General features: G+C 69.5%; 48 protein-coding genes and 1 pseudogene (2 of these 49 running past the window's edge). 32 read left to right on the top strand and 17 right to left on the bottom strand.

Annotation, left to right across the window (positions count from 1 at the left end):
• Positions 1-1250 carry the 5' portion of a D-lactate dehydrogenase gene (gene dld, locus ASV56_RS13915; RefSeq protein ID WP_062562654.1) on the bottom strand. Its footprint begins 460 nt before the window's first position, so only the first 1250 of its 1710 coding nucleotides appear in the window; the start codon lies at positions 1248-1250; its stop codon lies beyond the left edge, outside the window.
• Positions 1251-1387: 137 nt separating this feature from the next.
• Here dld and ASV56_RS13910 point away from each other — a divergent pair, with 137 nt between their 5' ends.
• From ASV56_RS13910 to ASV56_RS13885, 6 genes are all read left to right on the top strand, one after another.
• Positions 1388-2149 carry an FCD domain-containing protein gene (locus ASV56_RS13910; RefSeq protein ID WP_062562653.1) on the top strand — a complete coding sequence of 254 codons (762 nt, stop codon included), beginning with the start codon at positions 1388-1390 and terminating at the stop codon, positions 2147-2149.
• Between the two features lie 61 nt (positions 2150-2210).
• Positions 2211-2492, top strand: coding sequence for a hypothetical protein (locus ASV56_RS13905; protein WP_062562652.1), 282 nt, complete (start codon positions 2211-2213; stop codon positions 2490-2492).
• A gap of 97 nt (positions 2493-2589) precedes the next feature.
• Positions 2590-3963 (top strand): GntP family permease, encoded by a 1374-nt coding sequence (locus tag ASV56_RS13900; protein WP_062562651.1) that lies wholly within the window; start codon positions 2590-2592, stop codon positions 3961-3963.
• Positions 3960-4481 (top strand): gluconokinase, encoded by a 522-nt coding sequence (locus tag ASV56_RS13895; protein ID WP_437435922.1) that lies wholly within the window; start codon positions 3960-3962, stop codon positions 4479-4481. Before ASV56_RS13900 ends, ASV56_RS13895 begins: the two co-directional genes overlap by 4 nt.
• Before the next feature lie 55 nt (positions 4482-4536).
• Positions 4537-5475, top strand: a complete 939-nt coding sequence (locus ASV56_RS13890; protein WP_062562650.1) for a pirin family protein — start codon at positions 4537-4539, stop codon at positions 5473-5475.
• Between the two features lie 243 nt (positions 5476-5718).
• Positions 5719-6474 carry a winged helix-turn-helix domain-containing protein gene (locus ASV56_RS13885; protein WP_216635391.1) on the top strand — a complete coding sequence of 252 codons (756 nt, stop codon included), beginning with the start codon at positions 5719-5721 and terminating at the stop codon, positions 6472-6474.
• Here ASV56_RS13885 and ASV56_RS13880 read toward each other — a convergent pair.
• Complete coding sequence (locus tag ASV56_RS13880) at positions 6450-7565, bottom strand: sensor histidine kinase (protein ID WP_062562649.1); 1116 nt, start codon at positions 7563-7565, stop codon at positions 6450-6452. The genes ASV56_RS13885 and ASV56_RS13880 overlap by 25 nt on opposite strands.
• Positions 7562-10183 (bottom strand): ATP-binding protein, encoded by a 2622-nt coding sequence (locus tag ASV56_RS13875; RefSeq protein ID WP_062562648.1) that lies wholly within the window; start codon positions 10181-10183, stop codon positions 7562-7564. Before ASV56_RS13875 ends, ASV56_RS13880 begins: the two co-directional genes overlap by 4 nt.
• A 229-nt stretch (positions 10184-10412) precedes the next feature.
• Between ASV56_RS13875 and fmdA the strand changes: the two genes are divergently transcribed.
• Genes fmdA through ASV56_RS13860 form a run of 3 tightly spaced genes read left to right on the top strand, consistent with a single transcriptional unit; the run spans position 10413 to position 12518 of the window.
• Entirely contained in the window at positions 10413-11639 is a 1227-nt protein-coding gene (fmdA, locus tag ASV56_RS13870) for a formamidase (protein ID WP_062562647.1), read from the top strand.
• Between the two features lie 59 nt (positions 11640-11698).
• Positions 11699-12211, top strand: a complete 513-nt coding sequence (locus ASV56_RS13865) for an AmiS/UreI family transporter (protein ID WP_062562646.1) — start codon at positions 11699-11701, stop codon at positions 12209-12211.
• A gap of 10 nt (positions 12212-12221) precedes the next feature.
• A complete protein-coding gene (locus ASV56_RS13860; protein ID WP_062562645.1) occupies positions 12222-12518 on the top strand; it encodes a zinc ribbon domain-containing protein in 297 nt (98 codons plus the stop codon).
• Here the strand turns inward: ASV56_RS13860 and ASV56_RS23975 are convergent.
• The gene (locus tag ASV56_RS23975) at positions 12515-12730 is read right to left on the bottom strand and encodes a hypothetical protein (RefSeq protein ID WP_172823775.1); all 216 of its coding nucleotides are present in this window, start codon (positions 12728-12730) and stop codon (positions 12515-12517) included. The genes ASV56_RS13860 and ASV56_RS23975 overlap by 4 nt on opposite strands.
• A gap of 71 nt (positions 12731-12801) precedes the next feature.
• Here ASV56_RS23975 and ASV56_RS13855 point away from each other — a divergent pair, with 71 nt between their 5' ends.
• The 7 genes from ASV56_RS13855 to ASV56_RS24805 all read left to right on the top strand — a co-directional run bounded on the left by ASV56_RS13855 (position 12802) and on the right by ASV56_RS24805 (position 22795).
• Positions 12802-14643, top strand: a complete 1842-nt coding sequence (locus ASV56_RS13855; protein WP_062562644.1) for a sigma-54-dependent Fis family transcriptional regulator — start codon at positions 12802-12804, stop codon at positions 14641-14643.
• A gap of 138 nt (positions 14644-14781) precedes the next feature.
• A complete protein-coding gene (locus ASV56_RS13850) occupies positions 14782-16929 on the top strand; it encodes a hydantoinase/oxoprolinase family protein (RefSeq protein WP_062562643.1) in 2148 nt (715 codons plus the stop codon).
• A 20-nt stretch (positions 16930-16949) separates the two neighbouring features.
• Positions 16950-19265, top strand: coding sequence for a hydantoinase B/oxoprolinase family protein (locus tag ASV56_RS13845; RefSeq protein WP_062562642.1), 2316 nt, complete (start codon positions 16950-16952; stop codon positions 19263-19265).
• 71 nt (positions 19266-19336) lie between these two features.
• Positions 19337-19837, top strand: a complete 501-nt coding sequence (locus ASV56_RS13840) for an acetone carboxylase subunit gamma (protein WP_026155474.1) — start codon at positions 19337-19339, stop codon at positions 19835-19837.
• Positions 19838-19973: 136 nt separating this feature from the next.
• Positions 19974-21011, top strand: coding sequence for a zinc-dependent alcohol dehydrogenase family protein (locus tag ASV56_RS13835; RefSeq protein ID WP_062562641.1), 1038 nt, complete (start codon positions 19974-19976; stop codon positions 21009-21011).
• Between the two features lie 849 nt (positions 21012-21860).
• Positions 21861-22559, top strand: a complete 699-nt coding sequence (locus ASV56_RS13830) for a spermidine synthase (RefSeq protein ID WP_062562640.1) — start codon at positions 21861-21863, stop codon at positions 22557-22559.
• Between the two features lie 101 nt (positions 22560-22660).
• Positions 22661-22795, top strand: a complete 135-nt coding sequence (locus ASV56_RS24805; RefSeq protein WP_301336096.1) for a hypothetical protein — start codon at positions 22661-22663, stop codon at positions 22793-22795.
• 87 nt (positions 22796-22882) lie between these two features.
• Here ASV56_RS24805 and ASV56_RS13825 read toward each other — a convergent pair whose 3' ends face one another.
• Entirely contained in the window at positions 22883-23869 is a 987-nt protein-coding gene (locus ASV56_RS13825) for a zinc-binding metallopeptidase family protein (protein WP_062562639.1), read from the bottom strand.
• A gap of 294 nt (positions 23870-24163) precedes the next feature.
• On the opposite strand from ASV56_RS13825, the gene ASV56_RS13820 reads away from it, so the two are divergent.
• Positions 24164-25306 carry a YncE family protein gene (locus ASV56_RS13820; protein ID WP_062562638.1) on the top strand — a complete coding sequence of 381 codons (1143 nt, stop codon included), beginning with the start codon at positions 24164-24166 and terminating at the stop codon, positions 25304-25306.
• 65 nt (positions 25307-25371) lie between these two features.
• Here ASV56_RS13820 and ilvD read toward each other — a convergent pair whose 3' ends face one another.
• The 10 genes from ilvD to ASV56_RS13770 all read right to left on the bottom strand — a co-directional run bounded on the left by ilvD (position 25372) and on the right by ASV56_RS13770 (position 37018).
• Positions 25372-27210 carry a dihydroxy-acid dehydratase gene (gene ilvD, locus ASV56_RS13815; protein WP_062562637.1) on the bottom strand — a complete coding sequence of 613 codons (1839 nt, stop codon included), beginning with the start codon at positions 27208-27210 and terminating at the stop codon, positions 25372-25374.
• A 125-nt stretch (positions 27211-27335) separates the two neighbouring features.
• Positions 27336-27977 carry a CDP-alcohol phosphatidyltransferase family protein gene (locus ASV56_RS13810; protein WP_062562636.1) on the bottom strand — a complete coding sequence of 214 codons (642 nt, stop codon included), beginning with the start codon at positions 27975-27977 and terminating at the stop codon, positions 27336-27338.
• Entirely contained in the window at positions 27974-28912 is a 939-nt protein-coding gene (locus tag ASV56_RS13805) for a phosphatidate cytidylyltransferase (RefSeq protein ID WP_062562635.1), read from the bottom strand. Before ASV56_RS13805 ends, ASV56_RS13810 begins: the two co-directional genes overlap by 4 nt.
• Before the next feature lie 3 nt (positions 28913-28915).
• Positions 28916-29548, bottom strand: a complete 633-nt coding sequence (locus ASV56_RS13800) for a lysophospholipid acyltransferase family protein (RefSeq protein WP_062562634.1) — start codon at positions 29546-29548, stop codon at positions 28916-28918.
• Between the two features lie 111 nt (positions 29549-29659).
• Complete coding sequence (locus tag ASV56_RS13795) at positions 29660-30631, bottom strand: Bug family tripartite tricarboxylate transporter substrate binding protein (protein WP_062562633.1); 972 nt, start codon at positions 30629-30631, stop codon at positions 29660-29662.
• A 10-nt stretch (positions 30632-30641) separates the two neighbouring features.
• Positions 30642-32150: a tripartite tricarboxylate transporter permease gene (locus ASV56_RS13790; RefSeq protein WP_062562632.1), complete on the bottom strand. Its 1509-nt coding sequence runs from the start codon at positions 32148-32150 to the stop codon at positions 30642-30644.
• 9 nt (positions 32151-32159) lie between these two features.
• Entirely contained in the window at positions 32160-32621 is a 462-nt protein-coding gene (locus ASV56_RS13785; protein WP_062562631.1) for a tripartite tricarboxylate transporter TctB family protein, read from the bottom strand.
• A 51-nt stretch (positions 32622-32672) separates the two neighbouring features.
• Entirely contained in the window at positions 32673-33647 is a 975-nt protein-coding gene (locus ASV56_RS13780; RefSeq protein ID WP_062562630.1) for a tripartite tricarboxylate transporter substrate-binding protein, read from the bottom strand.
• Between the two features lie 177 nt (positions 33648-33824).
• Entirely contained in the window at positions 33825-35171 is a 1347-nt protein-coding gene (locus tag ASV56_RS13775; protein WP_062562629.1) for a sigma-54-dependent transcriptional regulator, read from the bottom strand.
• The gene (locus ASV56_RS13770; protein ID WP_253880037.1) at positions 35168-37018 is read right to left on the bottom strand and encodes a sensor histidine kinase; all 1851 of its coding nucleotides are present in this window, start codon (positions 37016-37018) and stop codon (positions 35168-35170) included. Before ASV56_RS13770 ends, ASV56_RS13775 begins: the two co-directional genes overlap by 4 nt.
• A gap of 120 nt (positions 37019-37138) precedes the next feature.
• On the opposite strand from ASV56_RS13770, the gene ASV56_RS13765 reads away from it, so the two are divergent.
• From ASV56_RS13765 to ASV56_RS13745, 5 genes are read left to right on the top strand one after another with little or no spacing between them, the layout of a single operon-like run.
• Positions 37139-37888, top strand: coding sequence for an energy-coupling factor ABC transporter ATP-binding protein (locus ASV56_RS13765; RefSeq protein WP_062562628.1), 750 nt, complete (start codon positions 37139-37141; stop codon positions 37886-37888).
• On the top strand, positions 37863-38483 hold the full coding sequence (locus ASV56_RS13760; RefSeq protein WP_062562627.1) for an energy-coupling factor transporter transmembrane component T family protein: 621 nt from the start codon (positions 37863-37865) through the stop codon (positions 38481-38483). The genes ASV56_RS13765 and ASV56_RS13760 overlap by 26 nt, the downstream gene beginning before the upstream one ends.
• A 3-nt stretch (positions 38484-38486) precedes the next feature.
• Positions 38487-39059, top strand: a complete 573-nt coding sequence (locus tag ASV56_RS13755) for a biotin transporter BioY (protein WP_062562626.1) — start codon at positions 38487-38489, stop codon at positions 39057-39059.
• Complete coding sequence (locus ASV56_RS13750; protein ID WP_062562625.1) at positions 39056-40195, top strand: AMP-binding protein; 1140 nt, start codon at positions 39056-39058, stop codon at positions 40193-40195. Before ASV56_RS13755 ends, ASV56_RS13750 begins: the two co-directional genes overlap by 4 nt.
• On the top strand, positions 40192-41295 hold the full coding sequence (locus tag ASV56_RS13745; RefSeq protein WP_062562624.1) for a thiolase family protein: 1104 nt from the start codon (positions 40192-40194) through the stop codon (positions 41293-41295). The genes ASV56_RS13750 and ASV56_RS13745 overlap by 4 nt, the downstream gene beginning before the upstream one ends.
• Here the strand turns inward: ASV56_RS13745 and ASV56_RS13740 are convergent.
• Positions 41292-41966, bottom strand: coding sequence for a nitroreductase (locus ASV56_RS13740; protein WP_062562623.1), 675 nt, complete (start codon positions 41964-41966; stop codon positions 41292-41294). The two genes, ASV56_RS13745 and ASV56_RS13740, sit on opposite strands and share 4 nt — an antisense overlap.
• Before the next feature lie 105 nt (positions 41967-42071).
• On the opposite strand from ASV56_RS13740, the gene ASV56_RS13735 reads away from it, so the two are divergent.
• Together ASV56_RS13735 and ASV56_RS13730 are read left to right on the top strand one after the other, a co-directional pair.
• Positions 42072-43712, top strand: a complete 1641-nt coding sequence (locus tag ASV56_RS13735) for an FMN-binding glutamate synthase family protein (RefSeq protein WP_062562622.1) — start codon at positions 42072-42074, stop codon at positions 43710-43712.
• Between the two features lie 79 nt (positions 43713-43791).
• Complete coding sequence (locus ASV56_RS13730) at positions 43792-45078, top strand: NAD(P)/FAD-dependent oxidoreductase (protein WP_062562621.1); 1287 nt, start codon at positions 43792-43794, stop codon at positions 45076-45078.
• On the opposite strand, the gene ASV56_RS13725 is transcribed toward ASV56_RS13730, so the two are convergent.
• A complete protein-coding gene (locus tag ASV56_RS13725; RefSeq protein ID WP_062562620.1) occupies positions 45075-49388 on the bottom strand; it encodes a peptidoglycan-binding protein in 4314 nt (1437 codons plus the stop codon). The two genes, ASV56_RS13730 and ASV56_RS13725, sit on opposite strands and share 4 nt — an antisense overlap.
• 263 nt (positions 49389-49651) lie before the next feature.
• Between ASV56_RS13725 and ASV56_RS13720 the strand changes: the two genes are divergently transcribed.
• The 8 genes and pseudogenes from ASV56_RS13720 to ASV56_RS13690 all read left to right on the top strand — a co-directional run.
• Entirely contained in the window at positions 49652-50164 is a 513-nt protein-coding gene (locus ASV56_RS13720; RefSeq protein WP_062562619.1) for a sigma-70 family RNA polymerase sigma factor, read from the top strand.
• Positions 50164-51117 carry a FecR domain-containing protein gene (locus tag ASV56_RS13715; RefSeq protein WP_172823774.1) on the top strand — a complete coding sequence of 318 codons (954 nt, stop codon included), beginning with the start codon at positions 50164-50166 and terminating at the stop codon, positions 51115-51117. Before ASV56_RS13720 ends, ASV56_RS13715 begins: the two co-directional genes overlap by 1 nt.
• A gap of 111 nt (positions 51118-51228) precedes the next feature.
• Positions 51229-53739, top strand: coding sequence for a TonB-dependent siderophore receptor (locus ASV56_RS13710; RefSeq protein WP_062562618.1), 2511 nt, complete (start codon positions 51229-51231; stop codon positions 53737-53739).
• A gap of 141 nt (positions 53740-53880) precedes the next feature.
• Positions 53881-53997 (top strand): annotated as a pseudogene (locus tag ASV56_RS24915) (hypothetical protein); the annotation flags it as partial.
• Between the two features lie 97 nt (positions 53998-54094).
• Positions 54095-54628 carry an ABC transporter permease gene (locus ASV56_RS13705; protein WP_253880035.1) on the top strand — a complete coding sequence of 178 codons (534 nt, stop codon included), beginning with the start codon at positions 54095-54097 and terminating at the stop codon, positions 54626-54628.
• A gap of 173 nt (positions 54629-54801) precedes the next feature.
• On the top strand, positions 54802-55728 hold the full coding sequence (locus tag ASV56_RS13700) for a bifunctional 5,10-methylenetetrahydrofolate dehydrogenase/5,10-methenyltetrahydrofolate cyclohydrolase (protein ID WP_062562617.1): 927 nt from the start codon (positions 54802-54804) through the stop codon (positions 55726-55728).
• 39 nt (positions 55729-55767) lie between these two features.
• Entirely contained in the window at positions 55768-57330 is a 1563-nt protein-coding gene (locus ASV56_RS13695; RefSeq protein ID WP_062562616.1) for a BCCT family transporter, read from the top strand.
• A gap of 58 nt (positions 57331-57388) precedes the next feature.
• A protein-coding gene (locus ASV56_RS13690; protein WP_062562615.1) for a GlxA family transcriptional regulator crosses the window boundary here: on the top strand, positions 57389-57671 show its start. 686 nt of this gene lie beyond the right edge of the window; only the first 283 of its 969 coding nucleotides appear in the window; it begins with the start codon at positions 57389-57391; its stop codon lies off the right edge, out of view.

Below are 57671 nucleotides of genomic sequence, written 5' to 3'. Positions count from 1 at the left end.
AACATGGCGCCGCTGGCCGAGGGGAAGACCGCGCCAAGATGGTCGCGCGCCTCGGCGATGCCGGCGCCGCCCATGCGCAAGAGCAGGTGATGCTCGTAGCGGTCGCGAAAGTGGTTCATCCGCGCCGGCAGGTGCTGCGGCATCAGCGCCGCGATGCCCTGCGCCAGCCGGTCCGACAGCGTGCTGCCCAGGCCCAGCCGCTCGGTCAGCGCGTCGATCCGCGCCTTGGCGGCGAAAAGCGCGGGCATGCGGTCGGTGCCGGCATGGCGGATGAACAGGAAGGTGTCCTTGCCGTATTTCGCCGCGATATCATAGGCATCGCGGTGGATGTATTCGCCGGCGATCGGCAGGTTGGCGAAATGCGCCAGCATGTGGCGGCGCAGCGCGGTCAGCTCGCCCGGGTCGTTGCTGCCGATATAGAAGACGGCGCTGTCCGTCTCGGCCGCGAATGTATCCAGCCGCACGGCAAAGACCGCGAGCTTGCCGGCGCAGCCGGCGCTTTCGCGCAACCGGCGCGGATCGGCGTTGAAGCGGGCCGGGGTCGGGGCCGCGATGTCGCGGACATGCTCGGCATAGTCGCGGTCCGAGGCCCAGGCCTCGGTCGGCGCGGGCCGGGGCAGGTCGCCCGATTCGACGCGGGACAGGATCTGTTCCGGCGTGTCGCCCAGGTCGAGGCCCAGGTGGTTGACCAGCGCGACCGAGCCGTCGGCGCGCACCTCGGCATAAAGCGTCAGTTCGGTATAGGCCGGGCCGCGCTGGATCAGGGCGCCGCCGGAATTGTTGCAGATGCCGCCCAGCACCGAGGCGCCGATGCAGCTGGAGCCGATGACCGAATGCGGCTCGCGTCCCAGCGGGCGCAGGCGCTTTTCCAGCGCGTCGAGCGTGGCGCCGGGCAGGCACAGCACCTGCGCGCCACCGTCGATCAGGTGGATGCCCTTCAGCCGCATGACCGAGATCAGCACGATCTCGCGGTCGTAATCGTCGCCCCAGGGGGTCGAGCCGCCGGTCAGCCCGGTATTCGCGGCCTGCAGGATCACCGCCCGGCCGGCGGCGACGGCGGCGTTGAGCACGCGCCACATCTCGACCAGCGAGCCCGGGCGCACCACGCAGGCGACCGGCCCGCCGCCATAGCGGAAGCCGCGGGTGAAGCGGCGTGTGGCGCGGGCCGCGGTCAGCACATGCGCCGGCCCGACGATCTGGCGCAGCCGCTCCAGCAGGGCGGCGCGCGCGGTGTGGACGGGTGCGGTCATGGGTCTGGCTCCGGGTCGTCGCCGGTTCGTGGTAAAATCAATTGACCAGCGCCGTCAATCGGGAAAACCGATTGCACCGCGGCCGATGCCGCGGCTAGTTTGTCCTGCCGGCGCGGGGCCGGGGCAGGGGGCGCGGCATGGGCGACGAGAACCGGACGGCGGCCGAGGCTACGGCGCGCCATATCGAGGACCTGATCCTCGAAGGCTCGCTGCGGCCGGGCGATCCGCTGCTGGCCGAGCGCGAACTGGCGCTGCGGCTCAAGGTCTCGCGCCCGACGCTGCGCCAGGGGCTGAAGCTGCTGGAGCAGCGCGGCCTCTTGGTCGCGGAGGCCGGCGGCGGGCGGCGGGTGGCGCCGCTTGCGACCAGCTTCACCGATCCGCTGGTGGCGCTGATGGCCTCGCGCGCCGAGGTGGTCGAGGATTACCTGGAACTGCGCGCCACGCTGGAGGGCATGGCGGCGGGCCTGGCCGCGCGCCGCGCCAGCGACCTGGACCGCGAGACCCTGGCCGGCTGCATGCGGCGCATCGAGGCCGCCCACGATGCCGCCGACCCGCACGCCGAGGCCGAGGCGGACGTCGATCTGCATGTCGCGCTTTACGAGGCCAGCCACAATGTCGTGCTGCTGCAGATCATGCGGGCGCTGTCGGGCATGCTGCGTCGCGGCGTGTTCCACAACCGCGACACGCTCTATGCCCGGCCCGAGGTGCGCGAGGTGCTGCGGCGCCAGCACCGCGCCATCCATGACGGCGTGATGGCGCGCGACCCGCTGGCGGCCTCGGCCGCGGCCGAGGCGCATATGCGCTATACCCGCCAGGCGCTGGCCGAGATCGCCGCCGCCGAGGCGCGGCTGGATGTGTCGCTGCGCCGGATCGAGGGCGGCAGCCTGACCCCGCGCTGAGCCGCTTTGCCGGGCGCCGCTTCCATGCCATGATGGCCCTGCAATCAGGGAGGGAACGCGGATGGACAGGCTCGACGCCCGGCTCGATGCGCTCGAAGGCCGGCTGATCGCGCATCGCCGGCTGCTGGCGCAGCTTCTGGCGCTGTCGCCGCCGGGCTTGCGCGCGGCGCTGCTGGAATGGCTGGAGGATCGCGAGATCATGCCGGACGGGCAGGAAGACCCCGGCGCGCTGGACCCCGAGGGCGCGGCGCTGGAGCTGGCGCTGTCGGACGAGATGCGGCTGATCCATGGCGCCCTGACCACCGCGCAGGAGACGAGCGGGCAGGAGACAAAAACATATTAACTTTTCGCCTCGCATCGCGTATTGCGGCGAACGTTACCGCTAACATGCCGGCTGGCCGGCGCGGTGACGCAAGGGATTTTGCTTGGGAGGAGATTTGATGAACGCGGTTGAACCCGTCTATGGCACCCCGGTGCTGCTCATGATCGCGGCGGGCGCGGTCCTGCTGCTGCTGGTTCTGATCATGCGCTTCCGGCTGCATGCCTTCGTGGCGCTGGTGCTGGTCAGCCTGATTACCGCCATGATCGCCGGCATCCCGATGGGCAAGGTCATTCCGACGCTGCTCGAGGGCTTCGGCTCGACGCTGGCGACGGTGGCGCTGCTCGTGGGCTTCGGCGCCATGATCGGCCGGCTGCTGGAGGTCACCGGCGGCGCGCAGGTGCTGGCCGACCGGCTGATCAACCAGTTCGGCGCCGAGCGCGCGCCGCTGGCCCTGGGCGTGGCCTCGCTGCTGTTCGGCTTTCCGATCTTCTTCGACGCCGGGCTGGTGGTGATGCTGCCGATCATCTTCAGCGTGGCGCTGCGCTTCGGCGGCTCGGTGCTGCTTTACGCGCTGCCGGCGGCCGGGGCCTTCGCGGTCATGCATGCCTTGGTGCCGCCGCATCCCGGCCCGGTCGCGGCCGGCGACCTGCTGGGCGCCGATATCGGGCTTTTGCTGGTCGTCGGGCTGGTGGTGGCGATCCCGACCTGGTTCCTGGGCAGCTATCTGTTCAGCAAATGGGCCGGGCACCGCTTCGTGCTGCCGGTGCCCCAGATCCTGGGCGCGACCGAGGAAAAGCACGACCGCCGGCCGCCCAGTTTCGGCACGGTGCTGTTCGTGCTGCTGCTGCCGCTGGCGCTGATCTTCCTGAACACCGGGCTGAACACGCTGGCGACCATGGGTGCGATCGACGCCGATGCGGGCTGGGTCACGGTGCTGCGGCTGGTCGGCCAGACCCCGGTCGCGCTGCTGATTACCGTCATCGCCGCCATGGCGCTGCTGGGCAAGGGCCGCAGCGCGGCCGAGGTCGAGAAGCTGATGGACGGCGCCCTGGGTCCGATCTGCGCCATCATCCTGGTGACCGGCGCCGGCGGCATGTTCGGCGGCGTCTTGCGTGCCAGCGGCATCGGCCAGGCCCTGGCCGGCAGCCTCGACAGCGTCGGCATGCCGCTGATCGTCGCGGCCTTCGTGATCGCGACCGCGCTGCGGGTGGCGCAGGGCTCGGCCACGGTGGCGCTGACCACCACCGCCGGGCTGATCGCGCCCACCGTCGCCGCGACCACCGGCCTGTCCGAGCTGGACCGCTGCTTCCTGGTCATCGCCATTGCCGGCGGCGCGACCGTGCTGAGCCATTTCAACGATTCGGGCTTCTGGCTGGTCGGGCGCTTTCTGAACATGGACGAAAAGACCACGCTGAAGACCTGGACGGTGATGGAGACGCTGCTCGGCGGCATCGCCTTCGGCTTTGCCCTGCTGGGCTGGTGGCTGCTGTGAGCGCGCCGATGCATATCGTCGTCATGGGCGTGTCCGGCAGCGGGAAAAGCACCACCGGCGGCGCGCTGGCCGAAGTGCTGGGCTGGCGCTTCATCGAGGGCGACAGCTTTCACCCGCGCGCCAATGTCGAGAAGATGGCGGCCGGAACCCCCCTGACCGACGCGGACCGCGCGCCCTGGCTGCAGGCGCTGGCGGCGGAGTTCGCCCGCAACGAGGCGGCGGGAGAAAGCTCGGTCATGGGCTGTTCGGCGCTGAAGCGCAGCTATCGCGACATCCTGCGCAGCGGCGCGCCCCGGGTGCGGTTCCTGCACGTGCATGGCACGCGGGCCATCCTGGAAGAGCGGCTGGCGCATCGCGAGGGGCATTTCTTTCCGGCCAAGCTGCTCGATTCGCAGCTTGCGACGCTGGAGATGCTGGGCCCGGACGAGGACGGCGTCGTCGTGGACATGGCGCTGCCGGTCGAGGAGCAGGTGGCGCTGGCCTTGCGTCTGCTGGGGCTGACGTCGCAGGCGGCGTGATGGACCCGGCATGGCCCGCGCCGCGTTGGGCCATGTCACCACGAGGAGAGCCGAGATGAGCTGGAACCCCGCGCTTGAGCCAGGTTGCCCCGATGCGATCGGCATCGACGAGATCGAGACCCTGATCGTGCCGCGTTCGCGCGACCTGGGCGGTTTCGAGGTGCGCCGCGCGCTGCCCGCGCCGCGCCGCCAGATGGTCGGGCCGTTCATCTTTTTCGACCAGGCCGGTCCGGCCGAGTTCCTGACCGGGCAGGGCATCGACATCCGCCCGCATCCGCATATCGGGCTGGGCACCGTCACCTATCTGTATCGCGGCGATTTCCACCACCGCGACAGCATCGGCAGCGACCAGGTGATCCTGCCCGGCGCGGTGAACTGGATGGTGGCGGGCAAGGGCGTCAGCCATTCCGAGCGCACCTCGGCCGAAGGGCGGTCCGGTCCGCACAGCCTTTACGGCATCCAGACCTGGATCGCGCTGCCCGAGGACCGCGAGGACATGGACCCGTCCTTCGAGCATCACGGCAAGGACACGCTGCCCCGAATCGAGGCCGAGGGCGTCGAGGCCAGGCTGATCCTGGGCCATGCCTATGGCGAGCGGGCGCCGGTGACGCTGTATTCGGACACCTTCTATCTGGACGTGGTGCTGCAACCCGGCGCGCGCTTCCCGCTGCCGGACGATCACGAGGACCGCGGGCTTTACATCACCGAAGGCTCGGTCCGCATCGCCGGGCAGGAGTTCGAGGCCGGGCGGATGATGGTGTTCCGTCCCGGCGACCGCATCACCGTCGCCGCCGGACCCGCGGGCGCACGGCTGCTGGCGCTGGGCGGCGCGACGATGAACGGGCCGCGCTATATCTGGTGGAATTTCGTGGCCTCGTCGCGCGAGCGCATCGAGCATGCCAAGGCGGAATGGCGCGCGGCCGACTGGGGGCAGGGGCTGTTCGACCTGCCGCCGACCGACCGCGACGAATTCATCCCGCTGCCGGATCGTTAGGCCAGAAGGCGGCACAGGCGTCGAGTGCGCGGTCGCGGCTGGGCCTGCCGGTGGATGAGCAGCTGCCTGCCAGACGGTGCGAAGGCAGGACGACCCGGCGAAGTCGGGCCGGCTGAACGGGCGGAGGCTCAAACGGCTCTGCGAGGGGCTATGAAGGCCGATTTTGCTCGGCTATGTTCAGGAAATCTCCAGAACTCCCGACGCTTGAACCAGCCGCATCCATGTCCGACGGAATGCCCCGCCATGATGCCCAGCCCGACCGGCGCGCCGGTCCAGACGCCCGAGACGGAACCGCCGCAGCGCATTCTCTTCGTCGAGGATGACCGCAAGCTCAGTGCTTTCCTGTGCCGCTATTTCGCCGAACAGGGCTACCTGGTCGAGGCGGCGCATGACGGGGCGGCGATGCGGCGGGCGTTGTCGGACAGGGGATTCGACTTGGTGGTGCTGGATGTCGGCCTGCCGGGGCGCGAGGACGGCTATGCCCTGGCCCGCGAGCTGAAGAAGCAGCGCGACATCGGCATCCTGTTTCTCTCGGCCCGGCAGGAGGCGCTGGACCGCATCGTCGGGCTGGAGATCGGCGCCGACGACTTCCTGGTCAAGCCCTTCGAGCCGCGCGAGCTTCTGGCCCGCATCCGCGCCATCCTGCGCCGCCTGCCCGCAGCCGCGAGCCAGTCGCGGGACGGCACGGTGCGCCGGATCGGCTTCGATGGCTGGCTGCTGGATCTTGACGCCCGCGTGCTGCGGGACGTGCAGGGCAGGGTGCAGAACCTGACCACGCAGGAGTTCAACCTGCTCAGCGTGCTGGCGCAGCGGCCCGGCCGGGTGCTGAGCCGGGACCAGCTGCTGGACCTGACCGTCAGCCGCAACTGGGCGCCCTATGACCGCTCGGTCGACGTGATGATCGGCAAGATCCGCCGCAAGATCGGCGATGTCGGACCCGAGCCGCGCCGGATCCGCACCATCCGCGGCGCCGGCTACATGTTCTCGCCCGAGCCCTGATCCGGCGCGGGGCCGGGGCGCAGGCAGGGCAGGTCCAGCACCGCCCGCGCGCCGCCGGTCTCGGCATTGCCGATGCGGAAATCGCCGCCGCTGACCAGCGCCAGCTGCTGGATCATCGACAGGCCCAGCCCGGTCCCCTCGGGCTTGGTGGTGAAAAGCGGCTCTAGCGCATGGTCGAGCCCGCCGGCGTCGAAGCCCGGCCCGTCGTCCTCGACCGTCAGCCGCGCGTAATCGCCGCCGCGCCAGACATGGCGCAGCGCGATCCGCGCCCGGCCCCGGCCCTCGGTCGCATCGCGCGCGTTGATCAGCAGGTTGACCAGCGCGGTGCCGATCTGGCCCGCATCGACCGGCGCCAGCAGCGGGTGGTCGGGCAGGTCGCATTCGATCCGCATCCCGGCGCAAAGCGTGCGCGCCAGCATGGAGGCGGTGGTCCGGACCGGCAGGCGCAGGTCCCTGGGCTCGGGCGACAGGGCCGGCTGGCGGGCGAAGCCCATCAGCCGGGTGACCAGATCGCCCGCCGTCACGGCGGCGTCCAGCGCATCGCCGGCATAGGGTTTCAGCCCGTCCTGCGCCGGCAGCCGTTCGGCGATCACCGCCAGATTGGCCCGGATGACGGCCAGCATGTTCTTGAAATCATGCGACAGGCCGGCGGCCAGCTGCGAGGTCGCCTCGATCTGGCGCATCAGCGCCAGTTCGCGCTCGGCCCGCGCCTTGGCCGCGCGCAGCTCGACCAGCTGGAAACAGCGCTCCAGCGCCCCCATCAGCTCGTCCAGGAAGAAGGGCTTGCGCAGATAGTCGTAGGCGCCCGCCTTCAGCGCGGCGACGGCGCTGTCCACCGAGGCATAGGCGGTCATGATCACCATGACCAGGCCGGGATGGCGGGCGTGCAGCCGCGCGGCAAGCTCGGTCCCGTCCTCGTGCCGCAGCCGGATGTCGATCAGCACCACCTCGACCGGCTCGGTCTCGAGGAGCGCAAAGGCCGAGGCCCCGTCCGGCGCGATGCGGCATTCCACGCCCTCGAGCGCCAGCGCGCGCGAGGTCGAGACGGCGAAGTCGCTGTCGTCGTCCAGGATCAGCAGCCGCCGGGTCATGGCGGCTCGGCAATGCTCAGGCGCATGACCGTGCCCTCGGGGCCGGTGCGCGCGATCCAGGCGTCGCCGCCATGCAGTTCGGCGACGCGGCGCACCAGCGACAGGCCCAGCCCCACGCCGGAATCCTTGGTGGTGACCAGCGGGTCGAAGGCGCGGGCGCGGATCTCGGGCGCGAGGCCGGGGCCGTTGTCCTCGATCTCGACGATGCTGCGGCCCCCGTCGCGAAAGGCGCGCAGGATCACCCGGGGCACCCGGCCGGGCACCGATTCCGCCGCCTGCCAGCCGTTCTCGATCAGGTTGCGGATGGCGAATTGTAGCCGCGCCGGGTCGCAGCGCAGGCGCATCCCCTCGGGCACCTCCAGCGTGACATGGGGCGCGGCCGGATGTTCGGCCACCAGGGCCGAAAGCCAGTCGCGCAGATCGACCGGCACCGTCTCATGCGCGCCCTGGCGGGCGAAATCCAGCAGGATGTCGATGATCCGGCTGCAACGGGCGATGTTGCGGCGGATGCGCTGCACGTCCTCTTCGGCATCGGGGCCCAGGCCGGGGCTGCGCGACAGCACCTCGACCGAGCTGGTGATGGTGCCCAGGGGGTTGCGCAGTTCGTGGCTGATCGTGGCCGCGACCTCGCCCACCGCGGCAAGGCGCTGGCGGATGGCAAGCTCGCGCTGGGTCGAGCCCAGCCGGCGCAGCGCGTCGATCAGATCCTCCTCGGTCAGGCGGCGGCGCTCGTTCGCCATCACCGCCCAGAAGGCCAGCAGGGCCAGCAGCGGTGCCGAGCCCAGGAAGACATGCGCCACGACCTGCATGTCGCGCAGGCTGGCCGACAGGTGCCGCGCGAGCAGGTAGAGCATCCCGAGCCCGGCCATCAGCAGCGCGAAGACCGCCGCGACCTGCCAGGTCCGCCGGCCCAGCCGCGGCGGCATGCGGTGCAGCCGCAGGGCAGGCGCGGCGGGATCGACCGCGCCCGGCGTGCGGCCGCGCTTGCAGAAGTCGCGGCAATGCGGCTCGAGGCTGCAGCAGAGCGAGCAGATCGGCCGTTCGTAGAAGGTGCAATAGGCCATGTCGCGCGTCTCGTAGCCATGGCTGCAGATGGCGCAGTCGCAGCGGCTGCGGCGGCGGAAGACATGCGGTTCGCGCGCGATGAAGCCGCGGCCCTGCCGCATCAGGCCCAGGCCGGTCGCCGCGACCAGCGACAGGGCAAAGGCGATGGGCGCCGACCAGGCCTGCGCCATCGGCCCGCCAAGGCCGGCGTAAAGCGCCAGCCCCGCCAGCGCCCCCAACGCCATGCCGCCGCAGCCGACCGGGTTGAAATCCGGCAGATGCGCGCGCCGGAACTCGATCCGCGCCGGGCTCAGCCCCAGCGGCTTCAGCACCGCCAGGTCGGCGAAGATCGCCCCCAGCCAGGCCAGCGCCAGGTTGGCATAGATCGCCAGCACCGCCTCGAGCGTGGCAAACACCCCCATCAGCATCAGCGCGCAGCTGATCGCGACATGGATCAGCAGCCAGATCAGCCGCCCGGGATGATAGCGCGCCACGCGCAGGAAGAAATTCGACTGCGCCAGCGAGCCGGCATAGGCGTTGGTGACGTTGATCTTGACCTGCGCAAGCAGGATATAGGCCGTCGCCACCAGCAGCGCCATGCGCGGCCCGAACAGGTATTCGTAGGCGTGCCAGAACATGCCGATGGGCTCGACCGCGAATTCCGGCGCCATGCCGTCGCCGATGGCCAGCCAGACCAGGAAGCTGCCCATCAGCACCTTGGCGCCGCCGATCAGGATCCAGCCCGGCCCGGCCAGGATCAGCGCGCCCCACCAGCGCAGCCGCGTTGTGGCCTCGCGCGGGGGCAGGAAGCGCAGATAGTCCACCTGTTCGCCGATCTGCAGCGTCAGGGCGCAGAGCACGCCGATGGCGCCGCCCAGCGACAGCAGGCTGAAGGCGGGACCGGGCGCGGCCAGCCAGCGCGCCGCCGCATCGGGCTCGGCCCAGGCGATGGCGGCAAAGGGCAGCAGGGCCAGCACGATCCAGGGCAGCTGCGTCGCCACCTGGAAGCGCGAGATCGCGGTCATCCCGCGCGAGGCCACCGGCAGGATCGCCAAGGCCGACAGCAGATAGCCCAAGGGCAGCGGCAGGCCGAAGCAGACCAGCAGCGCCTGGCCGATGATCACCCCCTCGAGCGCAAAGAAGATGACGGTATAGGTGGCATAGATCAACGAGGTGATGGCCGAGCCGATATAGCCGAAGCCCGCGCCCCGGGTCAGCAGGTCCATGTCCACGTTGGCGCGCGCCACGTGATAGGCGATGGGCAGGCTGGTGACGAAGATGAAGGCCGAGGCGATCAGCACCGCCACCACCGTCACATGCACGCCCCAGGACAGGGTCAGCGCCGCCCCGATCGCCTCGAGCGCCAGGAACGAGATGCCCCCCAGCGCGGTATGGGTGATGGTGGCGGGGCTCCAGCGCCGGTGGCTGGCGGGGGCGTAGCGCAGCGCGTAATCCTCGATGGTCTCGTCCGCGACCCAGGACTGATAGCTGCGCGGCGCGGGCTCCAGGCCGGGAAAGCCGCTTGCGTCCCGCGGCGGCAGGTCGGCTTCCGCGATGGCGCTGTGCCTGTTCATCGCTCCCTCCGGGGCCGCTCCTCCTGCGGCCGCCGCCGCCAGCCTAGCGGGCTTTGCCCGGGCTGGGAATTGCCCTTGCCTGCATGGCGCCGCGAAACCCCGCGCCGCGCAAGCGCCGGTTACAAGAAATTACATTTCCCCGGCTTGCGGCATGCATGGCGATTACATGCCCGACCCAGGCTGGCGGCGGGACCGGCCTGCCCGCCGGCCCGCAAGGAGGGAGGAGAACATGTCGAAAACCGTATTCAAGGTGGATCTCAACACGGCCCCCGAACAGGCCACGCAAAAGCCGCACAACCGCTGGCATCCCGACATCCCGATGGTCGAGACCTTCAAGCCCGGCGAGGTGCTGCGCGTCGAATGCTACGACTGGACCGGCGGCCAGATCGGCAACAACGACAGCGCCAACGACATCCGCGACGTGGACCTGACGCGGGTGCATTACCTGTCCGGTCCCTTCGGCTTCGAGGGCGCCGAGCCGGGCGACCTGCTGGTGGTCGACATTCTCGACATCGGCGCGCTGCCCGAGTCGCGCTGGGGCTTCAACGGGCTCTTCGCCAAGGAGAACGGCGGCGGCTTCCTGACCGAACATTACCCGCAGGCCACCAAGTCGATCTGGGATTTCGAGGGCATCTATACCACCTCGCGCCATATCCCAGGCGTGCGCTATCCCGGCCTGATCCATCCCGGCCTGATCGGCTGCCTGCCCGACCACAAGCTGCTGGCCGAGGCGAACCGGCGCGAGGCGGCGCTGATCGCCACCGATCCGAACCGCGTCCCGCCGCTGGCCGCACCACCCCATGCCGCGACCGCGCTGATGGGGCAGATGACCGGCAGCGCCGCGCAAAGCGCCGCCGAGGAGGCCTGGCGCACCGTGCCGCCGCGCGAACATGGCGGCAATTGCGACATCAAGAACCTGTCGCGCGGCTCCAAGGTCTATTTCCCCGTCTATGTAAAGGGCGGCGGGCTTTCGATGGGCGACATCCATTTCAGCCAGGGCGACGGCGAGATCACCTTCTGCGGCGCCATCGAGATGGCCGGCTGGATCGAGATCAAGGTCGAGATCATCAAGGGCGGCATGGCGAAATACGGCGTCATCAACCCGATCTTCCGGCCCTCGCCCATCGACCCGCATTTCGACGACTACCTGATTTTCGAGGGCATCTCGGTCGACGAGCACACGGGCGAGCAATATTATCTCGACGCCCATGTCGCCTATCGCCGGGCCTGCCTCAACGCCATCGAATACCTGAAGAAATTCGGCTATTCGGGCGAGCAGGGCTACATGATCCTGGGCACCGCCCCGGTCGAGGGCCGCATCGCCGGCATCGTCGACATCCCCAATGTCTGCGCGACGCTGGCGATCCCGACCGGCATCTTCGACTTCGACATCCGGCCCAATGGCGACGGGCCGAAACGCTCGGTCCCGGACATTCCGGTCGCCAAGACCAGCTGAGGCCACGCGCCCGCGTCCCGGCTTTCGGGGCGCGCGGCTTCACCAGGGAGGAGAGGTCCATGCTGCTTGGTTTTCTATTGTTCTACGTGGGCGCGGTGCTGTTTCTCAACGGGCTGTGGCTCATGGGCCGGATCGAGGATCGCGAGATCGTGGTGATCAACCTGGTCTCGGGCCTGGTCGCCGCGGGCGTGGTGGTGCAGGGCGCCTTCGGTGCGGGGGCGGACCTGCAGACGGTCCGGGCGGCGGCGCTGACGCTGATGTTCAGCACCACCTATTTCTGGGTCGCCCACAACCGCGTCGTTGCGGTCGATGGCCGGGGCCTGGGCTGGTTCAGCCTGTTCGTGGCCATCACCACGGTTCCGGTCTTTCTGCGCGCGCTCGCCGCCGCCGGCTCGCCGACCGAGCTTTGGCTGGCGGGCAACTGGCTGGTCTGGGGCGTGCTCTGGTTCATGTATTTCCTGCTGCTGGCGCTGGGACGGCCGATCCTGCGCGCCACCGCCTGGGTGACGCTGCTGGCCGGGATCGTGACCGGCTGGCTGCCGGGTTTCCTGCTGCTCGACGGATTGATGTGAGGGTCATGCCATGCCGATCTATGATTTCGCCTGCGCCGAACACGGCCTTTTCACCGAGCGCATGAGCTATGAGGCCAGCCTGGCCGGCGCGCCCTGTCCGCATTGCGGCGCGCCCGCCGCGGTGCTGCCGGCCCTGCCGCTGATCAGCACGCTTTCGAGCGGGCTGCGCCGGGCCGAGCACCGCGCCGAGGCGAGCTCTGCCGAGCCGCGCGTGGTCAAGCGCGGCCACCTGCCGAGCTGCGGCTGCAACCTGTGCAAGAAGAAGGCGCCGCCCACCTCGCGGCGCTGGATGCTGGGGCAATGCTAGCGCAGGCGATTCATGGCCGCGATAGGAGCAATGATCATGCGATCCGGTCTGGCGCTGGAGAAAGGCACGACCGCGCCGCTGGTGCTGAAAACTGGTGCGCCGCCGGATTGTTCGATGCCGTTGCCCGGCGACTGGATGACCGCGGTGCCCTCTGTGGCGCTTGGGGAAATACAGGGGCGGTCGGCGGGATGATGCTTGCCCGGCGACCGCACGATTCCGATCCGTTTCTTGACATGAGAGGTCCGAGGTTGCCTTATATTCCCCACCTCACAAGAGGCCGGACATGGCTGAGAGCATCCAGAAGGAGGACTGGGAACGCTTTCGCGCCTTGGGGAGCGTGCCCCCAAGCATTCGCGAAATCGTGCTCAGGTCTTGGGTCAGATCACGGGACAGCGTCGGGCTGAGGGGGCTGAAGCGCGCGCCTTCGGTCGCGGAGGACGAATTGCGCGCCATCCGGCTGCGCAACGACCGGCTGCGGCGGGCGGCGCGGGATGCGGTGGCGCGGGCGGGCTACATGCTGGACGGCGCCGGGGCGATGCTGCTGCTTTGCGACCGGTCGGGCATGGTCTTGGACGCCACCGGCGACGCCTATGTCCGGTCCCGCGGCGCGGAAAACCACCTGCATCCGGGCGGGCGCTGGGACGAGCGCGCCATCGGCACCAATGCGATCGGCACCGCGCTGCATCTGGGCCAGCCCGTCAGCATCGCCGGGGTCGAGCATTTCTGCGAAGAGATCCAGCGCTGGTCCTGTGCCGCGGCTCCGGTTCGCGACCCCATGACCAACCATATCCTGGGCGCGGTCGATATCTCGGCGCCTTCGGATGAAAACCTGCGCCAGGGTGCGGCGCTGTCGGTCAGCCTGGCCATGCAGATCGAGGAGGCGCTGCGTCTGCTGGGCCTGCAGGAGCACCAGATCCTGATCGACCGCCTGCTGGCGCGGCGCGGGCGCGGCGGCGAGGAACTGCTGCTTCTGGATCGCTACGGCAACCGGGTCTGGGCCAGCGAGAACTTCGCCCGCATCGAAGAGCGCATCAGCGCCGGCGGGCGCGTGCTGGATGAGCTTGCCGCCAGCCCCGCCCCGGGCGATGAAAGCGACCCTCGCGCGCTGGCCGGGCGGATGCGCGAGGCGCTGCCCGAGGCCGACGTGAACCTGATCTCGGAAAACGGCGAGGCCCTGGGGCTGATGCTGGCCTTTGCCAGCCAGCGTCCGCGCCAGGCCGCGGCGCAGGCCGGGCTTGCCGCCATCGCCGAAACCGGCCCGGCGCTGGCCGCGATCTGCGCCGAGGCGCTGGAGCTGGTGAAAAGCGGGGTGCCCCTGCTGATCAAGGGCGCAGTCGGCAGCGGCAAGGAAACCCTGGCCCGCGCGCTGCATGCCGCGGGTCCGCTGGCGCAACTGCCGCTGGAGGTGGTGGATTGCAGCCTGCTGGATGCCGAGGGCCTGCGCGCAGCGCAGGGCGGTCTTGCCGGTGCGGCGGGCGGCATGCTGGCCCGGCTGGCCGAAACCGGCGGCACGCTGGTTCTGGACGAGCCGGCCGAGACGCCGCTCGGGGTGCAGGCGCTGCTGGCCCAGGCGCTGGCACATCTGGGCCGCGAATCCGGGGTGCCGGTGCAGTTCATCAGCCTGTCCTCGGTCCCGCTGTCCGAGCGCCTGGCGTCCGGCGCGCTGCGGGCGGATCTGCATTTCCGCCTGTCCGGCGCCGTCCTGCGCCTGCCGGCCTTGGCCGAGCGCCGGGCCGATCTGGAGCCGCTGGCAAGGCGGTTCTCGGACCTGTATTCGGACCGGCGCAAGGGCAGCGTCCTGCGCTTTACCCCCGCCGCCATGCTGCGCCTGCAGACCCATGGCTGGCCGGGAAACCTGCGCGAATTGCGCAATCTGATCGAGGCGCTGTCGGCCACCTCCTTCAGCCGGCTGATCGACGTGGCCGACCTGCCGCAGGCCATCGCGCAGGGGCCGGGCAAGGCGCGCGACGACACCCTGCGCGATCGCGAGCGGGCCGAGATCCTGGATGCCCTGGCGCAATGCGGCGGCAACATGACCGAGACGGCGCGGCGGCTGGGGATCTCGCGCTCGACGCTGTATCTCAAGCTGGAACAATACGGCGTGCCGCGCAGCCGTCGCGGCTGAGCCTTCCGCGCTGCGGCGCTGCGTCCGCAGCATGTCCGACGCACTGTCCGAAAACCGGACAACACGGGTCCCGGCCGGCACGACATCCTGACCCTACGCCACGGGGAGGTGGCGCAATGGGAGGAGCAAACCGTGCCATTGGACAAATCCAACAATCGAAAAGTGCAGGTGCTGGGCATCGACGCCGGCGGCACCATGACCGACACGTTCTTCGTGGACAGCGACGGCGATTTCGTCGTCGGCAAGGCGCAATCGACGCCGCAGAACGAGGCGCTCGGCCTGATCGCCAGCGCCAGGGAGGGGCTGGATCACTGGGGGCTGTCGCTGAAGGATGCGCTGTCCGAAATCCAGACCGGCGTCTATTCCGGCACCGCGATGCTGAACCGCGTCGTGCAGCGCAAGGGCCTGCGTTGCGGCCTGATCGTCAATGCCGGGATGGAGGATTTCCACCGCATGGGCCGCGCCATCCAGGCCTATCTGGGCTTTGCCTATGAGGACCGCATCCACCTGAACACGCATTACTACGACGAGCCGCTGGTGCCGCGCCACCTGACGCGCGGCGTCATGGAGCGGGTGGACATGTCCGGCACCGTGGTCATCCCGCTGCGCGAGGACACCGCCCGCCAGGCCGCCCGCGACCTGATCGCCCAGGATGTCGAGGGCATCGTGATCTCGCTGCTGCACAGCTATCGCAACCCGGGCCATGAGCGCCGGGTGCGCGATATCGTGCAGGAGGAAGTGGATGCGTCGGGCAAGAACATCCCGGTCTTTGCCTCGACCGATTATTATCCGGTGCGCAAGGAAACCCACCGCACCAATACCACGATCCTGGAAGCCTATGCCGCCGAGCCCTCGCGCCAGACGCTGAGCAAGATCACCTCGGCCTTCAAGGAGAACGGCTCGAAATTCGATTTCCGGGTGATGGCGACGCATGGCGGAACCATCTCGTGGAAGGCCAAGGAACTGGCGCGCACCATCGTCTCGGGTCCGATCGGCGGCGTGATCGGCGCCAAATACCTGGGCGAGGTGCTGGGCTATTCCAACATCGCCTGTTCGGATATCGGCGGCACCTCGTTCGACGTGGCGCTGATCACCCAGAACGAACTGACGATCCGCAACGACCCCGACATGGCGCGGCTGGTGCTGTCGCTGCCGCTGGTGGCGATGGATTCGGTCGGCGCGGGCGCCGGTTCGTTCATCCGGCTTGACCCCTATACCAAGGCGATCAAGCTGGGTCCGGACAGCGCCGGCTATCGCGTCGGCGTCTGCTGGTCCGAGTCGGGGATCGAGACCGTCACCATCTCGGATTGCCATGTCATCCTGGGCTATCTGAACCCCGACAATTTCCTGGGCGGGCAGGTCAAGCTGGACCGCGAACGCGCCTGGAACGCGATGAAGGAGCAGATCGCCGATCCGCTGGGCCTGTCGGTCGAGGATGCGGCGGCGGGCGTCATCGAACTGCTGGACAGCGACCTGCGCGACTATCTGCGCTCGATGATCTCGGGCAAGGGCTCGACGCCGGGCAACTTCGTCTGCTTCAGCTATGGCGGCGCCGGTCCGGTCCATACCTACGGCTATACCGAGGGGCTGGGCTTCGAGGACGTGATCGTGCCGGCCTGGGCGGCGGGCTTTTCCGCCTTCGGCTGCGCGGCGGCGGATTTCGAATATCGCTATGACAAGTCGCTGGACATCAATATCGCCGAGGATGCCTCGGCCGACCTGAAGGTCGCGCAGGCCGAAACCCTGCAAGCCGCCTGGGAGGAACTGAAGGAGCGCGTGCTCGAGGAATTCGAGATCAACGGCTATGCCGCCGACCGCGTGCAACTGCAGCCGGGTTTCCGGATGCAGTATCGCGGCCAGCTGAACGACCTGGAAATCGAAAGCCCGATCATGCACGCCCATTCCGCCGGGGATTGGGACCGCCTGGTCGAGGCCTTCAACGACACCTATGGCCGGGTCTATGCCGCCTCGGCCCGCTCGCCCGAATTGGGCTATTCGGTGACCGGCGCGATCATGCGCGGCACGGTGCCGATCCCGAAGCCGAAGATCCCGAAGGAAGCCGAGGCCGGCCCGACCCCGCCCGAGGAGGCCAAGCTCGGCACGCGCAAGTTCTATCGCCACAAGCAATGGGTCGATGCCCAGCTTTACCGGATGGAAGCCTTGAAGCCCGGCAACCGCATCACCGGCCCCGCCGTGATCGAATCCGACGCGACGACCTTCGTGGTGCCGGGCGGTTTCGAGACGTTCCTGGACGGCCACCGCCTGTTCCACCTGAAAGAAGTCTGATTTCCCGGGGAGGAAACATCATGAACATGCAATCCAAAGTCGAGACGCGCGGCATCGTCCGCGGCGGCGAGACCCTGAAGCAGCACCGCGACCGGCTGATGGAGGCCACCAAGCGGACACGGCACTATGCCGGCTTGGAGCGGATGGAGCTGCGCGACAGCGACCCGATCAAATACAACAAGCTGTTCTCGCGGCTTCGCGCCGGGGTGGTGGACGCGCGCGAGACCGCCAAGAAGATCGCCGCCTCGCCCATCGTCGAGCAGGAGGGCGAGCTGTGCTTCACCCTCTACAACGCGGCGGGCGATTCGATCCTGACCTCGACCGGCATCATCATCCATGTCGGCACCATGGGCGCGGCGATCAAATACATGATCGAGAACGGCTGGGAGCAGAACCCCGGCATCAAGGACAAGGACATCTTCTGCAACAACGACAGCCTGATCGGCAATGTCCATCCCTGCGACATCCACACCATCGTGCCGATCTTTCACGAGGGCGAGCTGATCGGCTGGGTCGGCGGCGTGACCCATGTGATCGACACCGGCTCGGTCGGGCCGGGCTCGATGTCCACCGGCCAGGTGCAGCGTTTCGGCGACGGCTATTCCATCACCTGCCGCAAGATCGGCGAGAACGACGAGCTGAAGCGCGACTGGCTGCATGAAAGCCAGCGCATGGTGCGCACCACCCGTTACTGGATGCTGGACGAACGCACCCGCGTCGCCGGCTGCCACATGATCCGCAAGCTGGTCGAGGAGGTGATCGCGGACGAGGGCATCGAGGCCTATTGGAAATTCGCCTATGAATCGGTCGAGCATGGCCGCGTCGGCCTGCAGGCCCGCATCAAGGCGATGACCATTCCCGGCAAATACCGGCAAGTGGGCTTCGTGGACGTGCCCTATGCGCATGAGGACGTGCGGGTTCCCTCCGACTTCGCCAAGGTCGACACGATCATGCATACGCCCTCCGAGATCACCATCCGTCCGGACGGCACCTGGCGGCTGGACTTCGAGGGCTCGTCCCGCTGGGGCTGGCACACCTACAACGCCCATCAGGTCAGCTTCACCAGCGGCATCTGGGTGATGATGACGCAATCGCTGATCCCGACCGAGATGATCAACGACGGCGCCGCCTACGGCACCGAGTTCCGGCTGCCGAAAGGCACCTGGATGAACCCCGACGATCGCCGCGTGGCGTTCAGCTATAGCTGGCACTTCCTGGTCAGTTCCTGGACGGCGCTGTGGCGTGGCCTCAGCCGGGCCTATTTCGGCCGCGGCTACCTGGAAGAGGTCAACGCCGGCAACGCCAATACCTCGAACTGGCTGCAAGGCGGCGGCTTCAACCAGTATGACGAGATCCATGCCGTCAACTCGTTCGAATGCGCGGCGAACGGCGTCGGCGCCACCGCCCACATGGACGGCATCAGCCATGCCGCCGCGGTCTGGAACCCGGAAGGCGACATGGGCGACATGGAGATCTGGGAACTGGCCGAGCCGCTGGTCTATCTGGGCCGGCAGATCAAGGCCAGTTCCGGCGGCGCCGGCAAGTATCGCGGCGGCTGCGGCTTCGAAAGCCTGCGCATGGTCTGGAATGCCAAGGACTGGACGATGTTCTTCATGGGCAACGGCCATATCAGTTCCGACTGGGGGCTGATGGGCGGGTATCCCGCCGCCTCGGGCTATCGCTTCGAGGCGCATGATACCCGGCTTCAGCAGATCATCGCCGAGGGCGGCGCGATCCCGCATGGCGGCGACACCGACCCCGAGCATCCGGTCTGGGAGGCGATGCTGCCCGATGCGCGCATCAAGCGCGACAAGCAGGCCATCACCACCGAGGCCATGTTCAAGGACTATGACCTTTACCTGAACTACATGCGCGGCGGTCCGGGCTTCGGCGATCCCTTGGACCGCGAGCCGCAGAAGGTGGCCGATGACGTGAACGGCGGCTATCTGCTGCCCCGCTTTGCCGAAAGCGTCTATGGCGTGGTGCTGGCGGCCGCCGGAGACGGGCTGCAAGGCGTCGATCAGGCCGCGACCACGGCCCTGCGCAAGCGGATCCGCAAGCAGCGGCTGGAGGAATCGGTGCCGACCCGGGACTGGATGGCGGACGAGCGCAAGCGCATCCTGGCCAAGGATGCGGGCGTGCATGTCCAGCAGATGTTTGCCGCCTCGTTCAAGCTCGGCCCGCGCTTCGAGCAGCAGTTCCGCAGCTTCTGGGACCTGCCGGCCGACTGGCGGCTGATGGAAGCGGATCTGCCGATCCCCTCCTACGGGCGCGAATACTCGATGGATATCTCCGAGCTTCCCGATGTGAAGACGGTGCAATTCGTCGAGGAATGACCGTGCCCCGGCTGCGCCCGTCCCCCTTGGGCGCAGCCGATCCTTTCAAGGCCCATCCAATGGAGGAACCGATGGCCTATACCAAAGCCAAGATCAAAGACCTGGTGGACGGCAAGATCGACCGCGACACCCTGCACACCATGCTTTCGACCCCCAAGGACAAGGAACGTTTCCAGATCTATCTGGAGATCCTGCAAGAACAGGTCGAATGGGACGACCCGATCATCCTGCCGCTGGGGCCCAAGCTCTATATCGTGCAGCGCAAATCCGACAGGAAATGGATCATTCGCAGCCAGGCCGGGCACGATTTCTGCGAATGGGACCAGAACTGGAAACTGCACGCCCGTGTCCGCGTGCGCGAGACCGCCGCGCAGATGGAGGAGCTTTATCCCCGGCTGATGGCGCCCTCGCCGGAATGGCAGGTGATCCGCGAGTATTTCTGTCCGATCTCGGGCGACCTGCTGGATGTCGAGGCGCCGACGCCGTGGTATCCGGTGATCCACGACTTCGAGCCCGACATCGAGGCGTTCTACAAGGACTGGCTGGGGCTGCCGGTCCCGGAACGCGCCTGAGCGGTCGCTTCCCGATCCGCAAGGGGGGTGGCCATGGCGACATGGCCGCCCCCGGCAATGTCCGAAAATCGGACAGGCAAGGCGCGGCGAAACCGGGTAAGTCTTGTTCCAGCCATGTCTAGCAGGAGAGCATCAAATGAAAGCTCTGGTTTATCAAGGTCCTGGTCGCAAGGAATGGGTCGAGAAACCAAGGCCCGACATCCAAAAGCCCACCGATGTGATCGTGCGGGTGACGAAAACCACGATCTGCGGCACCGACCTGCATATCCTCAAGGGCGACGTGCCTGCGGTGACCCCGGGTCGCACGCTGGGCCATGAGGGGGTCGGCATCGTCGAGGACGTGGGCGAAGCCGTCGCCAATTTCAAACCCGGCGATGCGGTGCTGATTTCCTGTGTCACCTCCTGCGGGCGCTGCGCCAATTGCAAGCGCCAGCTTTACGCGCATTGCGCCGATGGCGGCTGGATCCTTGGACACAGGATCGACGGCACCCAGGCCGAATACGTCCGCATCCCGCATGGCGACAATTCGCTTTATCCGATTCCCGAAGGGGTGGACGAAGAGGCGCTGGTGATGCTGTCCGACATCATGCCCACCGGCATGGAGATCGGCGTTCAGGCCGGCCGCGTGAAGCCGGGCGATACCATCGCCATCGTCGGCGCCGGTCCTGTCGGCATGTCGGTGCTGCTGACCGCGCAATTCTACGCTCCGGAACGCATCATCATGATCGACATGGACGCGGCCCGGCTGGAACTGGCGCGGCAATTCGGCGCGACCGACGTGATCCGGGTCGGCGACGGCGATGCGGTCGCCAGCGTCATGGCGCTGACCGGCGGGCAGGGCGTCGATGTCGCGATCGAGGCGGTGGGTATCCCGGCAACCTTCGACATCTGCCAGAAGATCGTCTCGGCCGGGGGCAATATCGCCAATGTCGGCGTGCACGGCAAGCCGGTGCAGCTTCACATCGAGGAGCTGTGGATCAAGAACATCAACATCGCCATGGGTCTGGTCTGCACCAATACCACGCCGATGCTGCTGAAGACGCTGCGGTCGGGACGGGTGGATCCCGGCAAGCTGGTGACGCATCGCTTCAAGCTGGACGAGATCCTGCAGGCCTATGACGTCTTCGCCAATGCCGCGCGCGAAAAGGCGATGAAGGTCATCCTCAGCGCCTGAGCACGTTCCTGATCTTGGTTCGCGATACCGAGTCCCTCTGTGCCGGGCTGAAGGGCACGCGGCCGCCCACCGGCGGCAAGACGCTGGCTTCGCTGGCCGCGCCCATGCATTGGACCTGTTCAACGCGGCCAAGGTCGAGGAACTTGTGGGATCTGTCCCCTGACCACGCGGCAATATCTGGTGCATCCGCGCGCGCCTGAAATCCGGCGGGTTGGCGGGCCGAGGCGGGGCTGGATAGCTGCGTGTATGGGGACGTGAATCGAAACCCGTCACGCCGGCAACCATGGCCGAACCCGGCTGAGTCGCTGGATCGAGGTGGCATGGAGCGGCACGCCTGCGCGCTGCACGACTATCGCTGGGGCAAGCACGCGAGCCCGACAGCGGAGAGCAGGTCCCGGTCCCGCTCCTTCCCCCATTATCGTTCAGCGCCGTTTTCGGCCTCACGCCAATTCAGGCCGGAAAGAACTACATCGGAAACAAAGTCGACCGTGGTCCACCGCTGCATCCCCAATTGCCGAAATGCTCCTTGGTGTCCATCACCGTGATCGGTGGCGGAGCCTGGGTTCTGCATGGAATCGGCGTGGTTGGCGCGTGATTCAGTCCTCGGCTTGCAAGCCGGCGCGGCCGGGGCCATAGTGCCGTCGGCTGCTTTTGCGGCCATTCCAGCGCGACATGGCAGGAGCCGCCAGGCTTGTTCAACCCTTCGGCCATCTTTCCCCTTCTGACCGGACTCAGGGCCAACAATGTCCTTGGGTTGCTTGGTCTTTAAGGGCCGGCAACCCCAAGAATACCGCTGATCCAGTTCTTTGCCGTGCCTCTGGCTGCGGCCTGAAATCCATGGGAAATGTCATGTCATTGTGGGAAACCTTGGCCCGCGCGCGCACCGCGTCGGGTGACGAAATCGTGCTTCGGCAGCGCGGGGAAATCTATGAAATCCGCTATAACGGCATCGAGCTGATGTCCAACCTGAACCACCAATCGGAAATGCAGCTGGCCATGCGGTCGATGTGGCGCCTGAATTTCCAGGCGAACCGGGTGCTGATCGGCGGTCTTGGCCTTGGCTACAGCCTGCGCGCGCTGCTGGATCTTGCCGCCTCGGATGCCGAGGTCACGGTCTGCGAGATCATTCCCGAGGTGGTCGCCTGGAACCGCGGGCAGCTTGCCCATCTGGCGGGAAGCCCGCTGCACGATCCGCGCAGCAGGCTGGTGGTCGGCGACGTGCGCGATCATCTGGCTTCGTCGAAAGGACGTTATGATCTTATCCTGCTTGATACGGACAACGGGCCGGATTTCGTGGTCAGGCCCGAAAACGAAAGCCTGTACCAAGACCGTGGCATTGCCGATGTGGCCGAGGCGCTGACCCCGGGCGGGGTGGCCGCATTCTGGTCGGCGACCGCTTCCAGCAGGTTCGAAGGAACATTGTCGAGATATCCTTGGAGCTGGATCAGGGAGGATATCGCTCTTGTTCCCGGTCGCGTTGACGCAATGCATCACATCTACAGTTGCGCTTTCGATTCCCGGATGCTGGGGCTGAAGCAGGCGAGTTGAGGTCTGGAAGACGGGCGGCCATCGGCTGACATAAGCTATGGTTTGCAGTCGGATGATTTTCTGGAGAGGAAACAGCGGCCGAACTGGCGAGCCGGTTCGGCGTGCTGCTCGACGGTGCGTCGGGCGTGTTCGAACGCGAGGGCCGCAAGAAGTCCGAGATTGACGAGGCGCAGGTGAAGGAACTCGACGTCCAGATCGGGAAGCTGGCGGCGGCCAACTCTTTTTTGGAAAGATAGCGGAAGCCCGACAACATTTTATCGAGAGACTGCGGCGGACCCTGAAAATTCCGCCAGATCCTGTCCAAAGCTCGGCGAGTAGCTCAGTTAGCGCGCGTCTTCCGGCGCCACGGTCGCGCCGAAGGACAGCCAGTGCAGCGCGAATTTCAGCTTTTCGCGCGTGGTGTCGGTCAGCACGAAGGGATAGACGTCAGGATTGTCCAGCGCCCGGTTGATCTCGTTTACCGCCAGCGCCACGGCACCCGCGACCTGCAGCAGGTGGTCGCCGTCGGCATCGGCATAGGCGTCATAGCCGGGCGGCGGGATCGCCGGCCCGGTCAGCCCGGCCGCCACCAGGCTGTCGGTCATGTCGACCAGATGCAGCACATGCGCCGCGGTCTCGGCCCAGTCCTCATGCGGGTGCATGGTGGCATAGGCGGTGACGTAGCGCTCGCCCGGGGGTTGGGGATGGGCGTAATGCCGCGCGCGCGCGACGGCGTAATCGGCGCGCTCGTCGCCGAACATGGCGCGGAAGGCCACCAGGAAACCGGGCAACGCCGAGAGCCGCTGGAACAGGAAATGCGCGATCTCGTGGCGCATGTGGCCGATCATCGAGCGGTAGAGCTCGCCCAGCTGCTGCTGGCGCGCCAGGCGCAGCGCCGGGTCGGCCTCGACCACGTTGATGGTGATGACGCCGTCGGCATGGCCCATGCTGACCGGCACCGAGGCCTCGCCGATGCGCTCCGAGAGCATCTCGAAGACCGGGCGCGGGCCGGGGTCGGCATCGGTGAACCACTCCCAGCGGGCAAGATTCGCCAGCACCCAGCGCAGCGCCGCCGCGCTTTTCGCCCAGAGCGCGCGGTTCTCCGCGACCGAGAGGTCCGGGATCGTCACGACCGCCCGGCAGGAGCGGCAGAGCCCGGTTTCCGCCTCGGCCATCCAGTTGCAGCCGATGTCCTGCGCCTGCGCGCAGGGGATGCCGTTCGGGACGAAGCCGCCGGCTTCGGGGTCGAAGGTCAGGGCCGCGCCGCAGGCGCAGATCGTGTTCTGGAAATAGACCTTCTGCCCGCAGTGCGGGCATGTCAGATGCTGCATTGCGCCGGTGCCTTTCTGGTGCCTGCGACGAACGACGCCGGCACCGGATGGGTTCCGCGTGAAGGAGCGGATGATTTCCGACTGTTTGCATCGGACATTGCGCGATCGCGGAAATCTGCCTAGACAGGCGGACAAAGCTGGCAGGCGGCCCCCCGGTGACACGCATTCGACCCTTTTCGGCTCTCCCGCGCCGGGCGGCGCCTGTCCGGCGCAGGGGGCGCAAGCTGGCGCGCCGCGAAACGCGGGTCTCGCGCTTCCGAGGTTTTCGACGCAAGGACAGAAGAAGGACACGGAATGAGGAAAACATTTGCCAAACGCGCGATCCTGCCCCTGCTGCTGGCGATGACGCTGGCCGCCCCGGCCTTGGCGCAGGACTCGGCCGCCTTGGTTCAGCCCGCGGGCTATGCCGATGCGGTGATGCGCCAGGACATCATCCCCGGCGCCTATGAGCTGCTGGACGATGCCGACCAGGGCGTGCTTTTCGTCGCCTCGAACCCCAGCTTCGAGGGGCCGAGCGCCGGTTATGTCTGGCTGCTCGACCGCGACGACCTTTCCGTCAAGCGCCGCATCCAGCTGCCCGACGGCGCCTTCGCCCTGGCGATGGACCGCGACCTGGGCCGGCTTTACGTCGGCAATACCATGAGCGGCAAGCTGAGCATCCTCGATGCGCAAAGCGGCGTGGTGACCGGCACGGTGCAACTGGGCCAGAAGGACGGCGAGGGCTATGAGCATACCCGCATGGTCGCGGTCGATGAAAAGACCCACCGCGTCTATGTCACCAGCCCGACCGAAAAGGGCGCGCTGTGGATCGTGGACGGCGAAAAGGCCGAGCTGGTCAAGCGCGTCGACGGTTCGGGCCTGTGGTCGGCGGGGCTCGCCGTCGACAGCGACAAGGGCCGGGTCTATGTCGGCGGCGGCGGCATCGACGAGGTCGCAGTCTATGACGCTGCCTCGGGCGAGCGGGTCGGCGGCTTCTCGACCGGCGACACCAAAGGCACGGCCAAGGACGATTCCAAGCATTTCTTCGTCAACCTGGCGCTGGACGCGCAGGGCGGGCGGCTCTTCGCGGCCGATGCCAACTCCGGCCAGATCTATGTCTTCGGCACCGAGGACGGCAAGCTGATCGGCACGGTCCCGGCCGGCACGGGCACGCTGGACGTGGTCTATAACGCGGATCGCGACGAGGTCTATGCCACCACCCGCGGCGTCAGCAAGGAGGAGCCCAAGGGCACCGGCAAGCTGGTGGTGATCGACGCCAAGGCCTTGGCGGTCAAGCATGAACTGTCGCTGCCGACGCATCCGAACAGCCTGGAGGTCAGCCAGGACGGCAAGCTGCTGTTCGTGACCGTCAAGGTGCCGCATGGCGACGAGCACCCGGATTTCCGCAAGGACGCGGTGGATTCGGTGCTGCGCGTGGACCTGTCCAAGCTGGACTGATCCCGGCCCGAGACGCAAAAGGGGCGCCCGCGCGGCGCCCCTTTTTCATGTCCTGCCGCCGGGCCTTATTCCGGCAGCACCCGCACCGCGCCCTTGTCGGCGGAGCTGGCGAATTGCGCATAGACCCGCAGCGCGTCCGAAACCTGGCGCTGGCGTTTCTGCGCCGGTTTCCAGCCCTTGGCGTCCTGCTCGGCCCGGCGGGCGGCCAGTTCCTCGTCCGGGACGGCCAGGTGGATGGTGCGGTTCGGGATGTCGATCTCAATCCGGTCGCCGTCGCGGGCCAGGCCGATGGTGCCGCCTGCCGCCGCCTCGGGCGAGGCATGGCCGATCGACAGGCCCGAGGTGCCGCCCGAGAAGCGGCCGTCGGTGATCAGCGCGCAGGCCTTGCCCAGGCCCTTCGACTTCAGATAGCTGGTCGGATACAGCATCTCTTGCATGCCTGGCCCGCCTTTCGGGCCTTCGTAGCGGATGACGACCACGTCGCCGGCCTCGACCTTGCCGGTCAGGATGCCCGAGACGGCCGCGTCCTGGCTTTCATAGACCTTGGCCGTGCCGGTGAAGACCAGGATCGATTCGTCCACGCCCGCCGTCTTCACGATGCAGCCGTCCACCGCGATATTGCCGCGCAGCACCGCTAGCCCGCCGTCCTTAGAGAACGGCGTCCTGGCCGAGCGGATCACGCCCTTTTCCCGGTCGGTGTCCAGGTCCGGCCACAGCGTCGCCTGGCTGAAGGCGGTCTGCGTCGGCACGCCGCCCGGGGCGGCCAGGAACAGTTCGCGCGCCGCCGGGTCGTTCGATTTCGCGATGTCCCATTGGTCGATGGCGGCGCCGATGGTGGGGGCGTGGACCGTGGTGCAGTCGCGGTCGATCAGCCCGGCGCGGTCCAGTTCGCCCAGGATGGCCATGATGCCGCCGGCGCGGTGGACGTCCTCCATATGCACGTCGGCCTTGTTCGGCGCGACCTTGCAGAGGCACGGCACCTTGCGCGACAGCCGGTCGATGTCGTCCATGGTGAAATCGACGCCGCCTTCCTGCGCCACCGCCAACAGGTGCAGCACGGTATTGGTCGAGCCGCCCATGGCGATGTCCAGCGCCATGGCGTTCTCATAGGCCGATTTCCGGGCGATATTGCGCGGCAGCACCGAATCGTCGTCCTGTTCGTAATAGCGCTTCGCGATCTCGACCGCGCGGCGCCCGGCCTCCAGGAACAGCCCCTTGCGCAAGGCGTGGGTGGCGAGCGTCGAGCCGTTGCCGGGCAGCGACAGACCCAGCGCCTCGGTCAGGCAGTTCATCGAGTTCGCGGTGAACATGCCCGAACAGGAGCCGCAGGTCGGGCAGGCGGCTTCCTCGATGGCGGCCAGGTCGGCGTCCGAAACGGTGTCGTCGGCCGCCGCGACCATGGCGTCCACCAGGTCCAGCGCCACGGTGCGCCCGTCGCCCAGCGTGACCTTGCCCGCCTCCATCGGCCCGCCCGAGACGAAGATCGCCGGGATGTTCAGCCGCATCGCCGCCAGCAGCATGCCGGGGGTGATCTTGTCGCAGTTCGAGATGCAGACCATGGCGTCGGCGCAATGCGCGTTGACCATATATTCCACCGAGTCGGCGATCAGCTCGCGCGAGGGCAGGGAATACAGCATCCCGTCATGGCCCATGGCGATGCCGTCGTCCACGGCGATGGTGTTGAATTCCTTGGCGATGCCGCCGGCCGCCTCGACCTCGCGCGCCACCATCTGGCCCAGATCCTTCAGGTGGACGTGGCCGGGCACGAATTGGGTGAAGCTGTTGACGATGGCGATGATGGGCTTGCCGAAATCGCTGTTCTTGACCCCGGTGGCGCGCCAGAGGCCGCGGGCCCCTGCCATATTGCGGCCATGGGTGGTGGTGCGGGAACGATATGCGGGCATGGCTTCGGTTCTCTGGTCTGTTGTCCGGGCTGGGGCGCCTGTTAGCACGGCAGGCCGGCCGAGTTCAGCCCCCCTGACGCGATTCTTTGACAAATCTGGTGCCGGCCCGCCCGCGGGGCAAGGGCCTAGCCCCGCATCCGGCGCAGGATGCGCAGGCTGCGGCGGATCACGGTCGCCGCCGTCAGCGCCAGAACCAGCCACAGCGCCCAGGCCAGGATCGGCCAGCCCCAGCCGGCGATCAGGGCCGCGACCTGCGCCAGCGCGCCCAGCGTGACCACCGCCATGCGATGCGACTTGGCCCCCGGCCCGCGGAAATCCGAGCCGAGGCCCGCCGCGCGGCCGAATTCGCGCAGATAGGCGGTCAGGATCGCCAGCGCCCCGGCCAAGAGGCCCAGATCGAGCTGCCCCGAGGCCATGCCGAAGCCCGCCAGGATCAGCAGGTCGGACAGCCGGTCCGGCACCTCGTTCCAGAAGGCGCCGTCGGGGCTGGCCATGCCGCCCTCGACCGCGACCAGCCCGTCGAAGAGGTTGCAGAGCAGCCGCAGCTGGGTGAACGCCGCACCCAGGACCAAGAGCAGCCCGATCCCCCACAGCGGCCCGACCGCGCCCGCCGTGGCGAAGGCGCCACCCGCCAGTGCCGCCGCCACGACCGAGCCGGCCGAGATGCGGTTCGGCGCCACGCCCCGGGCGACCAGCCGCCGCGTCACATGCGCGGCCCATTTCGTGTTGCGGCTGGCGATCGGCCGCCGGCTGAAATCCTCGGTCATAACCACCCCCATGCGAGAATATGCAGGAAGACCGGGGCCGAGAACACCAGGCTGTCCAGCCGGTCCAGGATGCCGCCATGGCCCTGCACCAGCGTGCCCCAGTCCTTGACGCCGCGGTCGCGCTTGATGGCGGACATGATGAGCCCGCCCAGGAAGCCGAACATGGTCACGGTCAGCGCGACCAGCCCGGCCCGCCACCAGCCGAAGGGCGTGAAGGGCGCCAGCGCCACCCCCAGCGCGCTGGCGCTGAGCACGCCGCCGACCAGCCCCTCGACCGTCTTCGAGGGCGAGACGCGCGGCGCCAGCAGGTGCCGCCCCAGTGCCTTGCCCCAGACATATTGCAGCACGTCCGAGGCCTGCACGACCAGGATCAGCCAGGCGACCAGCGTGAAGGCGCTGTAGCGATACCCGGGAATGTCCAGCGTCAGGATCGCCGGGATATGCGAGACGCAATAGACGCAGACCATCAGCGCCCATTGCGTTTCCGACACCCGGGTCAGGAAGCCCTGCACCTCGCCCTTCAGGACGGTGACGACCGGCAGCAGCAGGAAGCAATAGACCGGGATCAGCAGCGCGGCAAAGACCGGGACCTCGAAATAGACCAGCAGGTATTGCAGCGGCAAGACGACATAGAAGGCGATGGCGAGCCCGTCGTGGTCGTCGCGCCGGGTATGGGTGATGGTGGCGAATTCGCGCAGCGCCGCCATGGAACAGAGCGCGAAGAACAGCGTGATCGCCCCGGCGCCCAGGGTAAAGATCAGCGCCAGCACGCCGATCATCACCCACCAGGCCCGGATGCGGTCGGCGAGGTTGCCGGCCATCTCGCCCCGGACGCGGCCCGAGCGGATCAGCAGCCGCGCGACGAGCGAGGCGAGCAGCAGGAAGACGAAGAGCCCGTAGAAGAAAAAGGCCGAGGGGGAATGGAAACGGTCCATGGCTCAGCCTTTCGCCTGGCTCAGCGCCAGCATGGCGGCGCCGAGGCGGGACAGGAAATCGTCGCGGCTTTCGCCGGTCTCGGGGCGCATGGGCTGGCCGAAGCGCACGGCGCAGTTCAGCGGCACGGGCAGGAAGGCGCCTTTCGGCAGGATGCGGTCCAGGTTCAGGATCCAGGCCGGCACGATCTCGGCCTGCGGCACGGCGCGGGCCAGGTGGAAGATGCCGGATTTCAGCGGCAAGAGCCGGGCATCGGTCAGGTTGCGGGTGCCCTCGGGGAAGAAGATCACGTCCTCGCCGCCCTGCAACACCGCCGCCACGGTGCCGACCGGGTCGCCGCGGCGGCTGGCCGGGTCGCGGTCGATCAGCACGGCGCGGAACACCTCGTTCGCGATCCAGGCCCGCAGGTCCGAGCGTTCCCAGTAATCGGCGCCGGCGACGGGCCGGGTGCGGGCGCGAGCCGCGGGCGGCAGCACCGACCACAGCGCCACGAAATCGGCATGGCTGACGTGGTTCGCCACCAGGATGCGCGGCGCGCCCGAGGGCGGCGGCAGGTCGATCGCCCGCAGGCTGAGCAGGGCGCGGGCGGTCCCGACCAGCCCCGCACGGGTCAACCGCACCGCCGTCGTCGCCGTCATGCCCTTCCCCCCACCGCATTGGTTCTGCGGCCTTTCCTGCCATGAAACCATGCGGGAATGAAAGGGGCCGGGTCGCGCGGACCCGGCCCCCTTGGAACGCTTGCCGCCGCGTCAGTCCAGGCTGACGTTCGCGTCGCGGACCACGGGTTCCCATTTCGCCATCTCGGCCTTGACGTGTTCGGCCAGCGCCTCGGGAGTCGAGGCGACGATGCTGGCCGAGAATTCCTTCATCCGCTCGGCCACGGCCGGGTCGGCCATGGCCGTGAGCGCCGCCTTGTTCAGCGCCGCGACCACCTCGGGCGGAGTGCCGGCCGGGGCGAAAAGCGCGTTCCAAGTATAGGTCTCGTATCCCGGCAGGGTCTCGGCGATGGCCGGCACGTCGGGGAAGCTGGGCGCGCGCTCCGCCGTCGTCACCCCCAGTGCCCGCAGCTTGCCCGAGGCGATGTGCCCCGAGGCCGAGGGCAGGTTGTCGAAGATGATCGGCACCTGGTTGCCCAGCACGTCGGTCAGTGCCGGGCCCGAGCCCTTGTAGGGGATATGGGTGATGTCGACGCCTGCCATGGACTTGAAGAGCTCGCCCGACAGGTGCAGCGGCGTGCCGTTCCCGGACGAGGCATAGGCCAGCGTGCCGGGCTCTTTCTTGGCCAGGTCGATCAGCTCCTGCACGCTGTTGACCGGCAGTTCGGGATTCACCGCCAGCACGTTCGGCACCAGCACCAGCAGCGAGATCGGGGCGAAATCCGCCACCGGGTCATAGGGTTTCTGCTTCAGGATCAGCGGGTTCAGCGCATGGGTGGCGACGGTGGCCATCAGGATCGTATAGCCGTCGGGATCGGCCTTGGCGACCTGGGCCGCGCCCAGGGACCCGCCGGCACCGCCGACGTTCTGCACGATCACCTGCTGGCCCAGGGCGGCGCCCATCTTGTCGGCGACGATGCGCCCGACCACGTCGGTCGAGCCGCCGGCGGCAAAGGGGATGACCAGGGTGATCTGGCGGTCGGGGAATTCGGCGCGGGCGGCGCCGGCCAGCCCCAGCGCCATGGCGGCGCCCAACAGCAGGCGGCGGGTGATGGATGCGGTCATGCGTTTCCTCCTATGCATCGCTTTCGGTAAAGACCTCGTCCCGCCGCTTGCGGATCTGCGGCGTGAAGACCAGCACCAGCACGGCCGCCGCCATCAAGAGCAGCACCAGGCTGATCGGACGGGTCACGAAGGTCGAGGGATCGCCGCGCGACAGGATCATGGCGCGGCGCAGGTTTTCCTCCAGCAGCGGACCCAGCACGAAGCCCAGCAGCAGGGGCGCCGGCTCGCAGCGCAGCTTGGTCATGACATAGCCCAGAAGCCCGAAGAAGGCGACCGCGAACAGGTCATAGGTGTTCGTCGCCACCGAATAGACGCCGATCGAGCACATCGCCATGATGATCGGGAACAGCACGTAATAGGGCACGGTCAGCAGCTTTACCCACAGCCCGATCAGGGGCAGGTTCAGCACCACCAGCATCAGGTTGCCGATCCACATCGACGCGATGATGCCCCAGAAAAGCTGCGGCTGTTCGCTGACCACGTTCGGCCCCGGCACGATGCCCTGGATGATCATCGCGCCGATCATCAGCGCCATCACCGGGTTCGCCGGGATGCCCAGGGTCAGCAGCGGAATGAACGAGGTCTGCGCGCCCGCGTTGTTGGCGCTTTCCGGCCCGGCGACGCCGGCCAGCGCGCCCTTGCCGAATTCCTCGGGGTTTTTCGACAGCTTCTTCTCGACCGTGTAGCTGGCGAAGCTGGCGAGGATGGCGCCGCCGCCGGGCAGGATGCCCAGCACCGAGCCGACGCCGGTGCCGCGCAGCACCGGGCCGATCATCTGCTTCAGCTCCGCGCCGGTCGGGAACAGGCGGTTGATGTTCTTGGTCATCACCTCGCGGTCGTGCTCGTCCTCGAGGTTGCGCAGGATCTCGGCGATGCCGAAGACGCCCACGGCGAGCGCGACGAAGTTCAGCCCGTCGGCATATTGCGTGATGCCCAGGGTGAACCGCGGCGTGCCGGTATAGATGTCGGTGCCGACCATGCCCAGAAGCAGGCCCAGCACCACCATGGCCAGCGCCTTCAAGACCGAGCCATGCGCCAGCGCCACCGACATCACCAGACCCAGCACCATCAGGCTGAAATACTCGGCCGCGCCGAATTTCAGCGCGATCTCGGTCAGCGGCGGGGCGAAGATCGCCACCAGGAAGGTCGAGACCGTGCCGGCGAAGAACGACCCCAGCGCCGCCACCGACAGCGCCGTGCCCGCCCGGCCCTTGCGCGCCATCTGGTAGCCGTCGATGGCGGTCACGGCCGAGGAGCTTTCGCCCGGCATGTTGATCAGGATCGCCGTGGTCGAGCCGCCATATTGCGCGCCGTAATAGATGCCGGCCAGCATGATCAGCGCGCTGACCGGCTCCAGCTGGAAGGTGATCGGCAGCAGCATGGCGATGGTTGCGGTGGCGCCGATGCCGGGCAGCACGCCGATCAGCGTGCCGAGGATGACGCCGATCAGGCAGAAGGCCAGGTTCGCCAGCGACGAGGCGACCGAAAAACCCATGGCAAGGTTGGAAAGCAGGTCCATGCGCGCCCCCTACAGCGGCAGCCAGGGGCCGAAGCGCCGGAACGGCAGCCCGAGGCCATAGCTGAAGATCAGCGTCGACAGGATGGTGACCGCGACCGCCAGGGCCAGCGCCGGCAGCGGCCGCATCCGGCGCGAGGCCTGGGCCGCGATCAGCGTGGTCACGAACAGCGCCGGCACGAAGCCGAGGCCGCGCACCGTCAGGCCGAAGAACACCGGCGCCGGCAGGATGAAGATCAGCCCGCGCCAGGCGATCGGGCCGAAGGGCTCGCCCTCGCGGCCGAGCGATTTCAGCGCCACCAGCGCGCCGAGCAGGAACAACAGCCCCGACAGCACCATGGGGAAATAGCCCGGCCCCATGCGCAGCGAGGTGCCGATTTCCAGCTCCAGCGTCTGCCAGCCGAAGAAGGCGGCTGCTGCCATCAGCAGCAGGCCGGCGGCGAGGTCGGTCTTGTCCTTGGGTTTCGTCGTCATGCGTTCGCCCTTTCAGGGGCCCCGCCCGCGGACAGGCGGGGCCGGATGGGATCAGTCGGCATAGACGCCGGCGGATTCGATGACCGGCTTCCAGCGCGCGATCTCGGATTCCAGCTTGGCCTTCAGCGCGGCGGGGGTGGCGTTCTCGGCCGGCTCGGGCGCGGTGCCGAGATCCGCCATGGCCTTGACGACGCCCTCGTCGGCCAGCGCCTTTTGCAGCGATTGCGACAGGCGCTCGTTGATCTCGGGCGCGGTGCCCTTGGGGGTATAGATGCCGTGCCAGATGCCGACCTGCAGCGCCGGCAGCCCGGCCTCGGTCGCGGTCGGCAGGTCGGGGAACAGTGGAAGGCGCTCGGCTGTGGTGGTGGCATAGGCCTTGATCGTGCCGCCCTTGATCTGCTGGGTGGTGTTGGTGGTCTGGTCGCACATGATGTCGGTCTGCCCGCCCAGCAGGTCGGTCATCGCCGGGCCGGTGCCCTTGTAGGGAACGGTCACCAGCGGCGCCTCCAGCGCCTGCATCAGCAGCATGCCGCACAGGTGGCTGGCCGAGCCGATGCCGGCATTGGCCAGGGTCAGCTTGTCGGCATTGGCCTTGACGTATTCGGTGAAGCCCGCGAAATCCGCCGGCTCGAAATCCTTGCGGGCGACGACGACCATCGGCACCTCGGTCACCAGGCCGACATAGTCGAAGGCGTTCAGCGGGTCATAGGCCAGCTTGCGATAGAGCGTGGCCGAGGTCGCCATGCCGATATGGTGCAGAAGCACGGTATAGCCGTCCGGATCGGCCTTGGCGACATTGCCCGCGCCCAGGGTGCCGCCGGCGCCGCCGACGTTTTCCACCACGATCTGCTGGCCCAGGTCCGAGGACATCTTTTCCGCCACCAGCCGCGCCACGGTATCGGTCGGTCCGCCGGCCGAGAAGGGCACGACCATGGTGATCTGCCGCGTCGGATAATCCTGCGCCCAGGCGCCCGAGCCGAACGCCATCACGGCCGCCAGCGCGGCGGCCAGTTTCGGATATGCCATCCGTGATTCCTCCCCTGTTGGGCCGCGCCTCCCTGCGGCCGATGCGGTCAGGTTGCGCGCGGCCCGGGCGATGCGCCAAACGCTAATCCGTGCCCCGGGCGGAAATCGCCGCCGCCGGGCCAGAAAATGGGTGGGAAAGGGGACATTGCCGCCATCGCATGGGTGGAAATCCACCCCTCAGCCGTCATCCTCGGCGGCGTCGAGGATCAGTCGGCGGTCCAGCCCGTATTTCTGCATCTTCTCGTAAAGCGTCTTGCGGGAAATCCCCAGGCCCTCATAGACCGCGCGCAGGCGGCCGCCATGGGCGGCGATGGCGCTGGCGATCAAGCTGCGCTCGTATTCGGCGACGCGCTCGGCCAGCCGGGTCGCGCCCGGGGCCGGCTCGGGCCGGCCCGGTTCCAGCCCCAGGACGAAGCGCTCGGCCAGGTTGCGCAATTCGCGGACATTGCCCGGCCAGTCGCGGGCGGCGAGGTCGGACAGCAAGGCCGGCGACAGCGCGCGCTCGGGCAGGTTGTGGCGGGCGGCGGATTCGCGGACCAGTTGCAGGAACAGCAGCGCCACGTCCTCGCGCCGGGCGGCAAGCGGCGGCACATGCAGCACCGCGACGTTCAGCCGCCAATACAGGTCCTCGCGGAAGGCGCCGCGCGCCACCAGTTCGGCCAAGTCGGTCTTGGAGGTGGCGATGAAGCGCACGTCCAAGGGCACCGCGTCGTTCGAGCCCAGCCGGGTGATGACCCGTTCCTGCAGGACGCGCAGCAGTTTCGCCTGCAATTCCAGCGGCATCGAGCCGATCTCGTCCAGCAGCACCGTGCCGCCGCGCGCGTGCTCGAACTTGCCATAGCGCGGCCGCAGCGCGCCGGGAAAGGCGCCGGCCTCATGGCCGAACAGCTCGGATTCGATCAGCGCCTCGGGCAGGGCGGCGCACATGATGGCGATGAAGGGCCGGCCGGCGCGGGGCGAGATGTCGTGCAGCGCATGGGCCACGACCTCCTTGCCGCTGCCGGTCGGGCCGATGATAAGCGCATCCGCGTCCGAGGCGCCGATGGCGCGCAGGCGATAGCGCAGGTCGACCATGGCTTGGCTGCGGCCGGGCAGGCGGGCCTCGATATCGTCTCGCTTGCCGGCCACGGCGCGCAGCCGGCGGTTTTCCAGCACCAGCGCGCGATGCTCGGCGGCGCGGCGGATCACCGTCGCCAGTTCCTGCACCACGAAGGGCTTTTCGATGAAGTCATAGGCGCCGCCGCGGATGGCCTCGACCGCCAGCGGCACCTCGGCATGGCCGGTGACCAGGATCACCGGGATCTCGGCGTCGATCGCGTGCAGCCGGCCCAGCAGGGTCATGCCGTCCATGCCGGGCATGCGGATGTCGCTGACCACGGCGCCGGCAAAGCCGGGACCCGCCAACGCCAGTGCCTCCTCGCCCGAGGCCAGCGCTTCGACCGCGAAGCCCGCCAGCTCCAGCGCCTGCGCGGTCGAGCCGCGCATCTGCGCATCGTCGTCGATCAGCAGGACGCGCGCGCTCATGCGGCGGCCTCCTGCGTGGCGGCGGGCAGGGCGACGCGGAACTCGGCCCCGGGGTTCGCGTCGTGGACGCTGATCTCACCGCCGAGGTCGCGCAGGATATTGGCGGTGATCGACAGGCCCAGGCCCAGGCCCGCGCCGATGCCCTTGGTGGTGAAGAACGGGTCGAAGATGCGCGGCGCGATGGCATCAGACACGCCCGGGCCGCGGTCGCGGATGCTGATCCGGACGCGACCGCCCTCGGCCCGGGCCGAAAGCGTGATGCGGCGGTCCGCGGCCTCCAGCGCGGCGTCGGCGGCGTTCGAGATCAGGTTGACCAGCACCTGCTGCAGCCGCGTCGCCCCTGCGCGCAGGGGCGGCAGGTCGGGGGGCAGGTCCAGCTCCAGCGTGGCGCCGCTGCCGGCCAGGCGGCCGGCGACGATGGTCTGCGTCTCGGGCAGCAGCGCGGCCAGCGTCACCGCGCCGGGGTTGGCGTCGGGCTGGCGCGCGGCCTGGCGCAGGTGCTTGCCGATGGCGGCCATGCGATCGACCAGCGCCAGGATCTCGGCGATGTTCTCGCGCGCACGGGCATAGTCGCCGCGCTCGATCAGGATGCCGGCGCTGTCGGCGTAGTTGCGCGCCGCCGCCAGGGGCTGGTTGATCTCATGCGACAGCGAGGCCGACATCTGCCCCAAGGCCGCCAGCTTGCCGACCTGCACCAGGCTCACCTGGGCGGCGCGCAGCTCGGCCTCGGTGGCGCGGCGCTCGGCGATCTCCTGGCCCAGCTGCTCGTTCACCCGCGCCAGGTCGGCGGTGCGGGCGATCACCCGCCGCTCCAGCTCTGCGGTCGCGGCCAGGCGCTCGCGCAGGCGGGCGCGGCGCTGGCGCAGCATCAGCGCGCCGAAGACCGCGGCCGACAAGAGCAGCACCAGGCTTGCCACCGTCAGCCGCGCCTCGGCCTGCAACTCGGCGCTGTCCAGCAGCACATGCACGGTCCAGCCCGCCTCGGGCATGGGCTCGGCCGCGGCGATATAGTCGCGCCGGGGCGAGGCGGGGTCGCCGGGCCGGTCGGGCAGGCGCAGAAGCTCGGTGCCGCCGCGCGCGATGCGTTCCAGCGGCAGATCGGCCAGCGGCGTCTCGGCATAGCGGCGCGAGGCGGCGGTGCGCGCCAGCCGGTCCGGCGTCAGCGGCTGCAAGGCGTGATAAAGCCAGGCCGGCTGCGAGGACAGGAACACCGTGCCCTCGGGGTCGGTCACCAGCACGCGGCTGGCGCCGCCCTGCCAGCCGGCCTCGATCCGGTCGACGCCGATCTTGACCGCCGTCACCGCGACGATGCGCCCGCCCGCGTCCCTGACCGGGGCCGAGAAGAAATAGCCCCGCACCCCCGAGGTGGTGCCGACGCCGTAAAACCGCGCCGGCTTCCCGCGCATCGCGTCGATGAAATAGGGCCGATAGCTGAAGTTCTGCCCCACGAAGCTGAGCCGCTGGCCGTGGTTCGAGGCGGCGATGGTCAGCCCGTCCGGCAGCATCAGGTAGATGTCCGAGGCCTGCAGCGCCGCGTTCTGCCGCTCCAGCCAGCGGTTCGTGGCGGCGAGCAGGTCCGAGTCGGTCGGATCGGCGACCAGCTGCCGGATCAGGTCCAGGTCGCCCAGAAGCTGCGGCACCATCTCGTAGCGGGCGAGGTCGGCCTCCAGCGCGTTGACGGTCAGCCGCAGCGTGGTCTCGGCCCGGGCATAGCCGCGCGCCATGGCCTGCCGCTCGGCCAGCCGGGCGCCCAGCCAGACGGTCGCCGCCAGCGCCAGCAGCGCCAGCGCCCAAAGCGGCGCCGCGCGCCAGCCGGCGCGCCGGGAATGGGAAAGCGGCATCTCCATGCGGGAAATCTGGCAGCAAGCCGGGCGCGGCGCAATGGCGCGGGGTTCTCGCGGCGCCGATCTGCGGTTACACAGGCGCGACTCGCGCCGCGCCGCGGCGAAAGCAGGATGGGATTGCCGATGATTTCGCCCGCGCCGCAGGCCGCCCCGGCCGATTTCGCCATCCGGCTGGACGGCCTGGGCTATGAGGCCGGCGGCCGGCCGGTGCTCTCGGACGTGACGCTGCATTCCTCGGCCCGGCGCATCGGCGTGGTCGGGCGCAACGGCTCGGGCAAAAGCACGCTGGCGCGGCTGCTGGCCGGGTTGCTGGCGCCGACCAGCGGCCAGGTCCGCATCGGCGGCCACGATCTTTACCGCGACCGCCGCGCGGCGCTGCAGACCGTGGGCATCCTGTTCCAGAACCCGGAACACCAGATCATCTTTCCCCGCGTCGCCGAGGAAATCGCCTTCGGCCTGCGCCAGCAGGGCCTGGACAAATCGGCCGCGGCCCAGCGTGTGCGGGCGGTGCTGGCGGCCTTCGACAAGCCGCATTGGCACGACGCGCCGATCTCGGCCCTGTCGCAGGGCCAGAAGCACCTGGTCTGCATGATGGCGGTGCTGGCGATGCGGCCGAAACTGCTGATCCTGGACGAGCCCTATGCCGGGCTCGACATCCCGACGCGGCGCCAGCTTGCCCGCCACCTGCACCGCGCCGACACCCGGCTGCTGCATATCTCGCACGAGCCCGCCGATCTGGAAGCCTGCGAGGCGCTGTTCTGGCTCGACCGCGGCGGCATCGTCGCCCAGGGCGGGCCCGAGCTGCTGGACACTTTTACCGCCGAGATGATCCGGCTGGGGGATCTCGATGATCTCGCTGACCTCGCCGGTTGAGACGCGCGCCCATCGCTGGCCCGCCGGGCTGAAGCTGGGGGCGCTGTGCCTGTGCTCGACCGGGCTGTTCGGGCTGCCCGGCATCGGCTGGAACGCCGCCGCGCTGGCGCTGGTGCTGGGGCTCTATGCTCTGCCGGGGCCGGTCTTCCTGCGCGCGGGACTGGCCAGCCTGCGGGTGGTGCTGCCCTTCGTCGCCATCCTGCTGGCCTGGCACGCGCTGACCGGCGACCTGCCCCAGGGCGTCGCGATCACGCTGCGCATGGTGGCGCTGGTGGCGCTGGCGAACCTGGTGACCATGACCACGCCGCTCGAGGACATGGTGGCGCTGATCCACCGCCTGACCGCGCCGCTGCGCCGGCTGGGCCTGCGCACCGCCGCGCTGGAGCTGGCGATCCCGCTGGTCATCCGCTTCACCCCGGTGCTGGTCGCCCGGGCCGAGACCCTGGCCGAAGCCTGGCGCGCGCGCTCGCGCCGCCGCCCCGGCTGGCAGCTGGTCCTGCCCCTGACCTTGCAGGCACTGGACGACGCCGATCATGTCGGCGAAGCTTTGCGGGCGCGGGGTGGCGCCCCCATATCCCTGGACACGGAGGATTAGGCCATGGAACGCAATATCGCGCAGGTCGCGCTGTTTGCCGCGATGATCGCGGCGCTGGGGCTGGTGCCGCAGATCACGCTGGGCTTCGGCGTGCCGATCACCGCCCAGACCCTGGGGGTGATGCTGGCCGGTGCCGTGCTGGGCGCCCGGCGCGGCGCGGCGGCGGCGGGGCTGTTCCTGCTGCTGGTCGCGCTGGGCCTGCCGCTGCTGGCCGGCGGGCGCGGCGGCCTTGGCGTCTTCGCCTCGCCCACGGCGGGCTTTGCGCTGGGCTTCCCGGTCGCGGCCTTTGTCACCGGGCTGTTCGTCGAGCGCGTCGCGCTGCGCCCGGCCGGCCTTGTCGCCGGCATCGGCGCGGTGCTGGGCGGCATCGTCGTGCTGTATATCCTGGGCGCCGGCGGGCTGGCCATCGTCACCGGCAAGCCCTTGGCCGAGGCCTTCCGCCTGGTCGCGGTCTTCATCCCGGGCGATCTCTTGAAGGCCGCGATCACCGGCATGCTGGTGCAGGCGCTGGCCCGCGCCCGGCCGCAGACGCTGGCCTGGCATCGCCCGGCCGGCTCGGCCCAGACCCGGCTGTGAGCCAGGGGGCATTCGCCCCGGCCCGGCCCGGCGCGGTGCTGGACTGCGGCGGCGCCGGGCAGAATGCGGCGGCCCTCGCGGCGCTGCTCGACTGCCTGGCCCGCGGCCTGCCGATCCACGCCAGCCTCGAGGGCATCCGCCCCGAGGGCGATGCGCCCGGCGCCTGGCTGTGCTGCCAAAGCTCGGGCTCGGGCGGCCGGGTCAAGACCATCCGGCGCAGCCACGCCTCATGGCTCGCCAGCTTCCGGGTCAACCGCGATCACTATGGCCTGTCGGCCGCCGACCGCTATGCCGTGCTGGGCCAGCTTGGCCATTCGCTGGCGCTTTACGCCAGCATCGAGGCGTTGCAACTCGGCGCCGGCCTCATGGTGCTGGCCGGCGACAGCCCGCGCCGGCAGCGGGCCGCGCTGGCGCAGGCGACGGTGCTCTATGCCACGCCCGCGCAATTGCGTCGGCTGCTCCTGGCCGGGCCGGGTTGCTTGGCCGGCGTCACGCATGTCTTCTGCGGCGGCGGCAAGCTGGACCCGGCCTGCCGCGCCGGCATCGCAGGCCTGTGCCCGAATGCGGCGATCCGCGAATTCTACGGCGCCTCGGAGACCAGCTTCATCGCCATCGCCGATGCAGCCACGCCGCAGGGCTCGGTCGGCCGCGCCTATCCCGGGGTCGATCTGCGGCTGGATGCGGCGGGCCGCATCGGGGTCGCCAGCCCCTATCTCTTCGACGGCTATGCCGAGCCGGACCTGCCGCCGCCGCCGCGCCCCGAAGGCTATCTGCAACCCGGCGACATCGGCTGGCTCGACGCGCAGGGCAACCTGTTCCTGCGCGGTCGCGAAAGCCGCATGGTGACGGTCGCGGACCGCAACCTGTTCCTCGAGGATGTCGAGGCGGTGCTGGCCGGTCTGGTCCCCGCCCCCAGCGCCGCGCTGGCGCTGCCCGACGCGCTGCGCGGCCATGCCGTGGTTGCGGTGGTCGAGGGTGCGCCCGACGATGCGCTGGCCGCCCGCCTGCGCCGCGCCTGCCGCGAGGCGCTGGGCGATCACGCCGCGCCGCGCCGGGTGGTGTTCCTGCCGCGCCTGCCGCTGCTCGGCTCGGACAAGCCGGATCTGGCGGCGCTGGCCCGGCTGGTCGCGCCATGACCGGGGCGGTCGTGGTCGCCGCCCGCCGCAGCGCCGTGGTGCCGCGCGGTGCGGCCTTCGCCGGCCTGGAGATCCATCAGCTTGCCGCCCCGGTGATCGCCGACCTGCTGCGCGACGCGGGGCTGGCGCCCGGCGACGTGGACGAGCTGATCCTGGCCAATGCGCTGGGCAGCGGCGGCAATCCGGCACGGGTCACGGCGCTGGCCGCCGGCCTGCCGGTCGCCGGGCTTACGCTCGACCGGCAATGCTGCGGCGGCATGGATGCGGCGCTGCTGGCCGAGGCGCTGATCCGCGCCGGCCGGGCGCAGGTGGTGATCGCCGGCGGCGCCGAGAGCTATTCCCGCCGCCCCCTGCGCCTGCGCACCGACCCCGCGGGCGGCCCAGCCGAGCCCTATGACCAGCCGCCCTTCACCCCCTGGCCCGAGCGCGATCCTGACATGGCCGAGGCCGCCGGGGCCGTTGCCCGCCTGCTGCGCATCACCCGCGCGGACCAGGACGCCTGGACCATCGCCAGCCACGCCCGCGCGCTGGCCGCGGCGCCCCGCATGGCGCAGGAAATCACCGCCATCGCCGGCGTTGCTGCCGACCCCTATGCCCGGCGCCTGACGCCCGCGCTTTGCGCCCGGGCCAAGGCGCTGTCGGGCAGCGTCACCGCCGCCAACACCGCCGTCGCGGCGGATGGGGCGGGGTTCTGCCTGCTGGTCTCTGATGCCGTCGCGCGGCGGCTGGCAACGCCCCGGCTGCGCATCCTGGCGGGCGCGACGCTGGGCGCCGATCCCGAATTGCCCGGCCTCGCGCCGGTGCCGGCGATCCGCGCGGTGCTGGCCGCGGCGGGGCTGACGGCGAGCGAACTCCACATCGTGGAACTGATGGAGGCCTTCGCCGTTCAGGCCATCGCCTGCGCCCGCGAAACCGGCCTGCCCATGGATCGCATCAACCCCGGCGGCGGCGGCCTGGCGCGGGGGCATCCCATCGGCGCCTCGGGCGCGATCAACCTCGTGCGCCTGTTCCACGATATGGAGCCCGGCCAGGCCGGGCTTGCCGCCATCGCCGCCGCCGGCGGGCTCGGCACGGCGATCCTGCTGCGGCGCGAGGGCTAGAAGCCGCGGAAGCTGGTGAACTCGGCCAGGTCGGCGCGTTCGGTGCGGAAGCGGTTCTCGGGCGCGTCCGGGTCGGGCCAGCCAAGTGCCAGGCCGCAGACCACCATCTGATCCGGGGGCAAGGCCAGCAGGCGATGCGCCTGGGGCCCGTAATTCGCCAGCGCGCCGATCCCGGTCGCGCCCAGGCCATGCGCCTCGGCCGCGAGCAGGAAGCCCATCAGGCTCATCCCCAGGTCCATGAAACAGCCCTTGCCCATGGTCCGGTCGATGGTGACGACCACGCCCACCGGCGCGCCGAAGAAATCGTAGTTGCGCCGGAACTGCCGGCGGCGGCCGTCGAGATCGCGCCGCTCGATCCCCAGGGCCTGATAGAGCGCATAGCCCGCCGCGCGCTGCCGGGCCTTCAGCCCGGGCGGCATCGGCTCGGGGAAATAGGAATATTCGCGCGCCTGCGGGGCGCCGGCGTCGATCGCGGCCTGCAGGCCCGCCACCAGATCCGCCAGGGCGCCGCCGGCCAGAACGTGGAAATGCCCCGGCTGCAGGTTGGCGCCGCTGGGGGCGCTGCGGGCCAGGCGGCAGATCTCTTCGACCGTGGCTCGCGGCACCGGGCGGTCCAGATAGGCCCGCACCGAGCGCCGCTTTCGCATCAATTCGCTGAAATTACGCTGCATCCCCTGCCTTGCCAAACCGCTCGAGAGCAGGCGTAAACTGGCGGGCGATGCCCCCGGGGTCAAGCGGCCGCGCGGGGCAAGAACCGGACCCAGGGTTGCCAAGGCATGAGATTTCTTCCCGCGTTCAAACGATATTCGGTGCTGGCGCTGTGCGGCTTTGGCGCGTCCGTCATGCTGGCGCTGCTCGCGGCGGGCTGGCGCTGGCCGCTGCTACCGGCGGTCCTGCTGGGGGCGCTGGTGCTGCTGGGGATCCGCGACCTGATCCAGAAGCGCCATGCCGTGCTGCGCAACTATCCGATCATCGGCCACATGCGCTTCCTGCTCGAGGACATCCGCCCCGAGATCCGGCAATACCTGATCGAGAGCGACAGCGACGAGCTGCCCTTCTCGCGCGAGGCGCGCAGCCTGGTCTATCAGCGCGCCAAGGGGGTCGAGGACAAGAAGCCCTTCGGCACCTCGGAAAAGGTCTATGAGGCCGGCTACGCCTGGGTCACGCATTCCGTGGCGCCCAAGGTCATCACCGACAGCGATTTCCGCGTCCTGGTCGGCGGGCCGGACTGTCGCCAGCCCTATTCCGCCAGCCTCCACAACATCTCGGCCATGAGCTTCGGCGCGCTGTCGGCCAATGCGATCATGGCGCTGAACCAGGGCGCGAAGCTGGGCGGCTTTGCCCATGACACGGGCGAGGGCGGCATCAGCCGCTATCACCGCCAGCACGGCGGCGACCTGATCTATCAGGTGGCCTCGGGCTATTTCGGCTGCCGGGACGAAGAGGGCCGCTTCTCGGCCGAGAAATTCCGCAGCCAGGCGCTGGACCCGCAGATCCGCATGATCGAGATCAAGCTGAGCCAAGGCGCCAAGCCCGGCCATGGCGGCATGCTGCCCGCGCGCAAGATCAGCCCCGAGATCGCCGAGGCGCGCGGCGTGCCGATGGGCGTGGACTGCATTTCGCCGCCCTCGCACAGCAGCTTCTCCACGCCGGTCGGGCTGATGGCGTTCGTGGCGCAATTGCGCGAACTGTCGGATGGCAAGCCGGTGGGCTTCAAGCTGTGCATCGGGCACCGGCGCGAATTCATGTGCATCGTCAAGGCGATGCTGAAGACCGGCATCACGCCCGACTTCATCGTCGTCGACGGGAAAGAGGGCGGCACCGGCTCGGCGCCCCTGGAGTTCACCAACCGCGTCGGCATGCCGATGCTGGAGGGGCTGGCCTTTGTCCACAATACCCTGCGCGGCGCCGGGCTGCGGCAGCGCATCCGCATCGGCGCGGCCGGCAAGATCGTCAGCGCCTTCGACATCGCCCGGGCGCTGGCGCTCGGGGCGGATTGGTGCAACTCGGCCCGCGGCTTCATGTTCGCCATCGGCTGCATCCAGTCGCAGTCCTGCCATACCAACGCATGCCCGGTCGGCATCGCCACCCAGGACAAGCTGCGCCAGCGCGGGCTGGAGGTCGGGACCAAGGCGCTGCGTGTGGCGCGGTTCCACAAGAACACCCTGCATGCGCTGGCCGAGATCGCGGGCGCGGCGGGGCTGAGCGCGCCCGGCGACTTCCTGCCCTATCACTTCATGTTCCGCCACAAGGACGGCACCTTCTCGGACGGGAACGAGGCATTCCCCTATCTGCCGCAGGGCTTCCTGGTCGCGGACCGCGAAACCGAGGAGCTGCGCGACTGGCACAAGCGCTGGGGCCGCGCCTCGGCCGAGACCTTCGCGCCCTCGGTCATCCCGGAGGGGCGTTTCGTCTGATGCCGGCGCGGGCGGCGTTGACCCCTGCCGCCGGATGCGCCAGCCTGACCCCCGCGACAGGACAGCGGGGAAACGGGGCATGACACATCGGGTCGTGGTCATCGGCGCGGGATTCGCCGGTTTGCAGGTGGTCTTGGGGCTGCGGGGCGCCGGATGCCAGATCACGCTGGTCGACCAGCGCAACCATCACCTGTTCCAGCCCTTGCTTTATCAGGTGGCGACGACGCTGCTGGCGACCTCGGACATCGCCTGGCCGATCCGGGCGCTGATGCGCGAGCGCAGGGACGTCACCACGCTTCTGGCCACGGTCGAGGGCGTGGACCGCGCCGCGCGCGAGGTGATCCTGCGCGGCGGCGCGCGGCTGCCCTATGACACGCTGGTCATCGCCACCGGCGCCCGCCACGCCTATTTCGGCAAGGACGCCTGGGAGGCCGACGCGCCCGGGCTGAAGACGCTGGAGGATGCGACCACGATCCGGCGCCGGCTGCTTCTGGCCTTCGAGCGGGCCGAGACCTGCGCGGACGAGGCCGAGCGCCAGGCGCTGCTGACCTTCGCCGTGATCGGCGCCGGCCCGACCGGGGTCGAGCTGGTCGGCATCATCGCCGAGCTGGCGCATCGCATCCTGCCGCCGGAGTTCCGCCGCATCGACACCCGCCAGGCGCGGGTGCTGCTGGTCGAGGCCGGGCCGCGCATCCTGCCGGCCTTCAGCGAGACGCTGTCGGATTACGCCCGCACGGCGCTGGAACGGCGTGGGGTCGAGGTTCTGACCGGCGCCCCGGTCACCGATTTGTCGGACGCGGGCATCATGCTGGCGGGCCAGCAGATCCCGGCGCGCACGGTGATCTGGGCGGCGGGGGTGCAGGCCTCGCGCGCCGCCGAATGGCTGGGGGCCGAGGGCGACCGGGCCGGGCGCGTCCTGGTCACGCCGCAGCTGACGCTGCCCGGCGATCCGGCGGTCTTCGTTCTGGGCGACACGGCGCATGTGCAATCGGGCGGCCGCATGGTGCCGGGCGTGGCGCCGGCCGCCAAGCAGCAGGGCAAGTTCGCCGCCAGGGCGATCCGGGCGCGGCTGCGCGGCGCGGCGGCCCCGGGCGATTTCCGCTATCGCGACATGGGCAACCTGGCCACCATCGGGCGCAATGCGGCGGTGATCGAATTCGGCCGCTTCAAGATGACCGGCTGGTTCGCCTGGTGGGTCTGGGGCATCGCCCATATCTATTTCCTGATCGGCACCCGCTCGCGGCTGTTCGTGGCGCTGAGCTGGCTCTGGGTGTTCCTGTCCGGGCAGAACTCGGCCCGGCTGATCACCCAGAAGGAAACCCTGAAGGACAGCCCGCCGCCGCGCCGAGGCGGCGGCCGGCCCTAGAACTTGACCTTAGGTTTCGGCGGCTCGGCCGGTGCCGCTGCGGCGGCCAGGTCCTCGGCCAGCTTGCGATTCAGAAGCCACAGCCGCAGGATCACCGTGTCGGGCTTGGCGTAACGCTCGATCCGGACGGTGACGACGGGGCCGCAGCGCGCCAGTTCCGGCTCGGCGCCGGTGCCGGTGCCGGTGCCGCCCAGCACCACCATCGGCCAGCCGAAGGAACGCCAGAAGCCGGCGTCGCCGCGCCGGCTGGCCTGGGCGCGCTGCTGCACGGCCGGGTCGTCGCTGCCCAGTTCCGGCTGGCCCTCGGCGCTTTGCGGGTTGAGCGTGGACGGGCCGCCGCAGAAGCCATAGGCGTCTTCGTCCGGCGGCAGGGTGCCCCAGGCCCATGCGGTGTCGCGGTATTCGCTGATCGCCGGGCCGTATTTCTCGACCAGGCTGGCCTTGAGCCCGTCCACCGAGATCTCGGCTTCGGGGAGTTCCAGCTGGCGCATGATCGCGACCACGGTCTTGTCGGGCGATTGCGGGGCATAGACCGCCGCCAGCGCCTCGCCCGTCGCGGGGTCGACATAGCCCGTGGCGGTGCCGAACGGGCCCGTGCCGGGCTTGACGGTGGCGAAGACATCGGCCTGCGGCAGATGCGCCCGCGCCGCCTTGTCGAAATCGGCCAGCGCCATGCCCAGCGTCATGCCCAGCACGTCCTGCGCCTTGGGCGGCGTGCCGGTCACCGCCTGCCAGTCGCCGGGTTGCAGGTGGCCGACCTGGACGACGGCGCCGCTGCCGGGCTTGCTGCCGAAAAGCTGCACTCCCTGCACGGCGGCCTTCAGCACCAGCATGCCGCGCAGCCCCTCGGGCGCCGCGCTGAGCTGGTCGGCGGGGATCAGGCGGCGCTCGGTCAGGGTCAGCTCATAGCTGGCGGCGGCCAGCGATGTCTCGGCCAGCCGGCCCAGGTCCGGCTGGGCATCGACCTGCAACAGCAGATCGGCATAGCTGCCGCTGGCGGTGCCGTCATTGCCGCTGCGCAGATACTGGCAGTTCGACGCCGGCCCCTGGCCCGCCATGCCCAGCGTCCACAGCCGCGCCGGCCCGGGACGCGCGCGGTTGCCGTTCATCGCCAGCAGCTTTTCCACCCGGGGCAGCGGCTGGCCCAGCAACCCCTGGGCATTGGCGCTGAACAGCTTGTCCTCGTTCTCCTGGCCGATGCGGCCCAGCTCGCTGGCGCCCAGGCAGCCGGTCAGCGGATGGGTGTTGCCCGACGCCACCGGCAGCAGCACCTGCTGCGGCAGCAGCGCCACCCGGGCCCGGGACCAGTCGCGGAAGGCCGGCAGCATGGCGTCGATCTCGGACGGCTCCATCGTCCTGGCCGGGTCGCGGAAGAAGCGGTCCCAATCCAGCGCCATTGTGCCGTCCGCGGCCGCGCGTTCCTTGGCCATGCGTTGCAGCAGCATGCGGCGATAGCCGGCGTCGTCATAAAGATCGGGCTGCACGGCCAGCGCCAGAAGGTCCAGCCCCTCGGGGTCGAGCATCAGCGCCTTGGGCACGGCCGAGGGCTTGGCGGGATCGGCCAGCACCCAGGCCAGCCGGTCGGGCGCGGCCAGCGCCAGCCGCAGTTCAGGCGCATCGGGCCAGGGGAACTGATTGCCGCGGCCGAAGATCGCCTCGGTCGGGGCGCCGAGCTTCAGCGCGGGATGCTCCTCCTCGCGCGCGGTGGCATCGACGATGGGCACCTTCAGGAACATGTGCAGCGCGCCATTGGCGTCCGCCATGCCCGCCACGGCCACGGCCTGGTCCGCCGGCACGCGCAGCAGCTCGTAATCCGTCCGGCTCGCGGCGGCGAGGTTCGGCGGCGTCACCCCGGACAGATCCTTGTCATAGGGCACCGCCTGGAAGTTGACCTGCCGGGTCGGAAAGCCGCCCAGCTCGGGGTCGTAGGCGTCGATCAGCATCACCGCGGCGATCCAATAGCTGTCCAGCGCCAGGCCGGGCAGTTCGGCGCGATAGTCCGCGGCCCGGTTGCCGCGCCGGTCGGCGGGCAGGTTGGCGATCTCGTAGGGGTCGAGCATGCCCGCCTCGAGCGCGCCGGGATGGCGCACCGCGACCGCCGCCATCAGCGACTTGCCCGAGGTGGCGAAGATCTCGTCCGGCACGGCGCCCGCCTGCGCCTGCGCCTGGTCCGGCGCCTGCGCGGCCAGCGCCGCCGGCACCTCGAGGTCGCGAATGCGGGTGCGGGCGCCGGGATCGGCGAACAGCGCCAGGGCCTCGACATGGACCTGCGGCGCCACGGTCTCGAGCTCGGCCGCGCCGATCGGGTCGCTGCCGGCCGGGCGCACCCGCATCGCGGCCACGGCGTAATCGGCGACCAGATAGACGGTGCGCTGGCCCATGCTGCCGGCCTTGTTCAGATGCGCCAGCAGCTTTTCGGCATTGTCCACGTCGATGCGGAAGAACTGCGGCACCGCCGGCGGCTGGCCCGAGACCAGGTCCGGCAGCCAGGCCGCATATTCGCGCTGGATGGTCAGGGGAAAGCCGCCGGCGTCGAAATCGTATTCGCCCAGCTGCACCGGCATGATGGCGCGCAGCGGCACCGGGAATTGCGGCGCCCGGCCCGAGATCAGCTGGCGCAGCTGCGGCTCGGCCTGGTTCATCGCCTTGCGCACCGAAAGCTCGCTGAGGCCGTTGGCATAGCCGCTGGCGCCGTCCATGGCCAGCGCGGTCGGCAAAAGCTCGACCCGCTCGCGCCTGGACAGAAGCGCATTCGCGGCCTGCTGCGCCAGCCGCGGGTCCAGCACACGGTCCGGGCCGGCGTCGATCAGCGCCCCGAGCCGCATCGCCAGTTCGAGCAGTTGCAGCCCGTTCTGGCCCGACCCATAGCCGTCCTCCTGCAGCAGGGCGCGGGGCTGGTCCTTGCGCTGGACGCGGCGGGTCTGGGTGTCGCGCTCGGGCGTGGTCAGGATGCGGCCGGCCTGTTCGGGGATGCCGTAGATCGCGGCAATGGCGGCGGCATCGGCCGGGCGGTCGATCTTTTGCGCCTCGGGCGCGGCGCCGGTCCAGACATGCAGCACCCGTTCGTCCCGGGCGCCGGTCGCGCGATCTTCGGCCGAGGCGACCAGCAGCGTCGCGCGCTGGATGGCGATGCGGGCCTTGCCCATCGGCCAGGCGGTCAGGTCGGTCGAGGGTTCCAGCCCGGAGAGTTCCATCTCGACCCGCAGGACCGGGCGGCCGCTGCCATTGACGGGCTGCGCCCAGGCGGTGCGATAATCGGCGGGCACGGCCAGGAAGAAGGGCTTCTCGGACGCCAGGTGCAGTTCCAGCCCGCCGCTCGCGCCGCGCAGCTGCAGGGCGGTGATGGCCGGCACGCCGCTGATGTCGGTCAGGTTGCCGCGCATCTCGGGGAACCAATGCGTGGCGCGCTGGTCGAGCCCGTTCTCGTCCTTGTTGTTGGTGCCTTTCTGCAAGGGCAGGTCCAGCACCGCCAGCCGGGGCGGATGCTGGCCGTAATGCGTCACGGCGGCCTCGACCAGCGGGCGCAGCTGCGCCTGCTGCAGGCCATAGGGCGGCGGGTTGCCGTCGGCCATCGGCAGCTTGCCGTAATTGCGGGCGATGGTGGGCGTCCAGATCTGTTCGGGCGCGCGGCTGAGGGCCCAGAACAGATAGGCGGCATGCAGATGGTCGCCGTCGCGGATCACCTCGGCGCCGGCCGGGTCGAACTCCGCTGCGCTGGCGGCGGTCGGCGCCGCGCCCTCGGCGGGGGTTTCGGGAAACAGCGCGGTCTCGGCCGCCTCGGGGAAGGCCGCGCCCGAATCGAGGGGCTGATCGGCGGGCTGCGCCGTCCCGGCATGGTCTTGCGCGGGTTCCGGGTCGGGCGCCGGGGCCTGGGCCACCAGCGTGCTGGCCTGGCGCGGCGCGAGATAGCCCGAGGGCGTCGCCCCGACCGATTCCTGCCAGGCCGCGATGGCCTTGCGGCTGCCCGGGCCAAGGGCCCCGTCGATCGCGCCGCCATAGAAGCCGGCCTCGCGCAGGGCGCGCTGCACGGCCTTGCGCTCGGCCAGCGACATCCGCGGCTGCTTCGGCTGCGGCGCGGCGGGGGCCTGGCGCTGGGCGTTCTGCTGGCGGCGCTGCGGCTGTTGCTGATACTGCTGCTGCTGGTATTGCTGCTGGCGCTGCAGGTCGCGCTGCTGCTGCTGGCGCGACTGTTCCTGCACGATGGCGCCCAGGATGCCGCCGACGATCCTGGCCGCATCGTCGGCCTGGGCCGGCAGGCACAAGGACAGGCACAGCAGCGGCGTGGCAAGCCGTTTCGACAGGCGTGTCATGGGAAACCTCTTGCACTCGGGAATGGATAAAGTTTCCGTGAGGAATCGGAATCCCGTCAAGATATTGAAAAGGGCAGGTTTGCGAGCCCCGGCGCCGGGTTTTCGCCTTTTGCGCGATTGTGACATGAAATCGACAGCCGCCATGCGCCGTCGCCCGCTGCCCGGCGCGGGCGTGGAAATATCCGCCTAATACAGTAAGGAATTCCTGTCCGGCGCGATGGCCGCGCCCGGGCGGCTTGGGCTGAGGGAATACGGGAGGCAGGGTGGCGGTCGGCGGGCATCCGAAATGCGAATTCCATGCGCTTTATGCCGATCATCACGGCTGGCTTCAGGGCTGGCTGCGCGGGCAACTGGGCGACGGCGGCGACTTGGCGGCCGACCTGGCGCAGGACACCTTCCTGCGGCTGATCGCGGCGCGGCGCGAGCCTTTGCGCCTGGGCGCGCGGCCGCGCGCGCTCTTGACCCATATCGCCAAGGGCCTGCTGGTCGACCATTGGCGCCGCAAGCGGGTCGAGCGCGCCTATCTGGACGCGCTGGCGCATCTGCCCGCCGCCGCCGCGCCCCCGGCCGAAGAGCAGCTGGTGGTGATCGAGACGCTTTCCCGCATCGACGCCCTGCTGGCGCGGCTGCCGGCGCCGACGCGCGAGGTCTTTCTGCTGGCGCAGCTGGACGGGCTGACGCTGCAACAGATCGCGGACCGGGTGCAGATGCCGGTCATCACCGTGCGCCGGCACATCCGCAAGGCGCTTCTGGCCTGCATGGCGCTGGCCTGCTGATGCCGCCGCAGCCGCCCGCCGAATTGCTGGAACAGGCCGCAGACTGGGCGCTGGCCCTGCGCTATGGCGACCCGGACCCGGCCCAGCGCGCCGCCTTTCGCGACTGGCTGGCGCAGGGGCCGCAGCACGCCGCTGCCTGGCAGCGGGCGCAGGCAGTGTTCCAGAGCTTCGAGCGCCTGCCGCCGGGCCTGGGCCGGCAGGTGCTTGGCCAGGTCGACCCGCAGCCCGGCCGGCGCCGGGCGCTGGTCCTGCTGGCGGGGCTGGCCGCGACCGGCGCGGCCGGCGCCCTGGCCGGGCAGCAGCCTTGGCAGAAATGGCGCGCCGACGCCGCGACCGCGGTGGGCGAGCGGCGCAGGCTGGCGCTGCCCGATGCCTCGGCGCTGGTGCTGAACACCGACAGCGCCGCCGACATCGCCTTTACCGCAGCCGAGCGCCGCATCGAGCTGCGCGGCGGCGAGATCCTGGTCACCACCAGCCCCGACCCGGCCCCGGTCGCCCGCCCGCTGCTGGTCGGGACCGCCTTCGGCGAGGTGCGGGCGCTGGGCACGCGCTTCGGCCTGCGCGAACTCGACGGGCGGGTGCGGGTGGCGGTGTTCCGCGACGCGGTCGAGATCCGGCCCAGCCGGGGCGCGCCGCAGCGGCTCGGGGCCGGGGCGCAGGCGGAATTCTCGGAAACGGGGGTCTGGCCCCCGCGCCCGGTGGACGACAGCGCCGCGATCTGGGAACAGGGCATGCTGCTTGCGCAGGACATGCCGCTGGCCGAGGTGCTGGCCGAGATGGCGCGCTATCGCCACGGCATCCTGCGCTGCGACCGCCAAGTAGCGGCGATCCGGGTTTCGGGCGCGATCTCGCTAGCCGATACCGAGGGCGCGCTGGACCTGCTGGCCCGGACCCTGCCGGTGCGCATCCAGCGCCGCACACCCTGGTGGGTGGTGGTCGTGCCGCGCGGCTGAAGATTTTTCGCGCGGGGGTGATCACATTTCGCCGCTCGTCCGGTGAATGAGGAAAGGCCGCCAGCCCGAGCGCCAGCCCGCCGCGACCCTCTGAGCCAAGGACCACATCGCATGAACCACCTGACCTGCGCCCCGGCGGCCGCCGCGCGTGCGCTTGCCGTTTCCGCCGGCCTGACTGTCGCCCGGGCGCTGCTGCTCGGCACGGCACTGGGCACCATCATCGCCGCCCCCGCCACGGCCCAGGCGCGCGACTATGCCATCGGGCCCGGGCGGCTCAGCGACGTGCTGGCCCGCTATGCCGCCGCCTCGGGCGTGCAGCTGGTCTATCAGCCCTCGGACCTGGCCGGGCGGCAAAGCGCCGGGATCAGCGGCAGCTATACGGTCGAGCAGGGCTTTGCCCGGCTGCTTGCCGGCAGCGGCTTCCGGCTGCAATCGGCCGGCGCCGGCCGCTATGTGCTGGTCGGGCCGCAAGCCCAGGGCAGCGCCGCACCGGGCGCCGCGGGCGAGGTGGTGCTGGAAACCGTGACCCTGCATGGCGCCGGCGCCACCACCGAGGGCAGCGGCAGCTATGCGACCGAGGCGGCCAGCATCGCGCGCGGCGCCGAGTCGCTGCGGGAGGTGCCGCAATCTGTCACCGTGCTGACCGACCAGGCGCTCGAGGACCAGAACCTGACCATGATGTCCGAAGCCATGGCCAAGGCGCCGGGCATCGTCGCCACCACGGATGGCATGGGCAACCCCGAGTTCCGTTCGCGCGGGTTCGTCATCGACAATTACCAGATCGACAATATGGGAACCTCGTATACCTCGACCTTCCGGCCGGATTTCGACCTGGCGATCTATGACCGGGTCGAGGTGCTGCGCGGCGCCGAGGGGCTGTTCTCGGCCGCGGGCGAGCCGGGCGGCACCATCAACCTGGCGCGCAAGCGGCCGACGGACGAGGTGCGTTCATCGGTGTCGCTGGCCTATGGCAGCTGGAACAACCGCCGGCTCGAGGCCGATATCGGCGGCCCCATCGGTTTCGATGGCCGGCTGCGCGGCCGGGTGGTCGGCGTCTGGCAGGACCGCGAGTATTTCTATGCGCCGGCGGACGAGGAGAAGCAGGTCCTTTACGGCATCCTGGAATACGACCTGACGCCCGACACCACGATCAGCGGCGGTGTGACCTATCAGCACCAATACGGCACGCATTGGCAAGCGGGCCTGCCGACCTTCCTCGACGGCAGCCAGCTGGGCCTGCCGCGCGACCTGGCGCTGAATCCGGACTGGGCCAGGCGCGACACCACCATCCGCGAGACCTTCTTCACCGCCGAACACCGCTTCAACGACGACTGGTCGGTGAAGCTGAACGCCATGCAGCAGAAATACGATTTCGACTATCTCAAGCTGAACGTCGGCGGCCCGGTCGACCCGGAAACGGGGCTGTTCGGCGCGCCGAGCGTCTCGTCCGAGGATGACGGCAACCACTCCAAGGGCGTGGACCTGAGCGTCACCGGCCGCTTCCGCGCCTGGGGCGTGGATTACAAGCTGACCGCCGGCGCCGACTGGCGGATGAGCGAGGGCAAGCAGATCCGCAACCGCTACAGCACGGCCTTCCCCGACGGCGAGCTTGGCCTGGACGATTTCCCCGGCGTGGTGCTGCCGGAACCGACCTTCCTGCGGCGCGACCACGGCTGGCCGGCCTGGGGCGGCAAGCAGCAGGGCATCTATGCCCGGCTGGACATGGCCGTGACCGACAAGGCGCATGTCATCGTCGGCGGCCGCAACGGCAACTACAAGCATCGCGACATCTACGAGCTTTACGACGACAACGGCGATCTCGTCGAGCGCGACACCAGCTACCACTGGCAGGAAACCGGCATCTTCACGCCCTATGCCGCCGTCACCTATGACGTGACGCCGGACTGGACCGCCTATGCCAGCCTGACCGAGATCTACAAGCCGCAGGGCAACATGTTTGCCGGCCCGCCCGAGAACCCGACCCAGCTGGACCCGATCACCGGCCGCAACTTCGAGCTGGGGGCCAAGGGCGCGGTGCTGGACGGGGCGCTGAACGTCTCGGCCGCGCTCTATCGCATCGAGCGCAAGGGTGAGGCGATTCAGGACCTGGCCTATGGCGAGAACAGCCGCTTCTACCTGCCGCTGGGCGAGATCGTCAGCCAGGGGCTGGAGCTGGAGGTCTCGGGCGAGGTCTCGCCGGGCTGGCAGGTCTTTGCCGGCTATACCTGGAACCAGAACAGGAACGAAAAGGAAAACGTGGTCTATAGCGCGCTGACGCCCAAGCACATCTTCAAGCTGTGGACCGACTACAACCTGCCGGGCGCCTATTCCAAATGGACCGTGGGCGGTGGCGTGACGGTGAAAAGCCGGCATGCCAACACCGGCACCTATTGGGTCATGACCGATGCCGGCTGGACGCAGCCGGAGTTCGCGATCCGGCAGGGCGGCTATGCGGTCTGGGACGCGCATGTGAATTACCAGATCGACGACCGCTGGAGCCTGGCGCTGAACGTGACCAATGTCTTCGACAAGACCTATTACGCCACGCTCGGCACGCCCAGCGGTGGCAACTGGTATGGCGAGCCCAGGAACGCCACCCTGACCCTGCGCGGCCAGTTCTGAGCCGGGCCCGGATGGCGGGGCGCGCGGTCCCGCCATCCGCCCGGCTGCGCCTGGCTTTCCCTGGGCCAGGATCCGCGGCCCCTTTCCGGGGCGGCCGTCTCGCACAGCCAGACCGTCATTGCCTTTTGCGCGTGCAGCCCGGTGGTCCTGCTGGGCGCCACCGTGGCCGGCACGCTGTTTCCGGGCGGGCGCGACCCGACCGGCGAATTCGTCATGGTCAACATGTCGCCCTTCCTGGTCGGCGGCGTGCTCGAATCCAAGGGGCTGGACGACGAGGGCAGCGACCGCGACAAGCTGGTCCTGATGCCGCTTCAGCAGCCTGGAAAGCCGGGTCTATGGGCCGGACGAGCTGTCGGTGATCGTCGTCGCCCTGCACGACATGGCGCGGCTGGCGGAAACCTACGCGCTCTTGCGCGAGGTGATGATCCAGCGCCACGGCGCCGAGGATTTCTGGCTGACCGACGCCACTGGCGCCTTTCGCCAGGCCGAGGCCGAGCGCGCCACGCAGAATCTGCTGCTGGGCGCCATCGCGGCGATCTCGATCTTCGTCGGCGGCATCGGGGGCGATGAACATCATGTTTATCGCCGTGCGCGTGCGCACGTGCGAGATCGGCATCCGCGCCGCGACTGGCGCCTCGATGCGCGAAATCCGACCCAGTTCCTGACCGAGACGGTGCTGCTCTCGGCGCTTGGCGGCATCGCCGGGCTGGCTCTGGCCGGCGGCGTCGCCGCGACCGCGGCCTGGGGCTTCGGCATGCCGGTGGTGTTTTCGGTCACGGTCGCGCTTGGCGCGCCGGCCGGCGCCACGCTGATGGGCGCGGGATTCGGCCTGGTGCCGGCGATCCGCGCCGTAAGGCTGAGCCCGGTCGAGGCGCTGGCCAGCCCCTGATCCGCGACCACCCGCCAATGCCGGCGGCGTGACGGTTTTTTCCCCTGACATGTCGGTTGATTGCCGCAGATGCGGCCGGCGGTGCCGCATGGTCGCGGCCGACGGCGCCTGCCCGGCCGATGCGCCGCGACCCGCCACGGACCCAGACGCCACAGCAGGAAGGATCGCCCGGCATGCCGACCCAGCCCGACCGAAGCCAGACCGACCACCGCCTGATCGACGGCCGGGCCGTGCAGCGCCGCATCCTGTCCGAGCTGAACGAGGCCTTTGCCCGCGAACGGCAGCTGCGGCCGGTGGGGCGGCTGGTCTCGGTCTCGATCGGGCCCTCGCCCGAGGTTCAGGTCTATGTCCGCAACCAGGCGCGCGGCGCCGAACGCGCCGGCCTGCCCTTCGAGCAGCAGGTCTGGCCCGCCGGGATCGCGCCCGAGGAGGCCAAGCGCCGCATCCTGGCGCTGAACGACGACGGCGCCGTGCTGGGCATCATCCTGCAGCGCCCGGTGCCGGCGCATATCCATGTCCGCTCGCTGCAATCGGCGATCCATCCGCTGAAGGACGTCGAGGGCATGAACCCGGCCTCGATCGGCAACATCGTCTATAACGACATCGCCTTGGCGCCCTGCACCGCGGCCGCCGCGGTCGAGCTGTTGCGCCAGACCGGCCTGCCCCTGCAGGGGCTCGAGGTGGTGATGATCGGCCATTCCGAGATCGTCGGCAAGCCCGCCGCCTTCATGCTGATGGCCGAAGGCGCCACCGTCACCGTCTGCCACCACATGACCCGCTCGGTCGCGATGCATTCGCGCCGCGCCGATGCGGTGGTCGTGGCGGTGGGCAAGCCGCATCTGATCGGCCCCGAGATGATCAAGCCCGGCGCGGCGGTGATCGACATCGGCATCAACCAGGTCGCCGATGCGGAGGGCGGCATCCGCGTCCTGGGCGACGTGGACACCGACCGCGTGCGCGAGGTCGCGGGCTGGATCACCCCGGTCCCAGGCGGCGTCGGCCCGGTCACCGTCGCCATGCTGATGCGCAACGCGCTGACCGCGCATCGGCGCCAGGTCGACGCCGGCTGGCTGGGCGGGGAGGCGCCCGGCCGGGCCTGACATTTCTTGAGCAGATCATCGACAGAGGGAGGATTTCGCATGAAGGAAACACCCGGCAGGGGGCTGGACGCGGGCGTGTTCTGGCCCGCCATCGCCATCGCCCTGGGATTTGTCCTGTGGGGCGTCGCCGCCCCCGACAGCCTGGCCGGCATCGCCGGCGCCGTGCTGGCCTGGATCATCCGGGTCTTCGGCTGGAGTTTCGTCATCTCGACGGCCTTCTTCCTGGCTTTCGCGGTCTTCCTGGCCTTCAGCCGCTTCGGCCGCATCAAGCTGGGCCATGACGACGAGGTGCCGGAATTCTCGACCCGGTCCTGGATCTGCATGATGTTCAGCGTCGGCATGGGCATCGGCCTGATGTTCTGGGGCGTGGCCGAGCCGGTCAGCCATTTCGGCACGCCGCCGCATGGCCTGGCGCAGCCGCAGACGCGCGAGGCGGCGCTGGTCGCCATGCAATACGCCTATTTCCACTGGGCGCTGCACCCCTGGGCGATCTATGCCATGGCCGGGCTGGCGATGGCCTATTTCAGCTATCGCCGCGACCTGCCGACGCTGGTGTCGAGCGCCTTCCACCCGCTGTTGGGCGACCGCATCCACGGGCCGATCGGGCGCACCATCGACGTGCTGGCGATCATCGCGACGCTGTTCGGCACCGCGACCTCGCTGGGCCTGGGCGCGCAGCAGATCAACAGCGGCATGAACTACCTGTGGGGCACCGGCGAAAGCGCGGGCATCGCGCTGAGCATCATTGCCGTGCTCTCGATTCTGTTCATCCTGTCGGCGGTCTCGGGCGTGGGCAAGGGCATCCAGTTCCTCAGCAACATGAACATGCTGATCGCGCTGCTGCTCCTGCTGTTCCTGGCAGCGCTGGGGCCGACGGTCTTCATGCTCGACACGCTGATCGAGGCGATGGGCTATTATTTCGGCGACCTGGTGTCGATGTCCTTCCGCACCTCGGCTTTCAGCGACAGCAAGTGGCTGGCCAGCTGGACCATCTTCTACTGGGCCTGGTGGATTTCCTGGGCGCCCTTCGTCGGCGTGTTCATCGCCCGCATCTCGCGCGGGCGCACCATCCGCGAATTCGTCGTGGGCGTGCTGGTGATCCCCAGCGCCGTGACCTTCGTCTGGTTCACCGTCATGGGCGGCAGCGCCCTGCATTCCGAGCTGATGGGCCCGGGCGGGCTGGTCGAGGCCATCGCCGACAAGGGCGCGCCGGTCTCGCTCTTTGCGCTGCTGGAGCAATACCCGCTGGCCTCGCTGACCTCGGTGGTGGCGATGTTCCTGGTGGCGATCTTCTTCGTCTCGGGCGCCGATGCGGCCTCGGTGGTGATGGGCATGCTGTCCTCGCGCGGGACGCCCCAGCCCAGGGCCGGCATCGTGGTGCTGTGGGGCGTGCTTGCCGCCGCCGCCGCCTCGGTGCTCCTGGTGATGGGCGGGCTCGACGGGCTGCAGACCGCCTCGATCATCGCGGCCGCGCCTTTCCTGCTGGTCATGGTCGGGCTTTGCGGCTCGCTGTGGAAGGGGCTTCTGGACGATATCGAGGTGCATGGCCATTTCGAGGAGATCGACCCGCATACCGGCGGGCTGAAGGATCGCCTGCATTGACGAAACCGGCCTGCCGCGGCGTTCCGGCGCGGCAGGCCGCAACCACCTTGTCCAAGCCATGACCGAGATCGCGCCAGACCCCCGCCCCGCCCGCTACGTCTTCCTGCTTCTGGACCGGTTCACGCTGGCGTCCTTTGCCGCCGCCATCGAGCCGCTGCGGCTGGCGAACCGCATCGCCGGGCGCCCGCTCTACGACTGGCGGCTGGTCGGCGAGGGCGGCGGCTTCGCCCACTGCTCGAACGGCGCCCGCATCATGCTGGACGGGGGCCTCGAGGACGGCAGCCGCGGCGATACCGTGCTGGTCTGCGGCGGGCTCGACGTCGCCCGCGCCGCCGCGCGCC

It is taken from the genome of Paracoccus aminovorans (assembly GCF_001546115.1).
Lineage (GTDB): Bacteria > Pseudomonadota > Alphaproteobacteria > Rhodobacterales > Rhodobacteraceae > Paracoccus > Paracoccus aminovorans_B.
This window is presented reverse-complemented; position numbering and strand designations above follow the sequence as displayed.

What these genes read in the sequence shown, in the direction of transcription:
- ASV56_RS13830 (WP_062562640.1), top strand. Translation starts at nt 21,861, where the DNA reads ATGTCATTGTGGGAAACCTTGGCCCGCGCGCGCACCGCGTCGGGTGAC.
- ASV56_RS13840 (WP_026155474.1), top strand. Translation starts at nt 19,337, where the DNA reads ATGGCCTATACCAAAGCCAAGATCAAAGACCTGGTGGACGGCAAGATC.
- ASV56_RS13740 (WP_062562623.1), bottom strand. Translation starts at nt 41,966, where the DNA reads ATGCAGCGTAATTTCAGCGAATTGATGCGAAAGCGGCGCTCGGTGCGG.
- ASV56_RS13695 (WP_062562616.1), top strand. Translation starts at nt 55,768, where the DNA reads ATGAAGGAAACACCCGGCAGGGGGCTGGACGCGGGCGTGTTCTGGCCC.
- ASV56_RS13900 (WP_062562651.1), top strand. Translation starts at nt 2,590, where the DNA reads ATGAACGCGGTTGAACCCGTCTATGGCACCCCGGTGCTGCTCATGATC.
- ASV56_RS13885 (WP_216635391.1), top strand. Translation starts at nt 5,719, where the DNA reads ATGATGCCCAGCCCGACCGGCGCGCCGGTCCAGACGCCCGAGACGGAA.
- ASV56_RS13755 (WP_062562626.1), top strand. Translation starts at nt 38,487, where the DNA reads ATGGAACGCAATATCGCGCAGGTCGCGCTGTTTGCCGCGATGATCGCG.
- ASV56_RS13745 (WP_062562624.1), top strand. Translation starts at nt 40,192, where the DNA reads ATGACCGGGGCGGTCGTGGTCGCCGCCCGCCGCAGCGCCGTGGTGCCG.
- ilvD (WP_062562637.1), bottom strand. Translation starts at nt 27,210, where the DNA reads ATGCCCGCATATCGTTCCCGCACCACCACCCATGGCCGCAATATGGCA.
- ASV56_RS13910 (WP_062562653.1), top strand. Translation starts at nt 1,388, where the DNA reads ATGGGCGACGAGAACCGGACGGCGGCCGAGGCTACGGCGCGCCATATC.
- ASV56_RS13800 (WP_062562634.1), bottom strand. Translation starts at nt 29,548, where the DNA reads ATGACGGCGACGACGGCGGTGCGGTTGACCCGTGCGGGGCTGGTCGGG.
- ASV56_RS13810 (WP_062562636.1), bottom strand. Translation starts at nt 27,977, where the DNA reads ATGACCGAGGATTTCAGCCGGCGGCCGATCGCCAGCCGCAACACGAAA.
- ASV56_RS13785 (WP_062562631.1), bottom strand. Translation starts at nt 32,621, where the DNA reads ATGACGACGAAACCCAAGGACAAGACCGACCTCGCCGCCGGCCTGCTG.
- ASV56_RS13730 (WP_062562621.1), top strand. Translation starts at nt 43,792, where the DNA reads ATGACACATCGGGTCGTGGTCATCGGCGCGGGATTCGCCGGTTTGCAG.
- ASV56_RS13855 (WP_062562644.1), top strand. Translation starts at nt 12,802, where the DNA reads ATGGCTGAGAGCATCCAGAAGGAGGACTGGGAACGCTTTCGCGCCTTG.
- ASV56_RS13715 (WP_172823774.1), top strand. Translation starts at nt 50,164, where the DNA reads ATGCCGCCGCAGCCGCCCGCCGAATTGCTGGAACAGGCCGCAGACTGG.
- ASV56_RS13860 (WP_062562645.1), top strand. Translation starts at nt 12,222, where the DNA reads ATGCCGATCTATGATTTCGCCTGCGCCGAACACGGCCTTTTCACCGAG.
- ASV56_RS13775 (WP_062562629.1), bottom strand. Translation starts at nt 35,171, where the DNA reads ATGAGCGCGCGCGTCCTGCTGATCGACGACGATGCGCAGATGCGCGGC.
- ASV56_RS13735 (WP_062562622.1), top strand. Translation starts at nt 42,072, where the DNA reads ATGAGATTTCTTCCCGCGTTCAAACGATATTCGGTGCTGGCGCTGTGC.
- ASV56_RS13825 (WP_062562639.1), bottom strand. Translation starts at nt 23,869, where the DNA reads ATGCAGCATCTGACATGCCCGCACTGCGGGCAGAAGGTCTATTTCCAG.
- ASV56_RS13880 (WP_062562649.1), bottom strand. Translation starts at nt 7,565, where the DNA reads ATGACCCGGCGGCTGCTGATCCTGGACGACGACAGCGACTTCGCCGTC.
- ASV56_RS13760 (WP_062562627.1), top strand. Translation starts at nt 37,863, where the DNA reads ATGATCTCGCTGACCTCGCCGGTTGAGACGCGCGCCCATCGCTGGCCC.
- ASV56_RS13865 (WP_062562646.1), top strand. Translation starts at nt 11,699, where the DNA reads ATGCTGCTTGGTTTTCTATTGTTCTACGTGGGCGCGGTGCTGTTTCTC.
- ASV56_RS13780 (WP_062562630.1), bottom strand. Translation starts at nt 33,647, where the DNA reads ATGGCATATCCGAAACTGGCCGCCGCGCTGGCGGCCGTGATGGCGTTC.
- ASV56_RS13770 (WP_253880037.1), bottom strand. Translation starts at nt 37,018, where the DNA reads ATGGAGATGCCGCTTTCCCATTCCCGGCGCGCCGGCTGGCGCGCGGCG.
- ASV56_RS13835 (WP_062562641.1), top strand. Translation starts at nt 19,974, where the DNA reads ATGAAAGCTCTGGTTTATCAAGGTCCTGGTCGCAAGGAATGGGTCGAG.
- ASV56_RS13820 (WP_062562638.1), top strand. Translation starts at nt 24,164, where the DNA reads ATGAGGAAAACATTTGCCAAACGCGCGATCCTGCCCCTGCTGCTGGCG.
- ASV56_RS13790 (WP_062562632.1), bottom strand. Translation starts at nt 32,150, where the DNA reads ATGGACCTGCTTTCCAACCTTGCCATGGGTTTTTCGGTCGCCTCGTCG.
- fmdA (WP_062562647.1), top strand. Translation starts at nt 10,413, where the DNA reads ATGTCGAAAACCGTATTCAAGGTGGATCTCAACACGGCCCCCGAACAG.
- ASV56_RS13700 (WP_062562617.1), top strand. Translation starts at nt 54,802, where the DNA reads ATGCCGACCCAGCCCGACCGAAGCCAGACCGACCACCGCCTGATCGAC.
- ASV56_RS13875 (WP_062562648.1), bottom strand. Translation starts at nt 10,183, where the DNA reads ATGAACAGGCACAGCGCCATCGCGGAAGCCGACCTGCCGCCGCGGGAC.
- ASV56_RS13905 (WP_062562652.1), top strand. Translation starts at nt 2,211, where the DNA reads ATGGACAGGCTCGACGCCCGGCTCGATGCGCTCGAAGGCCGGCTGATC.
- ASV56_RS13710 (WP_062562618.1), top strand. Translation starts at nt 51,229, where the DNA reads ATGAACCACCTGACCTGCGCCCCGGCGGCCGCCGCGCGTGCGCTTGCC.
- ASV56_RS13890 (WP_062562650.1), top strand. Translation starts at nt 4,537, where the DNA reads ATGAGCTGGAACCCCGCGCTTGAGCCAGGTTGCCCCGATGCGATCGGC.
- ASV56_RS13725 (WP_062562620.1), bottom strand. Translation starts at nt 49,388, where the DNA reads ATGACACGCCTGTCGAAACGGCTTGCCACGCCGCTGCTGTGCCTGTCC.
- ASV56_RS13765 (WP_062562628.1), top strand. Translation starts at nt 37,139, where the DNA reads ATGATTTCGCCCGCGCCGCAGGCCGCCCCGGCCGATTTCGCCATCCGG.
- ASV56_RS13845 (WP_062562642.1), top strand. Translation starts at nt 16,950, where the DNA reads ATGAACATGCAATCCAAAGTCGAGACGCGCGGCATCGTCCGCGGCGGC.
- ASV56_RS13805 (WP_062562635.1), bottom strand. Translation starts at nt 28,912, where the DNA reads ATGGACCGTTTCCATTCCCCCTCGGCCTTTTTCTTCTACGGGCTCTTC.
- ASV56_RS13795 (WP_062562633.1), bottom strand. Translation starts at nt 30,631, where the DNA reads ATGACCGCATCCATCACCCGCCGCCTGCTGTTGGGCGCCGCCATGGCG.